This window comes from Paenibacillus curdlanolyticus YK9 (assembly GCF_000179615.1).
GTDB classification, from domain to species: domain Bacteria; phylum Bacillota; class Bacilli; order Paenibacillales; family Paenibacillaceae; genus Paenibacillus_T; species Paenibacillus_T curdlanolyticus.
In genome coordinates, this window is sequence record NZ_AEDD01000004.1 from 317,367 (window position 1) to 375,037 (window position 57,671).

General features: G+C 46.6%; 38 protein-coding genes, 13 tRNA genes and 3 pseudogenes (1 of these 54 only partly in view). 7 read left to right on the plus strand and 47 right to left on the minus strand.

Features of this window, described 5'->3' with window-relative positions:
• Both PAECUDRAFT_RS09230 and PAECUDRAFT_RS09235 read right to left on the minus strand, forming a co-directional pair.
• A protein-coding gene (locus PAECUDRAFT_RS09230) for a histidine phosphatase family protein (RefSeq protein ID WP_006037863.1) crosses the window boundary here: on the minus strand, positions 1-67 show its start. 473 nt of this gene lie to the left of the window's left edge; only the first 67 of its 540 coding nucleotides appear in the window; its start codon is at positions 65-67; its stop codon lies off the left edge, out of view.
• Between the two features lie 717 nt (positions 68-784).
• Positions 785-3,436 carry a galactose-binding domain-containing protein gene (locus tag PAECUDRAFT_RS09235; RefSeq protein WP_006037864.1) on the minus strand — a complete coding sequence of 884 codons (2,652 nt, stop codon included), beginning with the start codon at positions 3,434-3,436 and terminating at the stop codon, positions 785-787.
• Between the two features lie 518 nt (positions 3,437-3,954).
• Between PAECUDRAFT_RS09235 and PAECUDRAFT_RS09240 the strand changes: the two genes are divergently transcribed.
• From PAECUDRAFT_RS09240 to PAECUDRAFT_RS09250, 3 genes are all read left to right on the plus strand, one after another.
• Positions 3,955-7,224 (plus strand): carbohydrate binding domain-containing protein, encoded by a 3,270-nt coding sequence (locus PAECUDRAFT_RS09240; protein WP_006037865.1) that lies wholly within the window; start codon positions 3,955-3,957, stop codon positions 7,222-7,224.
• A 210-nt stretch (positions 7,225-7,434) separates the two neighbouring features.
• A complete protein-coding gene (locus PAECUDRAFT_RS09245) occupies positions 7,435-8,337 on the plus strand; it encodes a methyl-accepting chemotaxis protein (protein WP_006037867.1) in 903 nt (300 codons plus the stop codon).
• Between the two features lie 212 nt (positions 8,338-8,549).
• The gene (locus tag PAECUDRAFT_RS09250) at positions 8,550-13,679 is read left to right on the plus strand and encodes a DUF7507 domain-containing protein (RefSeq protein ID WP_006037868.1); all 5,130 of its coding nucleotides are present in this window, start codon (positions 8,550-8,552) and stop codon (positions 13,677-13,679) included.
• Positions 13,680-13,731: 52 nt separating this feature from the next.
• Here PAECUDRAFT_RS09250 and PAECUDRAFT_RS09255 read toward each other — a convergent pair whose 3' ends face one another.
• The 5 genes from PAECUDRAFT_RS09255 to PAECUDRAFT_RS09275 all read right to left on the minus strand — a co-directional run bounded on the left by PAECUDRAFT_RS09255 (position 13,732) and on the right by PAECUDRAFT_RS09275 (position 18,941).
• Positions 13,732-14,628 (minus strand): hypothetical protein, encoded by an 897-nt coding sequence (locus PAECUDRAFT_RS09255; RefSeq protein WP_006037869.1) that lies wholly within the window; start codon positions 14,626-14,628, stop codon positions 13,732-13,734.
• Positions 14,629-14,867: 239 nt separating this feature from the next.
• Positions 14,868-15,989, minus strand: coding sequence for a GerAB/ArcD/ProY family transporter (locus PAECUDRAFT_RS09260; protein WP_006037870.1), 1,122 nt, complete (start codon positions 15,987-15,989; stop codon positions 14,868-14,870).
• 19 nt (positions 15,990-16,008) lie between these two features.
• Complete coding sequence (locus PAECUDRAFT_RS09265) at positions 16,009-16,239, minus strand: hypothetical protein (protein WP_006037871.1); 231 nt, start codon at positions 16,237-16,239, stop codon at positions 16,009-16,011.
• 6 nt (positions 16,240-16,245) lie between these two features.
• Positions 16,246-17,448: a Ger(x)C family spore germination protein gene (locus tag PAECUDRAFT_RS09270; protein WP_006037872.1), complete on the minus strand. Its 1,203-nt coding sequence runs from the start codon at positions 17,446-17,448 to the stop codon at positions 16,246-16,248.
• A complete protein-coding gene (locus PAECUDRAFT_RS09275) occupies positions 17,445-18,941 on the minus strand; it encodes a spore germination protein (RefSeq protein ID WP_006037873.1) in 1,497 nt (498 codons plus the stop codon). Before PAECUDRAFT_RS09275 ends, PAECUDRAFT_RS09270 begins: the two co-directional genes overlap by 4 nt.
• A gap of 204 nt (positions 18,942-19,145) precedes the next feature.
• Between PAECUDRAFT_RS09275 and PAECUDRAFT_RS09280 the strand changes: the two genes are divergently transcribed.
• Positions 19,146-20,603, plus strand: coding sequence for a GMC oxidoreductase (locus PAECUDRAFT_RS09280; RefSeq protein ID WP_006037874.1), 1,458 nt, complete (start codon positions 19,146-19,148; stop codon positions 20,601-20,603).
• Positions 20,604-20,666: 63 nt separating this feature from the next.
• On the opposite strand, the gene PAECUDRAFT_RS09285 is transcribed toward PAECUDRAFT_RS09280, so the two are convergent.
• From PAECUDRAFT_RS09285 to PAECUDRAFT_RS09340, 12 genes and pseudogenes are all read right to left on the minus strand, one after another.
• On the minus strand, positions 20,667-21,146 hold the full coding sequence (locus PAECUDRAFT_RS09285) for a hypothetical protein (protein ID WP_199558740.1): 480 nt from the start codon (positions 21,144-21,146) through the stop codon (positions 20,667-20,669).
• Positions 21,147-21,277: 131 nt separating this feature from the next.
• Entirely contained in the window at positions 21,278-21,994 is a 717-nt protein-coding gene (locus tag PAECUDRAFT_RS09290; protein WP_006037876.1) for a phosphodiester glycosidase family protein, read from the minus strand.
• 343 nt (positions 21,995-22,337) lie between these two features.
• Entirely contained in the window at positions 22,338-22,904 is a 567-nt protein-coding gene (locus PAECUDRAFT_RS09295) for a manganese efflux pump MntP (protein ID WP_040711977.1), read from the minus strand.
• Positions 22,905-23,141: 237 nt separating this feature from the next.
• A pseudogene (locus PAECUDRAFT_RS26345) lies at positions 23,142-23,816 on the minus strand (transposase); the annotation flags it as partial.
• Between the two features lie 412 nt (positions 23,817-24,228).
• Positions 24,229-25,140, minus strand: a complete 912-nt coding sequence (locus PAECUDRAFT_RS09305; RefSeq protein WP_006037880.1) for an NAD-dependent epimerase/dehydratase family protein — start codon at positions 25,138-25,140, stop codon at positions 24,229-24,231.
• A gap of 364 nt (positions 25,141-25,504) precedes the next feature.
• Positions 25,505-26,509 carry a glycosyltransferase family 2 protein gene (locus PAECUDRAFT_RS09310; protein WP_006037881.1) on the minus strand — a complete coding sequence of 335 codons (1,005 nt, stop codon included), beginning with the start codon at positions 26,507-26,509 and terminating at the stop codon, positions 25,505-25,507.
• A gap of 114 nt (positions 26,510-26,623) precedes the next feature.
• Positions 26,624-27,601: an NAD-dependent 4,6-dehydratase LegB gene (locus PAECUDRAFT_RS09315; RefSeq protein ID WP_040711978.1), complete on the minus strand. Its 978-nt coding sequence runs from the start codon at positions 27,599-27,601 to the stop codon at positions 26,624-26,626.
• Positions 27,602-27,658: 57 nt separating this feature from the next.
• Complete coding sequence (locus tag PAECUDRAFT_RS09320; RefSeq protein WP_006037883.1) at positions 27,659-28,516, minus strand: NAD-dependent epimerase/dehydratase family protein; 858 nt, start codon at positions 28,514-28,516, stop codon at positions 27,659-27,661.
• Positions 28,517-28,538: 22 nt separating this feature from the next.
• Complete coding sequence (locus PAECUDRAFT_RS09325) at positions 28,539-29,654, minus strand: glycosyltransferase family 2 protein (protein ID WP_006037884.1); 1,116 nt, start codon at positions 29,652-29,654, stop codon at positions 28,539-28,541.
• 14 nt (positions 29,655-29,668) lie between these two features.
• Positions 29,669-30,595 (minus strand): hypothetical protein, encoded by a 927-nt coding sequence (locus PAECUDRAFT_RS09330; RefSeq protein ID WP_006037885.1) that lies wholly within the window; start codon positions 30,593-30,595, stop codon positions 29,669-29,671.
• Positions 30,585-31,307 carry a nucleotidyltransferase family protein gene (locus tag PAECUDRAFT_RS09335; RefSeq protein ID WP_006037886.1) on the minus strand — a complete coding sequence of 241 codons (723 nt, stop codon included), beginning with the start codon at positions 31,305-31,307 and terminating at the stop codon, positions 30,585-30,587. Before PAECUDRAFT_RS09335 ends, PAECUDRAFT_RS09330 begins: the two co-directional genes overlap by 11 nt.
• 36 nt (positions 31,308-31,343) lie before the next feature.
• A complete protein-coding gene (locus PAECUDRAFT_RS09340) occupies positions 31,344-32,990 on the minus strand; it encodes a pyridoxal-dependent decarboxylase (RefSeq protein ID WP_006037887.1) in 1,647 nt (548 codons plus the stop codon).
• Between the two features lie 717 nt (positions 32,991-33,707).
• Here PAECUDRAFT_RS09340 and PAECUDRAFT_RS26795 point away from each other — a divergent pair.
• Positions 33,708-34,410: pseudogene (locus tag PAECUDRAFT_RS26795) on the plus strand (ISL3 family transposase); the annotation flags it as partial.
• 38 nt (positions 34,411-34,448) lie between these two features.
• Here the strand turns inward: PAECUDRAFT_RS26795 and PAECUDRAFT_RS09350 are convergent.
• The 3 genes from PAECUDRAFT_RS09350 to PAECUDRAFT_RS09360 all read right to left on the minus strand — a co-directional run bounded on the left by PAECUDRAFT_RS09350 (position 34,449) and on the right by PAECUDRAFT_RS09360 (position 37,539).
• The gene (locus PAECUDRAFT_RS09350; RefSeq protein WP_006037888.1) at positions 34,449-35,132 is read right to left on the minus strand and encodes an HAD family hydrolase; all 684 of its coding nucleotides are present in this window, start codon (positions 35,130-35,132) and stop codon (positions 34,449-34,451) included.
• A 185-nt stretch (positions 35,133-35,317) separates the two neighbouring features.
• Positions 35,318-36,367, minus strand: coding sequence for a glycosyltransferase family 2 protein (locus PAECUDRAFT_RS09355; RefSeq protein WP_006037889.1), 1,050 nt, complete (start codon positions 36,365-36,367; stop codon positions 35,318-35,320).
• 98 nt (positions 36,368-36,465) lie between these two features.
• On the minus strand, positions 36,466-37,539 hold the full coding sequence (locus PAECUDRAFT_RS09360) for a glycosyltransferase family 2 protein (protein ID WP_006037890.1): 1,074 nt from the start codon (positions 37,537-37,539) through the stop codon (positions 36,466-36,468).
• Between the two features lie 562 nt (positions 37,540-38,101).
• On the opposite strand from PAECUDRAFT_RS09360, the pseudogene PAECUDRAFT_RS26800 reads away from it, so the two are divergent.
• A pseudogene (locus PAECUDRAFT_RS26800) lies at positions 38,102-38,568 on the plus strand (IS4 family transposase); the annotation flags it as partial.
• A gap of 740 nt (positions 38,569-39,308) precedes the next feature.
• Here PAECUDRAFT_RS26800 and PAECUDRAFT_RS09365 read toward each other — a convergent pair.
• The 18 genes from PAECUDRAFT_RS09365 to PAECUDRAFT_RS09450 form a co-directional block, all read right to left on the minus strand.
• Positions 39,309-40,505, minus strand: a complete 1,197-nt coding sequence (locus tag PAECUDRAFT_RS09365; RefSeq protein ID WP_144266498.1) for an IS256 family transposase — start codon at positions 40,503-40,505, stop codon at positions 39,309-39,311.
• A 452-nt stretch (positions 40,506-40,957) separates the two neighbouring features.
• Positions 40,958-42,790 carry a glutamine--fructose-6-phosphate transaminase (isomerizing) gene (glmS, locus tag PAECUDRAFT_RS09370; protein WP_040712080.1) on the minus strand — a complete coding sequence of 611 codons (1,833 nt, stop codon included), beginning with the start codon at positions 42,788-42,790 and terminating at the stop codon, positions 40,958-40,960.
• 129 nt (positions 42,791-42,919) lie between these two features.
• Complete coding sequence (locus PAECUDRAFT_RS26805; RefSeq protein WP_456090118.1) at positions 42,920-43,162, minus strand: hypothetical protein; 243 nt, start codon at positions 43,160-43,162, stop codon at positions 42,920-42,922.
• A gap of 528 nt (positions 43,163-43,690) precedes the next feature.
• On the minus strand, positions 43,691-45,031 hold the full coding sequence (gene glmM, locus PAECUDRAFT_RS09380) for a phosphoglucosamine mutase (RefSeq protein ID WP_006037896.1): 1,341 nt from the start codon (positions 45,029-45,031) through the stop codon (positions 43,691-43,693).
• Positions 45,032-45,123: 92 nt separating this feature from the next.
• A complete protein-coding gene (locus PAECUDRAFT_RS09385; RefSeq protein WP_006037897.1) occupies positions 45,124-46,623 on the minus strand; it encodes a CdaR family protein in 1,500 nt (499 codons plus the stop codon).
• Positions 46,616-47,452, minus strand: coding sequence for a diadenylate cyclase CdaA (gene cdaA / locus PAECUDRAFT_RS09390; RefSeq protein ID WP_006037898.1), 837 nt, complete (start codon positions 47,450-47,452; stop codon positions 46,616-46,618). The genes PAECUDRAFT_RS09385 and cdaA overlap by 8 nt, the downstream gene beginning before the upstream one ends.
• A 254-nt stretch (positions 47,453-47,706) precedes the next feature.
• A complete protein-coding gene (locus tag PAECUDRAFT_RS09395; RefSeq protein WP_006037899.1) occupies positions 47,707-48,330 on the minus strand; it encodes a zf-HC2 domain-containing protein in 624 nt (207 codons plus the stop codon).
• A gap of 101 nt (positions 48,331-48,431) precedes the next feature.
• Positions 48,432-48,998 (minus strand): RNA polymerase sigma factor SigW, encoded by a 567-nt coding sequence (sigW, locus tag PAECUDRAFT_RS09400; protein ID WP_006037900.1) that lies wholly within the window; start codon positions 48,996-48,998, stop codon positions 48,432-48,434.
• 2 nt (positions 48,999-49,000) lie between these two features.
• Positions 49,001-49,918 (minus strand): EamA family transporter, encoded by a 918-nt coding sequence (locus PAECUDRAFT_RS09405; RefSeq protein ID WP_006037901.1) that lies wholly within the window; start codon positions 49,916-49,918, stop codon positions 49,001-49,003.
• 116 nt (positions 49,919-50,034) lie between these two features.
• Positions 50,035-52,824: a phosphoenolpyruvate carboxylase gene (gene ppc / locus PAECUDRAFT_RS09410; RefSeq protein WP_006037902.1), complete on the minus strand. Its 2,790-nt coding sequence runs from the start codon at positions 52,822-52,824 to the stop codon at positions 50,035-50,037.
• A 379-nt stretch (positions 52,825-53,203) separates the two neighbouring features.
• A tRNA-Arg gene (locus PAECUDRAFT_RS09415) sits at positions 53,204-53,280 on the minus strand.
• 3 nt (positions 53,281-53,283) lie between these two features.
• A tRNA-Gly gene (locus tag PAECUDRAFT_RS09420) sits at positions 53,284-53,358 on the minus strand.
• Positions 53,359-53,577: 219 nt separating this feature from the next.
• Positions 53,578-53,651: transfer RNA gene (locus PAECUDRAFT_RS09425), tRNA-Gly, on the minus strand.
• 8 nt (positions 53,652-53,659) lie between these two features.
• A tRNA-Pro gene (locus tag PAECUDRAFT_RS09430) sits at positions 53,660-53,736 on the minus strand.
• 11 nt (positions 53,737-53,747) lie between these two features.
• Positions 53,748-53,824: transfer RNA gene (locus PAECUDRAFT_RS09435), tRNA-Arg, on the minus strand.
• A gap of 6 nt (positions 53,825-53,830) precedes the next feature.
• A tRNA-Gly gene (locus PAECUDRAFT_RS09440) sits at positions 53,831-53,905 on the minus strand.
• Between the two features lie 287 nt (positions 53,906-54,192).
• Positions 54,193-55,035 (minus strand): ABC transporter ATP-binding protein, encoded by an 843-nt coding sequence (locus PAECUDRAFT_RS09445; protein ID WP_006037903.1) that lies wholly within the window; start codon positions 55,033-55,035, stop codon positions 54,193-54,195.
• Between the two features lie 154 nt (positions 55,036-55,189).
• Positions 55,190-56,095 (minus strand): LysR family transcriptional regulator, encoded by a 906-nt coding sequence (locus PAECUDRAFT_RS09450; protein WP_006037904.1) that lies wholly within the window; start codon positions 56,093-56,095, stop codon positions 55,190-55,192.
• Between the two features lie 222 nt (positions 56,096-56,317).
• Between PAECUDRAFT_RS09450 and PAECUDRAFT_RS09455 the strand changes: the two genes are divergently transcribed.
• On the plus strand, positions 56,318-56,977 hold the full coding sequence (locus tag PAECUDRAFT_RS09455; protein ID WP_006037905.1) for a DJ-1/PfpI family protein: 660 nt from the start codon (positions 56,318-56,320) through the stop codon (positions 56,975-56,977).
• 52 nt (positions 56,978-57,029) lie between these two features.
• On the opposite strand, the gene PAECUDRAFT_RS09460 is transcribed toward PAECUDRAFT_RS09455, so the two are convergent.
• The 7 genes from PAECUDRAFT_RS09460 to PAECUDRAFT_RS09490 all read right to left on the minus strand — a co-directional run bounded on the left by PAECUDRAFT_RS09460 (position 57,030) and on the right by PAECUDRAFT_RS09490 (position 57,630).
• A tRNA-Leu gene (locus tag PAECUDRAFT_RS09460) sits at positions 57,030-57,112 on the minus strand.
• A 12-nt stretch (positions 57,113-57,124) separates the two neighbouring features.
• A tRNA-Lys gene (locus PAECUDRAFT_RS09465) sits at positions 57,125-57,197 on the minus strand.
• A gap of 8 nt (positions 57,198-57,205) precedes the next feature.
• Positions 57,206-57,280: transfer RNA gene (locus PAECUDRAFT_RS09470), tRNA-Gln, on the minus strand.
• A gap of 8 nt (positions 57,281-57,288) precedes the next feature.
• Positions 57,289-57,364, minus strand: a tRNA-Val gene (locus tag PAECUDRAFT_RS09475).
• 4 nt (positions 57,365-57,368) lie between these two features.
• A tRNA-Glu gene (locus PAECUDRAFT_RS09480) sits at positions 57,369-57,443 on the minus strand.
• A gap of 31 nt (positions 57,444-57,474) precedes the next feature.
• Positions 57,475-57,550: transfer RNA gene (locus PAECUDRAFT_RS09485), tRNA-Thr, on the minus strand.
• 4 nt (positions 57,551-57,554) lie between these two features.
• A tRNA-Asn gene (locus tag PAECUDRAFT_RS09490) sits at positions 57,555-57,630 on the minus strand.
• Between the last annotated feature and the right edge of the window lie 41 nt (positions 57,631-57,671).

Here is a 57,671-nt window from a genome sequence, read left to right on the forward strand (position 1 = left end):
CTAGTCTGCCTTGCAATCTTCCTTCTTTGTTCAAATCCGTTTGTCCATGCCTTACCACGTAGATCATATGCACTCCCCAGTCCACTTTTTGCATAAGTACAACCTATTGACACAACTTATTCCTCGTAAAGTTAGCGAAGGTATCATTCAGTCTTCATCCTTCCATATATTAACATACCAGTAGCGATGTTGTCTTCGATTGCCGATTGCTGTTTACTCCCAAGCCGAATGCCTTGGGCATCGACTATGATGATGGTGTCGTTTAGAAGATCGCCTTGGCCGTGTGTCATTGCAGTTTATACAATGAAAGTGCTCGTCCCTCACCGTTGTGCCCGCTCCCCTTGCATTTTGTACAATGTGAACCGCCCCCGACGGGAGCTGACAGTCCATTTGGTCACATGCGAGGGTTTCTCGTTGCACAGATTGCAAGGAGAGTTACCTAGGAATCGTTTTCTCCCTATGTCATTGCACACAATGCAATGAGGAGACGTGAGGCCGAACAGCTTGCGGCGGTTTCAGGTGGCGCGCAATGCGGAGAGCGCGATTCGGATGGTGCGCGGTCCAATGTTAGTGCGGTGGCGCGCAGTGTAAAAAGCGCGCGGTCCGGATGGCGCGCGCTCCATGTTAGTCCGGTTACGCGCGGTCCAGGCACGCACGCTCTGGGTAGCGCGCGCAGTGCTAGTGCGGTGGCAGGCGACGGAAGCGCAAAAAAAGCCCATTCCAGCTTACTGGAATAGGCCTTCTCCGATTCGTTCAACCCCATAAAGCTTCAACTACATGAAGCTTACCAGTTGTTCCCCGAGCCTGAAACCGTGAAGCTCGGCGACGTATTCAAAAATTTGCCGGAAGGGGCGCCGTTGACCGTATTGTTCGTGAAGGTCGAGCTGCCTGTCGCGGAGCCGCGAACATAGACGCCGTACGTACCCGCGTTCGTGATCGTGTTGGAAGCATAGTTCACTGTAATGCCCGGCGCCGGCTCTTCGATGAAGATGCCGGAGTATGTGCTGTCTTGGATCGTATTGCCGGAGACGTTTACGGTCAGGTTTTGCGCTTTGCCGTTATTGTTCACCCAGTACGCCCAGATCGCGCCGATCTGATAGCCGTAATCCTTGTGCAAGGAGCCGCAGCGAATGAGGACGTTGTTTTGGACGGTCAGCGTACCGGTCATCGACGGCGGGTTAAAGTTCGTGCCGTACGAAATGCCCGACCCGTTCACGACCGTATCGGTGAGCAGGTTGTTGAGCACCTTATTGTCTTTGCCGCCATAGATGGCGATGTTGTTCGCGAGCGTCGGAATTTGGACCGTGTTGTAGCTGAACGTGTTGTTCGTGTCCAAATACGTGTCCGACCACATGGCCAGTCCGTCGTCGCCGCTGTTGCGTACCGAGTTGTTCGTGACCGTCGAGTTCGTCGTGCCGTAGTGAAGATTAAGGCCGTCCGCCCATACGTTGCGAATTCTCGAATTGGAGATCGTGGCGTTATTCGTCTGGTTCGTCAGCCAGAAGCCAACCTTCGTGTGCTCAATCCATAGATTCGTCAGCGTCGAGTTGGTGCCGTTGCCTTCTACGCCGGATACGCCGCTGTAATCATCACGGATTAGGTCATTCGCGCTGATTTTGAAATCGGACAGCGTAACGTTCCCGCCCCGCAGATAGAAGCCGGCATAGTTGCCGGAAACCGTGGAATACCAGATGCCCGCGCCTTTGACCGACACGCCGCTGTCCAGATAAAGCCTCGTTCCCGTGCCGTTATAGCCTGCGCCTTTCGTTCCGTTGTTCAGCGTGAAATTGCCGGATGGGATCCAAACGCCTTTGTACGCACCGCCTGAATTTTTAACCGCATTAATCGCGTTATTGAATGCCGTCGTATCGTCCGCGCCGTCGTTCGCCACCGCGCCATAATTCAAAATCGATACGTAATTCGAAGGCATCGACAGCGCTGCGGGAATCGCTTCTGTTTCGATCAAGTCGACCGTTACGTTCGCGGTGGAGCTGAAGTTCAAGTTCGACGCGTTGCGCTGCAGCTTAATAACAGTTCCTGCCGGATACTCTTGGTTCAATACAACCGACGCTTCATCATAGTTGTGAAGCGGCGTATTTGGCGTCGCATTCGGATTGTTCGACCAGCGGATTTCGCCGCCTTCCGTTCCCCATGCGCCATAGTTCCAGCTGTACTTCGACGTCAGATTAACGTCCTTAACGAACGTGCCGCCTGCATACAGGCTAATTGCCGAATCGATTCCCGTACCCGATGCGTTGTCCGGGATGGAGTAGCGGATCGTAATGCCTTTGGCTGCTTTCGCCAGCGTGAATTGGACGTATTGTCCCGCAGAAGTCAGCTGGACCGCTTTCCGGCCCGATGCCTCTGCTGCCAAATTGCCAAACGATGTCGATGGGCCAATAACAGTCCCTGTATGAGTCAGGCTTTCCGCCTCGTAAGTGTCATATGGCATCGTTGCCCCATATGTGCCAGCCGGAGGAGGCGTTACTGGCGGCGGTGTCGTCGTCGACGCACCCGTGCCGTATACTTCAAATTCGGATGCCTGCCCGCCCGTTGCGCCCGAGTTCGCCGTAAAGCTCAAGCGCACATAGCGTGCGGAGGCTTCCGTGAACGTAATCGTAACCGTATTGTTTGTCGTTGGATTAAAGGTATAGGTCGCCGATGCAGCCAATGTGCTGTAGGCCGAGTTGTCGCTGCTGCCCTGAACGGACAACGTCTGCGTTCGCGTTCCCCAGCCAGCCGGCAGCTTAAGCACGACGGAATTGACATTTTGGGCGCTGCCCAGATCGACGGTCAATACGTTCGGATAGGCGTTCGCCGCTCCCTCATAATAGGTGGAAGCATTGCCGTCAACCGCGTTGGAAGCCGTGAAGCCGGAGACGTTATTGTTCGAAGAAACGGCTGCGTTAAGGGCGAGATTCGTGCCTGCCGCCGGGGTAGAAGGAGCGTTCAAGGTCATGCTGTCGATGTTCACGTTGCCTGAATCGGAGGAATCATACTTGTACATAATCGTGTTGCTGCCTGCATTCAGCGACACCGTCTCGGTCTCTGAGCCCCACGTGTCCCAGCTGGCTGTCGCGGCCAACGAAATCTGCTTCACCTTCGCGCCGTTAACATACAGGCTTACGGTCTTAGCTGACCCGGTACCGTTGGCATACTTAATAACCGCCGTATAGCTCCCTGCCGAGGAAGCGCTTACAGAAAACGTCGTTGAAGCGTTGCCTTTGTTCGAATCGGTATACCCGCCCACGAACCCTGTCCCCGTATAACCCGTATGATCGGCTGCTGCGGCTGCCCCTCCTGCGAGCGATGCGGCTTCCGCCTCATAGGTTTGCGACGCTGCGGACACCGAAGCTGCCAGAGGCGCTTGCACAGCGGCTAGCGAGAGAAGCAGCAGGCTAGCCAGAGACTTTCGTACCATTGCTTTCTTCAACATTAGATCCCCTCCATGATGTTAGATTCCGTACCGTAATTGAACGCTGCTCCCTCTTCCTCTCCTTCCCCCTGCATTACGGCCTTCATCAAGTATAGAGCGGCGATTCTTCCTTAAGCGATGGCGTTTATTACGGTTGAGGTATCCAATCTTGCGATAAATGTGGCTTGCACCTAACGCGATGATCAAGCCGTCACCGGCATGTTACCGATAATCCTTATGGATCAAATTTCAAAAGGATGATTTACTTTTAATAGAAACCGATGTATTCTATTGACGGGGTATGGAAACGTTTGCACAAAAAAAAGCAACTCTTTCGGGAGAAAGCGGACTGCAAACGCCGGATTGGAGGCTACGATCATACTGTGCAAAAACAATAGGGATTGCGAGGTGATATCAAGTCAATAGTAGGCTGGAAGCCTAGAAGCGTTGAATCAAACATCTTGTTTTGATTCCTTTTACTCTGCTTCGAGGTGAAAACGTTTGCACTGTTTCGTTATTAAAAAAGGAGGAAATTCTACATGCTACGAAAGTGGTTAATCGGCACCATGTGCTTCATTCTAGGCGTTACCCTTTTCACCGAACTCTTAATCGCTAATCCAACGACGGCTAACGCCGCAGGAAACACCGCAACCATCTACTACTATACGCCTTACAAAAACTGGACGACCACCTACATTCATAATAATGGAAGCGGTTCTTGGACGACTGTCCCTGGCGTATTGATGGATGCAGGCTGTACCAACTGGACGACCAAAACGATCGACTTCGGTACGGCAGCAAGCTTCCAAGCTGTCTTCACGAACGGCTCTGGCGCTTGGGACAACTACAACAACCAATCCGGTCAAAACTATACGTTCACCGCGGGCATCCACCAGGTGAAAAACGGCCAAATTATCGCGAACGCAGGCAGCCCTTGCGGACCGCCAGACACGACTGCGCCTAGCGTACCGACTGGCCTGCAAGCGACGGCCGTAACGGCATCCTCCGTCTCGATCTCGTGGACGGCTTCGACCGATAACACGGGCGGAAGCGGCGTCGCTAGCTACAGCATCTACCGCAACGGCACGCTGGTGAAAGCTGATCAGGCTGCTGCGACGACTTCTTACACGGACACTGGCTTAGCTGCTTCGACAGCTTACAGCTACACGGTATTGGCTAAAGACGTTGCCGGCAATGCCTCTGCCCAATCGGCTGCTGTTTCAGCAACGACATCGGCAGGCAACACGGCAAGCGTTTATTACTACAAAAAAACCAAAGGCTGGAGCACGGTTAACATCCACTACATGCCTACGGGCGGCACGTGGACGACTGTTCCTGGCGTAGCCATGAATGAAGTAGCGTGCACGGACTGGACGTTGAAAACCGTTAACCTCGGTTCTGCAACGGGCATGAAAGCCGCTTTCAACAACGGTTCTACTTGGGATAACAACGGCGGTTCCGACTATACGTTGGGATCAGGCATCGTGACGGTAAAGGACGGCGTTGTTGTTAATGGCGCAGTGAGCCCTTGTACGCCGGTTGCACCGGATACGACAGCTCCATCCGTACCTACTAACCCAGTGGCGACGGCTAACGGGCTGCAAATCACGGTTACGTGGACAGCATCTACGGATAACGTAGGCGGTGCAGGCCTTGCTGGTTATGAAGTGACGCGTACGGGCGGCACGCAAGGCACGCAAGTATTCACGACGACGACGAACAGCTTGACGAACTCGGGCTTGGATGCGACAACGGCTTATACGTACACGATCAAAGCCTTTGACCTAGCAACGCCATCCAACAAGTCTGCAAGCAGCGTCTCTGTATCGGCAACGACAGGCAATGCGCCTCCTCCAGCACCGGGCGGTACGCCAATCGGCACGGATACGCGCGAAGACTCGATCTATTTTGTCATGACGGCTCGTTTCTATGACGGCGATTCCTCGAACAACCGCGGCGGACAATTCAACGTCTCCAGCGGCAACGCTGCTAACAACGATCCCATGTTCCGCGGCGATTTCAAAGGGCTCATGGATAAGCTGGACTACATTAAAGCGCTCGGCTTCTCCGCGATTTGGATTACGCCAGTCGTGCTGAACCGTTCGGATTATGACTTCCATGGCTACCATGGCTATGACTTCTACAAAATCGATCCAAGGCTGGAATCCACGGGCGCTTCTTACCAGGATCTCATCAACGCAGCCCATAACAAAGGCATTAAAATTATTCAGGACGTTGTCTACAACCACTCCAGCCGTTGGGGAGCAAAAGGCCTCTTCACGCCAACTGTATTCGGTATTCGCGACGCACAGTGGAGCTGGATGTATGACGAGAAGGTACCTGGCCTGGAGTACGACGGCTTGACGCCAACGTCCGTATCGGGCAAAGCATATAACGGCGACCTGTGGTCGACTGCCGAGCCTGCCGGAAACACGTGTCAAAACTGGGGAACACCAACCAACTTCTACAGCAAAGAAGGCTATCGCATCTATAACTGCCAATGGCCTAGCGCGACTTCCGGCATGTTCCCTGCCCAGTACTATCACCAGTGCTGGATCGGAAACTGGGAAGGCGAAGATGCGCGCAGCTGCTGGCTGCACGAAGATCTGGCTGACTTCAACACCGAGAGCAAGCCGGTGCAAGATTACCTCATCGGCGCTTACAACAAACTGATCGATATGGGCGTGGACGGCTTCCGTCTCGATACCGCAGTGCACATCCCTCGTGTCACGTGGAATCGTCGCTTCCTCCCAGCTGCCCAACAGCATGCAATCGAGAAATTCGGCGATAAAGGCAAAAACTTCTACATGGTAGGCGAAGTTGGCGCGTTCGTAAATGATAAGTGGAACCGCGGATCGGTTAACCACTCCGCGCAGTTCTTCACTTGGAAAGAAAGAAAAGAATATACGCAGAATGACGTGCAAGCAGCACTCGACCAATACAACTACGAGAACACAATGGGAACGCAAAATCAGCCAACTTCCACGAACGCGTTCTTGAACGGCAACACGTATCATGCACCAGACCATAGCCAGTTCTCTGGCATGAACATCATCGATATGCGCATGCATATGAACTTCGGCGACGCGGGCAATGCCTTCTACAACGGCAAAGATTCCGACGACTCGACGAATGATGCAACGTATAACATGGTTTATGTAGACAGCCATGACTTCGGACCGAACAAATCGACAACTGCTTATGCAGGCGGTACGGACGCTTGGGCTGAAAACATGAGCCTCATGTGGACATTCCGCGGTATCCCGACGCTGTACATGGGATCCGAGATCGAGTTCCAAGCTGGCAAACAAATCGACTGCGGCCCTACTTGCCCGCTCGCTACAACTCGCCGCGCTTACTTCGGCGACAAGCTGGAAGGTACAGTCGTAGCTAGCGACTTCGGCAAAACAGCTTCTGCAACGGGTACGGTTGCTCAAACGCTGAACTACCCGCTCGTTAAACACGTACAGCGTTTGAACCAAATTCGTCGTAAAATCCCTGCGCTGCAAAAAGGCCAATACTCTACTGAAGGCGTGAGCGGATACCTCTCTTACAAACGCCGCTACACGGATGCAGCAACTGGCGTAGACAGCTTCGCACTGGTTACGATCAGCGGTTCCTCGACGTTCTCCGGCATTCCTAACGGCACGTACAAAGATGCCATTACGGGTGACGTGAAAGTCGTATCGAACGGCACGCTGACCGCTTCCGTTTCCGGCAAAGCAAACATGCGCGTATACGTCCTCGACCTGCCGGGCAACGCTGCTCCAGGCAAAATCGGCGAAGACGGTCCTTACCTGAAGCCGTAAGCTGTATTTATGAAGGTTATCAAAAAGGCGTGCCCATGGGATTCCGATCCCATGGGCACGTTTTTTAGTTTAAGTGTCGAATTTCGTCCTATCAAACCTTGCGCATTCGTTGTATACTTCTCCATAACTGTATGCAACTTCATTGCAGTCATCTCCGTATGTGTTAGTAAATGCCTAACAATATATTGTAACAAGGAGCAACATAACTTTATGCAGACGAATCAAGTACTGGATAACAAGGCTGTAATGAATGCCCTGGAGCAATCGCTGGCGATGATCGAGTTTGATATACAAGGCAACGTGCTGTGGGCGAATGACAATTTTGCAAAAGCGATGGGCTATCAGGCGGTGGAGCTCATTGGCCTCCATCACCGCCAGTTCTGCACGGCTGATTTTGCCGCCAGCCCGGAGTATGCTGCGCTATGGAGCAATTTAAAAGACGGCAAAAAGTTTCAAGAGAAAATTGTTCGCGTTGCGAAAAACGGCAAAATGCTATGGTTGGAAGCCACCTATATGCCAATCCACGATGCCGACGGGCAAGTAATCGCCGTGCTCAAAGTAGCGACCGATATTACGGCGCGCGAAATCGCTACCACGCAAGTCACCTCCGAGCTGCAGGAGATGGCGGAAGATTTGCTTCAGCTCACGGAGGAAGGCATTAAGCGAAATCAGCTTGTATCCGTGGCGATTGAACGCGTCATTACCGGAAACGAAAGCAGCTTAAGCGATCTTGACGATCTGGAGCAGCAGACCGGCGACATCAAACGCGTGGTGGATACGATTCGAGACTTTGCTTCGCAAACGCATCTGCTCGCTCTGAATGCAGCCATCGAGGCGGCGCATGCCGGGGAGCATGGGCGCGGCTTTAACGTCGTGGCGACTGAGGTCCGCAAGCTTGCCCAGAACGTGCAGGAATCGGCCCAGCAAATCCAATCGACCGTTCAGGGGATTTCCAAGCATGTCGAACGCGTCAGCGAAGGAACGAAAGCTTCCCAGCAAGCGATTGTGAACAGCCAGCAGCAGATCGAGCAAGCTGTAGGCGAATTTGCCGGCATTAGCGAAGCCGCCGGCAAGCTGGATGCGCAAGCGAAGGTTTTGAGCCAGATGATCTAGAAAAACTAGCGAATATGGAATCCACGATTGAGTTGAAAACCGAGGCGGGCACAGGAATTCTCCTGAATCCGCCTCGGTTTTTTACTGCGCTTTTACTGCGTAATCAGCAAAACAGCTGATTGTTCAGAAGCCGCTACTATTCGCCATTTCATGTGAATATGCATAGCAGGAGTAGCGAATCGAGTAATGCAAGAGGAGGTATCAGCCGCGAGATGCCCGCAACGATTACAGGTGTCGTGTTTAACGATTTGAATCATAATGGCGTGTTCAATCCGGGAGAGCCAGGGATACCCGGCGTGTTTATCGATTTGTTCAGCGCTTCTGGCGGGACCTGCGTTACAGCCCAAACGGATGCAACCGGCACCTATAGCTTTTCCATTACCGTTGCCGGCACGTATGTGATCTATGAAACAGTAGCAAACCCGGGCGCTGCCTGCCCTCCGACCACCTTCACGCAGCCTGCCGGATTCACCATGTCTAACGGGCCAAGGAAAATATCGATCACCGTTACAGCTACGCAAATTACGAATAATGCGATCCTGGCCAATAACAACTTCAGCCATGACACCAATACAAACCCATTAAGCTGCAACACGAGCATGATTCAATTTTCGGGCCGGCCTTCGATCTGGTACAACATCAACATCGTAACCGGTGCTGCGGCCGTGCAAGGCACGGTCAGCCCTCCCGTCGATATCAATGCGATCGGCTACAATCCCTTAGATCACTACATTTATGGGTATGACCAGCTTAACAACCGCATCGTTCGCGTCGATAATAGCGGCAATGTCATTACGCTATCTCCTCTTCCTACGGGTTTGCCCTCCGACGGTTATAATGTAGGAACCTTTGATTTGAACGGGTTTCTATACCTTTTCGTCAATAACGAATCCCGATTCTATGTGGTGGACTTGCGGCCAAACTCATCCACCTTCATGAAGCTGGTCAACCCCGGCAACGGATTTCAGGAGCAAACCAGCAACTTCGGAGTTGCTCTAAGCAGAGCGTTGAACATTAGCGACTGGGTGCTCAGCCCCCAAGATAATAATCTATACGGCATAACGCCTACCGGTCTCGTTCAGCGCATTACGCCTACGACTGGCAATATTGCGAATATCGCAACCAGCCCGCTCCATACCGGCCCCTTTGGCGCCGCGGCGATTGACTCGACCGGCACCGTATATGCCATCTCCAATAATGACGGGAATATTTATCGGTTTACGATCGTGGGAACTAATGCAACAGCTTTACAATTTTCTTCGACGGTGACCTCTTCCTTCAATGACGCGACGATGTGTACGCTGGCGACCGTTAACCTGGACTTTGGCGATGCGCCGGATACGGCTGCCGGGAACGGGCCGAACAACTATTCTACCTTATTATCGAGCAACGGCCCTCGTCATGCTCTGGTGAACGCCCTGTTTCTTGGGACCCAAGTAACGGATGAAATCGATGCTCTCCAGAATGCTGATGCAACCGGCGATGATATTCCAGAAGGCATCCAAGATGATGGCGTTGCCCTGCCTCTGCCCGCGCTGCCCATCAGCGCAAGCCAATATTTGCTGCAAGTCACGGTTACCAATCAGACCGGACAGCCCGCCAATTTGTATGGCTGGGTTGATTTTAATGCCAATGGAGTATTCGAAGGCAATGAAGCGTCTCCCGTTCAGGTCGTACCTTCATTCGCAGGGACCCAAACCTTTACGCTCCCTTTCACCGTACCTTCAGGCGTGACGCTGGTTCCTGGCGAAACCTTTGTCAGACTGCGTCTAACAACCGACACACTCGTCAATCAGAATGCTTCCACAGATGTCGTTGATACAAGAAGCTTAGGGTCTGCCTCAGACGGGGAGGTGGAGGATTACGCGCTGCAAATTGTATCCCCTGCGATCATCGGCCTCATCAAAACAGCGACTCCTTCCGAGGCTGCGCCTGGCGACATCGTGAACTATACGATCTCGGTTAAAAATCCGAACAGCTTCGCGTTAACGAACGTGCGAATCGAGGATTCGCTGCTCGGATTGATCGATATATTGTCCAGTTTGCCGGGCGGGGCCGTCGTTGATCTGAACGCCCAGTTCATCGTTCCGCCGGGCACGCCCTCCGGCAGCGTAATTAGCAATACGGTCACCGCCATATCCGACCAAACGCCACCGATGGCTGCTGATAGCCAAGTGACCGTTCTTCCCATTTTCAGCATGACTGTGACCAAGACGCCCGACCGGATCACTGTTCCGCCCGGCGAGATTGTGACTTACTCGATCACTGTAACAAATACGTCCAATGCGCCGATTTCCAACGTCTCTGTCAAAGATCCGCTAGTTGATTTCGCACAGGTCATTCCTTCCTTAAATGCTGGCGAATCCCGCACTTTCAGGGTACCCTTCACAGTTCCGCTCGGTACAGCGGCTGGCACCGTCTTCACGAATGTAACGACTGCGACCTCCAACGAGACAGAGCCAGTTGCCGACACGGCGACCATCGATGTTCCGCCGATTCCGGATGTCTTTATTTTCAAATCCGTTTCGCCGCTTATTGCTGCACCAGGAGAGACCGTCACCTACACCATAACAATATCCAATGCAGGAAACCAAACGCTCACCAATGTTCGAATCGTTGATCCGATGCTCAACATCGACCACACGTATGATAAAGTGGCCCCTGGTGACTCGGCCATTATCAGCATCCCATTCGTAATCCCTCTGACCGCCAAGCAAGGCGACATTTTCTTCAACGTAGCAACCGTAACTACCGATGAAACCGGCCCATCAAAAGCGGATGCCGTCGTAACCGTCATCGGTCAGCCGAGCCTGTCGCTTATTAAATTAGTTACGCCCGAGCGAGCCGCCGTCGGGAGCACCGTTCTCTATTCATTCGTCGTGACGAACACAGGGAATACGATTTTGACGGACGTCACGATCCACGATCCGATGCTGGGCCGCGATGAAAAGCTTGGCACGCTCGGCGTTGGCGAAACGCGAACGGTCCAGTTTCCTTTCGTTGTTCCCAATAGCGCCGTCAACCCGATTACAAACACAGCAACCGCCAACGGGACGTTCAATTCAGAGATCATCGAGACGACCGACGACGCCGCTTTAACCGTGCTGTTCCCTGCTTTTACCGTAACCAAGACAGTTGATCAAGCCCAAGCTAGCCCTGGCGATACGGTCCATTTCACCTGCACCATCGTTAATACAGGAAGCATCGATTTGACAAATATAGTGATTTCCGATCCGTTGCTTTCTTTCCTGGACACCATCGTCTCGCTCCAACCCGGCGCATCCATAACCGAAACGATTCCTTTCGTCATCCCTGCCGCCGCCGCGGGCGGCTCAACCTTCACCAATGTTGTTACCGTAACGCCGACGGAGACCGCCCCGCAGCAGGACACAGCCATTGTCACCGTAAATCATGCGCCCGCCATCTCGTTAACCAAATCGCCAGATCGGGCAAACGCGCTTCCTGCCGACGTAATCACCTATACGATCACCGTAACCAATACCGGGAACGTGGCGCTCACGAACGTAACCGTTAGAGACGATCTGCTTGGTTTCAATACCGTTATTCCTACGCTTGGTGTCGGCCAATCGCAAAGCTTTACGCCTATGTATGTTGTTCCGCTAGGTACGCCCGTCGGTACGGTCATTGTGAACAGAAGCATAGCCTTCGCAGATCAAACAGATACAATCAACGCGGACGCCAACGTCCTGATTGATGCCTTGCTTCCTGCATTGACCGTATTAAAAACGTCCGACCGTACGATTGCAGCGCCTGGAGACACGATTACTTATACGATTACAATCACCAATATAGGAGCCGTCGCATTGACCAACGTACTCCTTACAGATGTTACGCTCGGCATCGCCCAACCGATCGGAACGTTAACCCCCGGCCAGAGCCAAGTCCTTTCGTTCTTCTTTACGATTCCGGCAGATGCGCCGAACGGCTCCCTAATCGTCAATACGGCGATTGCCACATCCGATCAGACCAATCCCGAAGAAGGAACCTCCACCGTGACGGTCGACCCTAGTCCAGGTATTCAGGTGAACAAATCGATTAATCCAGCCGAAGCCGCGCCTGGGCAGACAGTTGAAGTAACGATCGTGGTGCAAAACACGGGGAACGTCAATTTAACGAACGTTATCATTGATGATCCGACGTTAAACTTCGTTTCGGCTATCCCGTCCCTGAACGCCGGGGCGACCAGCATTATTACGCTCCCTTTCATAACGCCTGATGTCGCGGCTGGCACCATCTTGACGAATACAGCGGCAGCAACTACGAATGAAACGGGCAGGACGCCTTCAGACGCTACCATCACCGTCCTCCCGTCGCTGGAGCTAACGCTTGTCAAACGGGTGGAGCCGTCCGTTGCAGCGCCAGGAGAGTCCGTTACCTTCTCATTCGAACTCCGTAACCGGTCGAACATTCCGTTAACCAATTTGCGATTCATCGATGATTCGCTCGGCATCGACAAGAGCGTAGATACGATACCGGCAGGCTTCTTCATTCTGTTATCGCGTCGGTTTACCATACCCGAGGGCACGCCTGCCGGCACCGTATTCAACAATACGGCGGTTCTCAGCTCTGCCGAAACGCCTCCGATATCCGCCTCCGCGCAAGTTACCGTATCCTCCGTGCCGGGGCTTACGATTAGCAAAACGGTTTTCCCGCCTGTCGCTTTCCCGGGAGAAGCCGTTTTCTTCCGCATGGAGGGCACCAATACCGGCAATGTGCCGTTAGCGAATATCCGATTCGCTGATCCGCTCCTCGGCATTGCTGGCATAGTTGTGAATACGCAAGTTGTCGGCGCTTCTCTGGCATTGATTATTCCGTTTGTCGTCCCTGAAACCGCTCAGCCGGGAGAGACTATCGTCAATACAGTATTCGTGGATTCCGCCCAGACCGGCCCCCTTAACGCATCAGCAGCTGTCAGAATAGCTGCGCTGCCGCTTAAGATTACGAAAAGCGCTGACAGTGAGACCGTCTTCATCGGAGATATCGCCAAATTCACCATAACAGTAGTCAACGACAGCAACATAACAGCTAATGACGTCGTGTTAACCGACATTTTGCAGGAAGGCACGCAGTTCGTGCCAAAAAGCGTGAAGGTTAACGGCCGCACCCTATCTGATGCGACTCCTGCAGCCGGCATTCCGCTTGGCGACATTTCTCCCGGCCAATCCGTTGTTATCGTGTTCCGGGCACTGCAAGTAGTCGCGCCAATTGACGACAAGCTGCGCAATCAAGCTTCGGCTAGCTTTCAACCTGCTAATTCGGTACAACGATTTACGGTTCGCTCCAATGTCCTCGTCCTTACGATAGAGGATCACGAAGAGTGAAGCATGAAACGAATGCACAAAAGGAGCCGCTCCAATGAGCTGGCTCCTTTTGCTAGTCAAAAAACGTATACGATCGTGTCCAGCACTTCGTCTCTCCCGGCGCGAGATCGACCTGAACGAACGCCTCGGGCGAGACGACATGACTGTTCCCCCACAATGCGTAATACGCAACCGGATCGCTGCCGCTCTCGCGCAAGCCCGCTCCGGTTTGCTCATCCTTCAGCTCCCAGTAAAATGGAACCTGCTCTGCTGCCGGGCTATACTGGGCGTAGAAAATATCCGTTACCGGCTCCCACCTCATGCTGTCGCCATCCATCTGAAGCGGCTTTACCAGCTCATCAATGGGCTCAAAGCCATCGCGGTTCGCGAAAGCAAGCGGCAGCCGAAGCACATAATCGGGCCCGATGGGCTTGCTGTTAATCGCAATAAAATTGTGGACGTACTCCGTCGTAGTGATTGGCTTCACGCCGTTATTCGTCAGCCGATAAGCGATCGCCACCTCTCGGCCCGTTACAGTTACCGTCTTCTCATACGTATAGGCGTAGCCATTCACTGTCGGTGACACCGAGCGATACCGGATGTAATCGCCGCCCTGCTCGGTTTCTACCGGGCTAAGCGCAATCGGATAGGCTTCCGCGAAATCGTACTCGGCTTCACTAAGCCGCGTCAGCGCGCCGACGCCGATTTTTAGAAACGACTCTCCCGGAGCTGCCTCCTCGTACCCGTTCGGACCCCCGATGCCAAACTCATTGCATAACCCGCCGCCGTCTGCTTCCTCTCCCGGCACCAAGCTCACCCGTGTACAAAAAGTATGTCCGCTTCCCGTCAGTTTGACTTGTTTCACAAATCCTGTCCAATCGAATCTTGCGCCTGCATATTGCCCAGGTTGTCCGCATTGCTCGATTTCTACTTGAAGCTGATCGCTGGCGAGGATGATACTGGGTTTCATGGGTATAACCACCTGTTCCATTATTTAGTGCCGCTATTAATAGCGATATTCCGTGTCCCGTCGAGTATGACACGCCACGCCTATCTTTCAAAGCCCCTTCAGAAAATGAAATCGATCTCATCAAACTTACTAAGTTTATGGCGTTATGGCGTATTGTACCATGCAAAAGCCCGCCCGAACATCATTTCGGGCGGGCTTTTATTCGGATGGCGCTGAACGCTCGTAAACTAGCGCTAGCGCTACCCCGACGTCTCGATTTTGGTGGACTGCTCCTCGCTCCCTTTCCCTCGAATCGCATGCACGGCAAGCAGCAGCAGCAGAAAACCGAGCACATACGTCATATCGTAAAGCGACCAATACGTCGCCAATTGATTAAAAAATATGGTGTTAGGAGACACCGTAATCGCACCTATCAGCAAAAGCATGCCCATCGGAAGCATCAGAATGCGGGTTTCCTTCAACCCTGCTAGTTGTGCAAGCCCTAAGGTCATCCCGTAGAAGTATATCGTCAGCTTAAAATAAATCGAGAAGAACCAGAGAATCGCCATGACGGCCTCCACGCGATCCAGAAATTCTCCGATGTTGATCTCCTGAGCCAGCGCATAGCTGGGGTACAGATGCCTCGCCGTATCGCCAGCGCCAAGCACGAGAATAGACAACGACAGCACCACCGCGACTGCGATTCCGCCTAATAAACCGCCAAGCAGCATGCTCCTTCCAATACGCTCAACCTGGCTAACATACGGAATGACCATGAGCAAAACAGCAAGCTCCACATAAGGATACGCGATCGCAGCCAGCGTTCCGCGAAGCAGCGGGCGAAAACCATCCTCGAGAAAAGGCTGCACATTGACCAAATCTGCTTTTGGAGCCAGCGCAACAACAAAAAACAGAAACAGAAAAACAAAAAACGGGAATAGCAGCTCTCCCGTTCGCGCAATGACTTCAAGCCCGAGCTTCGTCCCCATCACAATAATGCATAGAAACAACAGAAGAATGGACTGGATTGGCGTCTCCGGCATCATATGCGATGTCACGAAATCGCCGATTTCCCGGAGAAAGACCGAAGCGTTGAGAAATAGGTGAACGGCAAACAATAGCGATGCAACCAAACCAAGCCATTTGCCTAAAATTTTGCGACTCGACATGAAGACGGTCATTCCGGGATAAAGCTTGCCAACGACCGCTATCAAATAGACGATCGGAATGCCAATAGCCAAGCCGATTACGCCCGATAGCCATGCATCCTGCTTCCCTTGGATCGCCGTAGTGGCAGGCAGTGCTAATATCGAATCGCCAATCGTTAGGAATATGGCGAGTATCGTTAATTGGCGCGCCCCGATTTTGCCTTTCTCCAACATTTATTTTCGCCTCCTCTGCTTAAGATCCGAATAACGCAACCCCGAGCGGCTTATATACGGTAATAATCCAGCCTGCCGGGCTTGGAAGGCTTACTTCCAAGCACAGCGCAATGTACAGCCCCGCTCCGACTGCGAGCAGAACCGCAAACCACCATCGCTCTCTCGCCCTATTCGCCATCCTCAGCGTCGGAAGCTCTACGATCACGATAACCGCTATACCGAACATGACCCCTGCGATAGACCACCACATCGACCGTCACTCCTTCTTGTCCATTTCTTCCAGGAAAGAGTTACTCTGCGTGCCCAGGTACCGAATTTCGCATTCAACGTTCACGCGATAAGCAAGCGTCTGGAATTGCGTGTCCCAATCGTCTTGCACCGTCTTCCAATACTTCGGCTGCTCGCGATGCATCACTTCGCCGAAGCCGAATATATCGACTTTGTATTTTTTCTGAACCGTCGCAATGGTCTCCTCGATGAATTGCTGCACTTTGCGATTCCCGTTCTGCTCAAGCTGCTTAAGGGAAGACTCCTCGCTCAAATCGATGGAGCATCTTACTTCGCCGATGTTGGCCCTCATGCGTACGGACACGTCAATCGTAGGCTTGCCGTGTACAACCTTGCCTTTTACTTTCGTCGCGGAGTGCATGACCTCTAGTGCTACATTGCCGCCGCCCGGACAATATACGACGCCAACCGTGCTCTTCACATTATCTTGGATGTAGTTGTACGCCTTGCTCTCCTCTTCATTCAACCAGCCGATCAGCTTATCTTTCTTGAACACTGCCAATCCGTTGTAGACCAATTGCGTGGAGGAGGCGATTTCGTTGACGTTTCTCTTATTTTCTCCGGTTGTCTGCGAGCCCTTGATTCGCAATCCGGTCACAGCCGGCTGTTTGCCTGGGCTTACGATGTCATCAATTAACTCATCCAATGTAACAGCCGACGTTGGCGCCCAAGAACGTTCAGATGTTTCCAGCGATGAATACATTTGATTGGCTGGGATCGATTCCAGATGGGTTAATATTTTGAGCGTATTGCTAGCGGTCGTATCCTTGGCGATTACGACATAGAAATCTCCCCGATGCTCGTGATTGCGGGATACGAAATCAAGCACGTTAGCAATGCCGTCTTCGGCTACTTTGTCACTGATGACCAGCATCCGAAGATGCGAATTATAGATTTTACGGGGAGATACCTTCGTCATTCTGCGCAGCGCCTCGAATATCGTTTCCCCTGTCGCTTGATACGTCGTCACTGGCGTACGGTCGGTGCTGCCCTTCTGGGATGCCACCTCGCCGGGGTCAACGACTTGGACCGTCAACCGGTATCCATCTCCCGCTTTATCGATTCCATATGCAACTGCGATGGCAAGATCGTTCATTTCCCGGCGATTCCAGCATCCCGAAACGAACAGCATCGCGACAATCAAACCTCCCATAAGCAGCTTCCGCTTCATCCCCGTCCACGCTCTCCCTTAGATGGATTGCGGCCGCGAATCATATTCGTCTGGTTGATCAGCCGAGGACGGGACCGCATCGCCCATTGGGGCAGTCTGAAGAGCGTATCCTTCTGGTCGGCTAGATTAAACGGGCCAAATGGGCTCATATACGGGATGCCAAATGTCCGCAGGCTGCATAGATGAAGCATTAACGCTATAAGGCCAACAATAATGCCGAACAAACCGAATGAAGCGGCAAGCCCCATCAGCGGAAAACGAAGCATGCGGATCGAGATGGACATGTTCATGGAAGGCACGACAAAGCTGGATATGGCCGTTATGGAAACCACGATGACCATCGCCGCTGATACGATGCCTGCTTCCACGGCCGCTTGTCCAATAACGAGCGTCCCTACGATTGAAACTGCTTGCCCGATAGCCTTCGGCATGCGAATGCCAGCTTCGCGAAGAATTTCAAAAATGGCCTCCATCATTAGCGCCTCGATGAATGCTGGGAATGGGATCCCTTCGCGCTGAGCTGCCAAGCTGATCAGAAGCTGCGTCGGAATCATTTCATGATGATAAGTGGTAATCGCTATATAGAGCGCCGGTACTAATAATGCAATGAAGATGCCGACGAAGCGAAGAAGGCGCAGCAGGCTGCTAATATCGGCCCGTTGGTAATAATCCTCTGCCGAGTGAAGGAAGGAAATGAACAGTGCCGGTACGACCAGGACATGCGGCGTCCCATCGACGAGTATGGCGACCTTGCCTTCCAGCAGCTCCGCTGCAATAACGTCAGGACGCTCCGTATTATACATTGTCGGAAACGGCGAATAGGTCCCGTCCTGAATAAGCTCCTCGATATATCCGCTCTCCAGAATAGCGTCGATGTCGATGCGGTCGAGCCGCTCGCGCACCTCTTCCACAACTTTGTCATTGACGATGCCCTTGATGTACATAATCGACACGTCCGTTTGCGTAACGCGGCCGATTTTTCTTGTCTCCAGCCAGAGATTTTTGTTCTTGATCTTCCGGCGGATGAGCGTCGTGTTCGTCCGGAGCGACTCCGAGAACCCTTCCTTCGGCCCTCGAATAACCGTCTCGCCAGTTGCTTCAGGCACGCCTCGGTCCTTAAAGCTGCTCATTTCGATGGTGTAAGCAATCGCGCTTCCTTCTAACAACAGGATAATGTGGCCGGACATCAGCTGGTCAAATACCGATTCGAAGTCACCGAGCTGTTGACTGCCTGCTATTAATCCGTTGTCGGCCGAGCTCTTCTCCGTCGTGTCCTTGCTCTGCCTGTCGATCATGATCATGTCCATTATAAAATCTTGTACGAATCGGCTATCGACAAGCCCCTCCGTATAGATCACAACAGCATCAATGCCTGCTCTATCCTCGTCCATGGCGAACGGCTTAAAGACAATATCCGAGCTGTTGCCTAGCTGCTCCCGTACGAATTGCACGTTGTCTTCAAGGCTCGCGTGTATTTGCTGTGCGTCAGACATGCTGCTCCCTACTTTAGCTAAAAAATGGATTGCTTAGCACCAGTATGAACTTCGCGTTAGGCTTTTAAACGGCTAGCTAAGAGGTGGTGCTTCATCCATATCGCCTACCCGTTGGGAGTCTTAGAAATGGATTCATAGCGGCCAGCGCTTTGGAATATATATCTCAAATCCGAGGATTGTTACACTGGAAGGATTGAGGAGCATATGAATGCCAGTCCATTCATCTCGAAATGTCCGGAAGTTGCACAACCGATTCAATCGAACTGGATTCCGTTGGTTTCGCTTGAAGAGATGGAGCAAAGAGAATATGACGTGCTTATTGTAGGTTCAGGTGCGGGGGGAGGGGCCGCTCTATGGCGCTTGTGCCAGCGGTGGGGTCCCAATAAACGGATTGGGTTAATTGAAGCCGGCGATACGTTATTGAACACGCATGCCCGCAATATTAGCACGCTGTCTGATGAATCCCGCTTTTCCAGCTATTTGCGAGCCATCAAGCGGCCGGTTGAAGGCAGCGCTCCAGACTTTTCAGGCGCAACGCAGGTGACTGCACTGGGCGGGCGAACGCTGTTCTGGACCGCCATCGCCCCCCGGCCATATGCTGGCGCTCTGGCAAACTGGCCTGTATCGGCGAACGAGCTGAATTATTACTATGGCGTTGCTGAGCGGTTTATGAACGTCCGAGACTATTTCTCTTTCAAATATCCGATGTGGGAAGCGTTATTGAATCGTCTTCAAATCAATGGCTTTCCGCAGGCGAAATATGCCCCGAGGGCACTTGATTTTGAGCCGTTAAATTACAACGGTACGATCAATTCCAACGTTTATTTCAGCTCGATTCAATTTTTAGGCGAAGGCTTGAACGCGCATCCCTATGATTTGGCCGTACAGGCGCGGGCAACCCGAATTCTCACCTGCGGCGGCAGAGCATGCGGCGTTGAAGTGATGAGGCCGGACAAGCGCGTATTTCGACTGAAGGCTAACCATATTATTCTCGCAGCCGGCACTTTGCAAACCCCGAGGCTGCTTCTGCATTCAGCCATTCCGGGCCCCAGCATCGGCCATTATTTGTGGAACCATTCTTATACGAAGGTCGCCGTGCAGATGACGCCCGACGGGTTCGCGCGAGGAATCAGTTTCGCAGCCTTCCCTTACGCACTGATTATTCCCCAGACAGAAGGCCACCCTTATCAGATCCAGATTTATCCTTTAGGCTCGCCTGACGAGAAAAAACTGGATCTGAATGCTTTTGGGACGGTCGAGCCTCGTTACGTTAACCGTGTAACGCTTGATCCCTATAAGCGCGATGAATATGGCGTTCCGGTCATCAAGGTGGACTTCGCCTATAGTGACAGAGATTGGGCTGTAGTGACGCAAATGTCGCAAACGCTGCTGCGTGCAGCCGCTGCCTGGGGAAGTGTTATTCAACCTCCCGGCGTATGCATGCTGCCTCCCGGCGCAGACAGCCATGAATCAGGCACATGCCGGATGGGCACGGACCCTTACACCTCAGCAACTAATCCATTCGGGCAAATTCATAACGTGCCCGGATTATTTGTCGCTGACAATAGCGTGCTTCCAAGTACAGGCGGGGCTAATCCAACGCTTTCGACGATTGCGCTGGCTATTCGGACTGCCGATTATATTGTGGGATGGAATCATTGAGAGATGGGAAAACAGCATTCTTCGTCGCATCTGATGGTGTCTCCAACATCCTTTATACCGCTTCTAATCGATTGTAGCGATTTTCCATCCATTCGTTTTATCTTCAAGGAACGTATAGGTCATACTGTTATCTTCAATTGTGCCGTTATCGCTGGATTTATAATTAATCGTGATGTTGATGCGTTCCCCCTCATGCTGCGTGGTGGCAATCTCGTTGAACTGATATTGTTTACTGCCTTCCAACCAGAACAGATTGCTTTTTTCTCTCCCCGCGATGAAGCCCTTCACAAAATTCTGCTGATTCTTATCAATAATAGATTGGAGATTTTCCTTGAGTGTTTTCAAAATATCATCCGTTATATAATCATTCTTTGCCTTGTCAAAGTCAACGCTTATGCCGGGAGTAAAGTCGGTTTGATTGCTTGCTGCGTCTGTACTTACCGTTTTTTCTTTCTCATCCGTAGAAGCCTTTTCTTTTGTTCCGCCACAGCCATTCAACACAAGCATCATGAGAAACAAAACTATGAAATAACGTTTCATCATTATCCTCCTTTATTCTTATCCTCGTCCCTCCATTATAGACGAAACAACTTTTCAAAAGTTTCTCGAAAATGAAGAAAATGTATAAAGGGGAAGAGCGCTTTAAAAGCGCCCTTCCCTTTGCTTAAAACCTCCTACAACCAGGAAGTCGGTGCTACCTCAATGTAGCTATAGATGTTACGCGGTCCGCCCGTTGTTACGACCGTGCCTGTAGACGTCTTCGCACGCAATTGCGCGGCCGTGCTGCCATCCAGCATAACAGCATCCGTGCAGCCAAGGGCAACCATGACATTACGAACATCCCAAGGCTTTGCGCTTTTAATAATGGCAAGAACGATCTTGCCGCTCTTGAAACCGACGGCAGCGCGGTCAGCGTTAGCAGCGGGGGAAACGCCGTTCACGCTCTGACCATGCTCGACGTTGACCAGCTTCGTCGTTAGAGCCGATTCTGTGTTGACAGACGAATCATTCAAATAAAGGCTCAAACCGCCCACTGCCCAATCAATCCAATCCAACGGAATGTTGGCATCCTTAATGTTGTTAATGACATAGCGCGACTGAACTTGAGCTTGTGTTCCCAGCGGACGAAAAGCGACGATCGTGCCACGCGTATAGCCGGCAGCATGCTCTACGGAATTATAGCGAACAGGAGAACCTGCCGAAGTTGTTGCAATACCGACCACGTTGCCGCTGGCGTCATCAAAAAACGTGCCATTAATACCGAATTTGGTCGAAGTGGTCAGGTTTGCCCCCCCCAGATCATGCACGCCAACCGTGCTTGGATCGGCCTCGATGTAATACACCGTTTTACCTGATACTGTTGTGTTCGAAGTAAGTTTAGCGTTACCCATGTTTCATTCTCCTCTGTCGTCCCTTTGGACTTTGTGTAATCAGGAGCGGACAGTTCCCTCAGCTTGTCCCCCAGCTTTTCGAAGGAATTTTTTCCTGTTACTACAAAAGTGAATGGACGGCGAACGAAAACAACCTAAAAGAAAGAAGGGCATAAAAGACGAATGGCTCCGCCCCTTGTTAACAAGGACGAAGCCATTCGCTATAAACAATTTCCTCATTCCTTTACTCCATAGAACCCCGCTTGCGGCAACGCCCCTCAAGTATCGTACGAATTGTTCGCCTAGCGAATCTTCAAGGTGATAATATTCCAGCATCGCCGCCCGCATAATGATAAGTGCTGCTTCATACCGTCATCTCATAACACCCAATCGCTATTAACAGGACGCAGCCGATCAGCTCGGAATACTTCCCCAGCCAAGAACGCGCGAAGCGAATGCCCATCCGGCTCCCGATGTCGATCATTACGAAAGAGAAAACGCCTACCGAAAGCGCGGTAAGATACGGAGAAACACCGCTCGCGCCAGCGCCCAGACTGCTTGCCATGCAGTTAATGGACAATGCGGACCCAAGCGAGATGGACTCGAGCCATGAGACCCTTTGAACTTTGTCTTTGCCGTTATTGCCGTTCTTTTTGACAGCAGCGGCGCCGCGCTTGCGCTGGTAGCTAATGATCCCCCAGATACCAAGAATAACGATCATCATTCCGCCTATCATATTACCCCAGGAGGTTGGCAGCAGCCCGGAAATATACTCACCTAGCACCATGGATAAAAACGTCGCAATCATCGATAAAATTGCAATGATCAGGTTGGATAACAACGGAACGTAAATCCTGCGCGATCCAAGCGTTACCCCGATTCCTAAATTGTCTAAATTAGCAGCAATTCCGATCATCGCAATCGTAGCCAATGCATTCGTGTTGACCTTCCAATTGTTCGGTCAGATATATTATGCGGGCAACCGCCTAGATGATCAGTGAAATTTTTACGAAGCTTCAAATGCTTCTGATTCTTGCGACTGTCTGTAGCATCATTAGCTGGGTTGTGAGGTACCAACAACCTTGTAATTTGGGACATACGCCTAGAAAAATATGGTCCCGATGAATATTAAATCATCGAGACCCTTTTTCATAATGCGTCTCTTCCCGAACCCTTCTTTACGATCGCCCCCTTCGTGGACAATCGGGTTTAAGAGTACGACAGGCGATAGGGTCTCCTTTATCGTTCGGGCCAGATTATCCTTGCCCGAATAGGCGGTATCTGCAATGATTTCGTTTACGGTTATGCCATTTGCTGTGGTTTGTTCGAACAATGTCGGTAATTGCTTGCCGTCGTCGGTACTTCCCGGCGTTACCTCCATCTCGGTAATATTTTCCTATTCCGTCATGGCGATATGTTCTTTGTAGCCAAAGAACGATTTGCTACTACTCTTCCAGCCAAAGCGTGCATCCGGGTCGATAGCGGAGAGAATCCCCTTGTGTGAGAGTAATCGCTCATCCCTGATCATTTGTTTGGCCATGCCCAGTTTCTCGCTCACCGCCCTTCATGGTCCGGAAGCAGTTCCTCCACTGCTCTCCCTGCTGGGTCAAGTAGCTCAGCAGGGTTTTCTCTGCTTCTACATCTTCACTTTTAACAGAGGGCACAGCTTAAGTAGTTTCTTCTCCAACTTGGGGTGGCGTTTGACTACAGTATCTGGCAGCGGATCCTCCGGCTTGATTCCGAGAAACCACTTGTAAGTCAGATTCACCTTAGCTTCCTAAATCATTCGCTAATCCGAGAGGTTGTACAGGAGCTGCAGAAACAGCAAGCGAAACAGCAGTTCCGCTAGTTTGCGGCTCTCCTCATTAGCTTCATTTTATTTCATACGAGGGTGTTTCTCGACTCCATTTTTATCGCAACACTCCAAGCATTAAAAACCGCATTATGTGAAGCCGCACAGGCACCCAGTGAGACAAAAACATATCTGGAATCTAAATTCTGGTCGATCGCCAAACGCCGAGGAAAAAGAAGATAACCAGGAACTCGGTACAGATTACCTCCAGAACCGAAATCGAAAAAGGATGGAACGACAATTAGTTGCAAGACTCCGTTCTTTTAGCTACGAGGTTCAGAAGAAAGACGCGGTCTAAGCCGCTGAAAACAATTACTGAACAATCCCGGCATCCCTATGCCTGTTTTCGCAAAAAAGTTCTTACCAGCTAGTTGACTTGTTCGAAAGAGCAAGTAAATAAGACTTAACATAGCAACTTAATGCTGTTTATAGCCTCTTCAAAGGTTACTCTGCCTTTCCACAAGAGGTTATCTTCTGCTCTAGAAACATCCAAAACATTTACAGGAACATCTATTTTTCTTGCGTCTAAATAATTAATATTATATTTACATCCTAGAATTTCAGAAATGCTGTCCACAACTTCTAACAGTGTCATTCCTTCACCACTACCAATATTAAAAATTTTATATTTCCCAGTATAATTTATAGTTGAAATTATTCCATTAATAGCATCGTCTATATATATATAATCTCTGATTATTTTTCCATCACCCCAGATATTTAAAGTCTCGTTTTTCATGAGTTTATCTATAAATATGGGTATAACACCTTGGTTCTTATTTATATACTGTCCGGTTCCATAAGGATTGGACAATCTAAGTATGGTATAATCTAAACCATACTGCATAAAATAATAATAAAGATAGTTTTCTATCGTTAACTTCTGAATTCCATAAGAACAGATAGGATTTGTTGGATGTTCCTCTGGTATAGGAAGTTGTACTGGGATTCCATAAACAGTGCCACCAGAAGATATAAATACTATTTTTTTTATCTTCATTTTTACACAAGCCTTCAATAACTTTAATGTTGATATTACATTTGAAGAAATATCAAAGACGCAATCGATTTCAGATGTACTTGGAATTGTGGTACTAATTAGATGAAATACAATATCTATCCCATCTAATAAGTTACTAAAATCATCAATTTGTAAAAAATCTTGTTGAACAAATTCAAATTTATTGTCATAAAAGATGTTATCAAACTCTATTTTCTTTCGTCCTAATATTCTTACATTGTGATTTTCTTCGGCTAATCTTTTGCATAGATGTTTTCCTATAAAACCTGTACCACCCAAAACTAAACAATTCATAATCGATCAACATCCTAACTCTCTTCGTTGGATCACTCTTTCGGCATTATATACCGAACTTAACAAATAAAGCATTTTCAAGACTACCATCAGGTCCTTCATAAGCATTGAGCTTATATAGTTGCTTGTTTATGCTAGCGGTAATATTTCTCTATTTCATTTCAATACTCCAAGCAAGTTATTTGTGAGCGGCAGAAAAAGCCCAGAGCAAAAAAGAGGCTGTCTCTTAGGTCACTTTATGACCTTTTGGGACAGCCCCTTGGTTAAACTCTTAAGTTTACTGATAGAGGTGGCTTATCCTATGAAGAAATCTTTTCAAATACGCCATATTCTAAAGCATTTTTACTGACATCATAGTACCACTTTAGCTTTTATACTTTTTCAAAACATAATAGTAATAAAATAAAGTTGGAGTCAATAAAGCTAATTTTACTCTTACAAATAGCTTAAAATCCTTTTTGTTTAAATTATTTAGCTTAAAGGGCCTAAGTGATGACCTTATATTTTGCATCTTCAACAAATTTTTAATTTGTTTTTTGTTATCCTTACTAACTATCTGAGTCAAAGCATATATTACTTCTGAGGGAATTTTTTTTTGCTTTATTTCTTTTATTAAACTATCTTCTTCGTTATATATTTGCATATAGTTACATAAATCTTCAAATGCATCTAAGACCGTTATTCTTTTTAGTGAATTACTATGGCTTATAGACCCATGCCTTTGTACGTAATGTGCAAGTACTTGGTTTATATTAAATATTTTGCTGCAACGGTATAGAGCTTTGTATGTAAAAGCTTGATCCTCACCATTATAAGCAGTCTCTAGATATTTAATATTATTTTCAATTACAAACTCTCTTCTGTACATTACGCTCGAAGTCCATATTAAAACCTTTTCATCTAATATATCTTTCATTATTTTTTTTCCACTCAATATTTCTTGTATATACCTGAAATTATCCTCGTATGACCACATAGCCTCATGCTGCTCATTAACCATATCAAAACCGTAAAATATCATATCTACATTATTTTCGGTTGTAACCGCTTCTATTTTTTCAAATAATACATTTTCAACGAAATCATCAGAGTCTAAGAATAGTAGGTATTTACCATTAGAATTCGTTATTCCTAAGTTTCTTGCACTACTTACCCCACCGTTAGTTTTTTTAAAAATTTTATACTCTAAACTGGTGGAATTAAGAAATTCTTTTATAACTTCACATGATTTATCTGTTGAACCGTCATCAACTATTATTACTTCAAAATTAACATAAGTTTGGTTCACCAATGATTTCAAACATGATACAATATATTTTTCAGTATTGAATACTGGAATAATAACACTTATCAACTTTCCTTCAATCATCGCTCGTCTCCTGATCTACTTTAGAGTATTTAAATATCACGCCTGTTGATTAACTACTAAATGGTAGAAAAGGAGCCGTCAACTCTGCGATATCCTTATCCTCATGTTGCTAGCTTAAACATTATATATATCTGTTTTATATGTATCTAGGTTGTTCTTTATCCATTCAACCGTATCTTTAATCCCTTGCTCAAAAGAGTACTGTGGTTTCCAATTCGTCAAACGCATAATCTTCTCGTTTGATCCCAACAATCGATTGACTTCACTCTTATCTGGTCTCAGCCGTTCCTCTTTACAAATAATCCTTGCATTTGGATTGATTTGTTTAATAATAACTTCAGCTAAATCACCAACTGATATTTCTTTTTGTGTTGCAATATTAATCTCTTGGCCTATTGTATGTTCTGATTCTGCAATCTTCAAAAAACCATTCACAGTATCTTTTACATAAACGAAATCTCTTGTTGGACTAATAGATCCTAATTCAATTTCCTCTTTTCCACTTAATAACTGTGAAATAATATTAGGTATTACAGCTCTTGCAGATTGCCTTGGACCATATGTATTAAATGGTCTTACAATAGCAATTGGCATATCAAAACTTCTATAATAACTTTCAGCAAGTCTATCGGCACCTATCTTCGTCGCCGAATATGGGGACTGTCCTTGAAATGGATGGTTTTCATCCATAGGAACATATTTTGCCGTTCCATAAACTTCTGATGTAGAGGTAATAAGTATCTTACTTAAATGCAGCCTTCTAGCAGCTTGCAAAACATTTAAAGTCCCTTTAATATTTGTATCTACATACATATCTGGTGAACTGTAACTAAAAGGAATAGCAATCAACGCAGCAAGATGAAAAACCTGTTCTACTCCTTTTAACGCATCATACACCCCATTGGCATCTCTAATATCACCAGTAACGACTTCTATTTGATTTAACACGTCCTTTTGAAGGCTATCTAGCCAGCCCCATGTATTAAAGGAGTTATAAAATGAAAATGCCCTTACCTCATAACCTTGATTTACTAATAACTCAACCAAATGACTGCCAATGAAACCATCTGCTCCGGTAACTAAAACTTTCATGTTATCACCTAAATGATGCACAAAGCATCAATATATTCCTTTCCTAACTACTTACTTTCAAATCTTCGTCTTCATATCTTCAATCATTTTAGTTAAACCACTAACAAGTGTATACTCCGGCATCCAATTAAGTTCTGTTTTAATTTTCTGGCAATCAGCCACAACATTAACTACTTCATTTTCACGTGAACAGTTTTTACTTCGTACCTCTTTACTGCTGCCAACTATACCTTGGACAATATCAATTATCTCCTTTACAGAGTATGACTTTCCATTGCCAGCATTATAAATGGCGAACTTTATATCACTATTCATTGCACTTACAATTGCCTTTACCAAATCATCAATATAAATGTAATCTCTCTTAGGAGCCAAATCCATTACTTCAATAAATTCATGGCTTAGAGCCTGATTAATAATGTGAGGAACTAGAAACTTTTCGTTTTGTCCTACACCATACACATTAAATGGTCTTATTATACTAACCTTCACACCAAAATTATTGTAATAAAATTCGCACAACTGTTCAGCCAACAGTTTTGAATGTCCGTAAGGATTATTGGCCACTATCTGACTTTCTTCACTAATAGGAAGTTCTTCCGGTATTCCATATACATATGCACTTACAAAAACAAGACCTATTTGTTTTCTACGACATAATTCCAGTACATTTAATGTGCCTATTAAATTTGTTTTATAAAATGTAGATGGATCCTTCCAACTATCTGGAACAAACACTTTTGCAGCCAAATGAATGCAGCATGATAAATTAGACAAATCTAATTTATCGAAACACTCGTCATCAGTGATGTCTCCTAAACTTTCAGTATCTACAGTCTCTATCCCATTTTCTCCAAGATATTCAACTAAGTTTTTACCTATGAACCCATTTGCTCCTGTTACTAACACACTCATAATAAATTCATCCTCAAATCAATTAGCTAATGACACTAATTATTTGTTCAGCATATTTTTCTCTAAGTATTTTGGCAAAATCAAATACCTTAAGACTAGTTTTTTCCTTTATACTATCGTTCCAATTCATAATATCTTGATAAATGTTATCATATGTTGTTCCAAAAAAATCACGATTATTTGTAAGCAATGATATATCATTTATAATCCATAAAAATATATAATATTCAATTACATACATTCTAATAGGTTCAAAATCTATATGATCCGACAGATTCTCCAAATTGTCATAAGACTTATCATCAATATCACGATAATGCTTTAATTCATTCATCTTGTCATATTGTTTAATGCTAAAAAACTCTGAAGGGTCTGCAACCATTCGCCTTGCACTACATTCAAAGGCATTTTCTCGACTATAATAAACTCTTACCCCTTGCTGATATAGTCTGAACATCATCCTCCATGTAGGTCCGTCAAGCTCATCAGTTTTATTTTCATCTTTATATTCTTTAATGTACCCGCCACAACTTAAGTACTTACTTTTTCTAATAGAATAACATCCGCCGCTTAAAGGACGTCCAAATCTCTGAAATAGCCCCTCAGTAAATAAGCATTTATCATCAAACTGGTAATACTCAATTGTACTTTTATCGAAAAAGATTGTGCCAACTTCATCGTAATATTTTTGAGCCAACTTAGGAACTCTCTTCCAAAAATCTAATGGGAAAGTGCCAGCAAAAGAAATCACATCATAATTATCATCTGCAAAGGATGTAAGTATTGTATTAACCCAAATATCTGGAACAATCAAATCCGCATCACAAAAAGCAATATATTGTGTAAATTTATTCATGTCTTCATTATCTAAAATGAAATTGATTCCTGCTAATCGCGCTTCAACAAACCCATTACCAGGATCTTGTGTCAGGTATATCTGAACACTCTTTTCTCTTTCAATATACTTCTTAACTATCGCTTCCGTATTATCCGTTGTCTTTGCAGACACAACTACAATAATTCGATACGTATCCACAGCCATTCTATTTCCATCTCTGTCATTTTGCTGAATCAACCTATCTAAAACAGAGGTCATATTTTTCTCTTCATTATGTGCCGGTACTATAATAGATAACATTTTACTCTCCTTTTTTACACATCAAGAGTTTGAGCTAATTCAAATTCTTCGTTGCTCCAATATCGATATTTAAACAAGCTTATACATTCTACTAAATCTTTAACCTCTTCGTCTTGAGCATAGGAATGTAGTAGTTTAATTAATTCCTTAGAAGTGGAAACCTTCATAAGTTCATTACTATTGTTGCTTATAATTCTTGTAAATAATACCTCCAAAACTTGTGGACCTCTTCCTATTATATTGTAGTGAATTAGTGCCCCTATATATTCAACTCTATCAACTGAACAAATTATTGACTTAAAAAGTCTTGCTAAAAAACTTGCTTGTATATCATTCTTTTTACCAATATTTAGTTCATTTCTCCCCTGTCCCAGATTTACAATTATACTTTCTATTTTTTTATCTCTCAAAGGAATTCCATACTTAGATGTAACACACATAAGTCTACTTAAAATATAAAGTGGATTTTCACATATATCTGGATTGCTTAAACGAAGATTTCTCTCTTTTAAATCCTTGATGCCATCATATTTATCAATGATTATTCTCTCTTTGTTTAGATAAATAATACTATCTATAGTGAAAATGCCTATATCCTGCGGATCTTGCATAAACGCAATATCTAAAAAGTAGGATTCATTTTCTAAATAATACAATTTAACATATTCGTCATACTTTATATAATAATCTCGCTCTGCAACTATCTTAAAATTTCTTTCAGCAAGCCTTTTTAGTATATCAGTAATCTGTTTTTCATTTTCGTATTTAATAGCGATATCGATGTCACTTCCATAAGCATTTCCTTTTTCTATAACATCACTAATATAACCACCGTAAATAACGAAATCTTCGATTCCCAAAAATTCACTAACTATTTCTGAAATGTTATGTATTTGGGATAGCTCATCCTGCGAAAAGGATTTCTTTTTCTCATTCTGCACAGCTTTCCTTCTCCTTCATAATCATTTCATCATATGAATTTCTGATTTTATTATAATCATCCATGCGACCAACATCTAACCAATAATCTTCAATATCATACTTATAGATTTTTTCCTGACGTTGTATCATGACTTCAAGCAAACTATCCATCCCAAAATAAGTATCACTTGGTATATACTCCATAATATCAGGATGCATAGCATAAATTCCCGCTAGTCCATGCATGATGATGTTGGGTTTTTCCTCTATTTTAGTTATTGCATCACCATCAAAATGAATATTACCAAAGTCGTAAGGCATAATCATTTTCTTAACACCTGCGGTTAATAAACCTTTCTTCTCTATAGCATATTGATATATTTTATCAAAATTTAATTGTGTTATAATGTCTCCATTCATAACTAAAAATGGTTCATCCAGTTTATCTTCTAGCAGCTTGATCGGTCCTGCTGTTCCCAACGGCTTTGTTTCCTTGCTAATAATGATGTTAACACCATAATAATCTCCGTTTCCGAAAAAACGCTCAAAATACTCAGATTTATAATTTGTCGCCAAATATATCTCAGTAAATCCATATTTCTTTAGTTGCTCAATTTGAATTTCTATCATAGCTTTTTCGCCGATAGGTAACAAAGGCTTCGGAAACACGCTTGTCAAAGGTGCTAGCCTAATGCCAAGTCCCCCACATAATATCACAGCTTTTTTAGTCATGATTATCCTCCCTCCATTGTTCGCCCCCCTAAGTTTCTAGATGGCCAATTCACTAACTTCTTCAAAAATTAGCAACTGCTGTGATAATTTATTTACAATATCATCTACATGTTCATACTTAAAATGCGGGGATACGTTATAAAACTTTAATGCTTCTAACTTAATTTTATTATCATAAACTTTGTAACTAGATGTAAAGGAATACTCGAATTCATTGTTTTTACCCATTCTAGTCATATGATCCCACTTAAAGAACTCTTTATTGTATTTGTTCATTTCACATATAAACGCAAAATCTTCTTCTTGTGGATTTTGTTCTACTTTGATTGCACGTAACTTATGTTCTTTGCTTGGATATACCCTTATCATAGTACAAAATCCTAAAGATTCATTATTACATACCCGTATTCTTGGATTACTTTCCAGTCTATCTCTCAATTCGAAAGAGTTAATCAATAGATTAGAAAGAAGTTTTATATAACCAGATGAACCTAGTGCGTTAAGACTTGCCAATGCTGCTAATGGCGCTCCTGCGGATCGAGATGTTTCAAGTGTAAATTCTGAAGGATTTATAGAACTGAACTCAGGAGATAACTGATGAACGTCATGTCCATCATATAGTTTCTTTGATAAGTATCTTATATCACTCTTATTATTCACACAAAACATACTTGAAGCGACTGGACAGCTACCAATACCTTTATGGAAATCTACTCCCCAGGAGTCAGCGTACTTTATGTTACTAATACGTTCAAATTGTTTTTTCATTTTAACTAGATATTTCATCGGTATATCAAGTGGATTTTCATTAAATTCGTAATATTTAAAGAATAGCCAAGACCACCCAATTACGGAGTCTACATGTAAGTGCGGACTATAATCCAATGAATACTCTTCAACCAACCTATCAATTAATAATCTGAATTGCTGAATATCATCTATAGCATGATCGTACGTAGTTCCACCATTAATGATAATAACACCTATTTTATCTCCTGATTCTATAATTTTCCTCATCTTGGTTTCAGCATCATCAATTCGGCTATACAGCCCCTTTGAATCAATTGTCACGATATTTTGTACCCCGACCCCCAACCAATCGGCGCATGTTACTTGTGCATAATGCGCATCCTTGGTTATCATAACTTTTACATTACCAGACAGCCCTTTAAGTACTGCATCCTTATTAGCTTTACTCAGTCCGAGTTTCATACCATACATATTTGTACCTGTACCACCAAATGTAAAAACAGATCTCATATCATCGCAGCCTGTTATTTTTCTAAATATGGTACTCAAAATGCTCTCTATATGGCTACAATTACCCGACAATCCATCATTAATCAGATATATATTCTCTTCCAACGCCATTGTATACATGACTAATGCTGCTAGGTTAGGACTTGTCCCAACATTATAAGCCCATAATGGACTAACCCATCTAGGCGTGCCTTGAAAGAAATCGTCCATTATATCCTTAATCACGTCATCAGTTGAACGACCATCATAGGATAAATCATTATATTTCGTCTGTAAGTCTTCATAACTCTTAACCTTCTTAAACCTAGGAGTATTATTTTCATTCATATTTTGCGTTAATGTTTCAAAAGCAAAAGAAATCTTTCTTGCAAACTCATTATTCTTATAATCTAAAGGATATAACCCTTCAAACCGATCGACCATTTTATCACCTCATATGAAATGTTTTTGCCTTTTTACTCAATAAATTAGATAATTCAAATTAGCTCTTATCATCATTTGTAATCGCATACAAATCTATATTTAGGCAGTACTTGAACCGTACAGCGGATGATTTCGCCATCAAGAAGGGGCATACCTACAACATGTGCAGAATATTGCAAATGGACAAATGCAATTGGAATCTGATTGATATCGATTTCAAAAAATTCATACATAGACGCTTATTCATGCATTTAAAATCCTTTTTCAATGCAAAATTTGATATTTCTTGATGCTTGAGGATATGGAAATCATTTATTTAAAAAATTTACTACATATAATTCGATATGTCAATATATAACTGGTGTCGAAAAAAGTTTTTCCAAATCACATCTCGATAAACCATATTTTTCGCTACTTCTTTCATCGCAACTACCATCGAAGGTCCATAACCTTCTCTTACTAAATATTTATCCGCACTAAATATTTTACCGAAAGACTAATGCATTTTTTTCTATTTCCCAGTTCTTGCACGTAAACCAAATTCTGTTTTCCAACGGCGACGAACTTCATATGGAGTCCGTTTCAGTGGCACAGCGGCAATGCTGTTGAGTTTACCAGTCTATGCAGCATGTCATTCGCAAAGGCAACAATGAAAGACGAATCGTCCGTCATCTTTCAGCCTTTAGGTAGAAATCGTTTCTGCATATGCCTGCCAGTCGTCCTCAGTGTACGGCTTGCGAGATCGGATTCGGATCGATATGAATTTGTTGGATCGAAGCAGCGATATAGCAAGTTCTTTCGTTCCCAAACCGTCGAGCGGGTACTTAGTTCTACAGCCGTCCGTAGCGCCCGCATGCAACAAACGCCCATAAGTACCATACTACGATTTCATCATGAAGCTACTTCTGAGATGAGCAATCAGGTCCAGAAACAAGCTTGGGCTGCGGCCTACCATACTTGGATTCGCGAATGCTTTCCAAATGCGATTTGAATTGCTGATCGTTTTCATGTGCACGTCTATGTCATCGAATGCATGCAAAATAATCCCTAAAGCAGTTCAGCATAGGTTGTCACCGCGCGCAAAAGCAAATTTGAAAAGGCATCACCTATTATTAAATTCACCTATCGAAGTTCTAAAGAAAGAGAGCCAAAAACAGCTCTTCCTTCTACTCATTTACTCACCGCTGCTATGTCAAGTTTGGGAGTGGAAAGAGGTCTTCACTATCTGGTACGATGGTTCCCCGAACGTGTACGTTGCAGAAGTTCGATTTGAACGTTGGGGGTTCAAGGTGGCCAAATCGAGCATTCCGCGGTCTGTACACATTGAAAACGATTGCAAAATTAAAAAGAGGAAATCATCAACTATCATCACTGCAGATGGACGAATGCAACTGTAGAAAGTCGACATAATCGCATCAAGACTTCCGGATGAGGCTATTTTTTATTTATTAAAATTTCTTATTTCCGAAGATATTGATTAAAAAGGTCATCCAAATTTTTCACCCATTGAAGTGTTGTTTCTTTTTTCTCTCTATTCATTAACACTGCCTTCATGCCTATCTCCTGAGCCGCAATAACATTCTCCGGCTTATCATCAACAAAAATCACATCTTTATGATTCACACCTAGCTCAGCTAATGTATAGAAAAATATTTCCTTATCCGGCTTACACATACGAATGTCTGATGAACTAAAAACTGTTTTTATGTATTTTGAAATACCTAGTACATTTAAAACTTGATAAACACTTGGATATGCATTAGTAAGAACATAACAATCTATTCCATTATGAACCTTCTCCAAGAACGGAACTACATCTGAATATACCATGCAATTGTTATAATAAACTGCTTTATTTAGCAATTGTTCCGTTATATCATTACTATTATATGAATATTTTCTGCAAAGGTATTCAGCTATATTTTGATATATTTTTTCCCAATGCTTATTTTCGTTTTCCAATGTACTAATCCACTCTTCAGGACTTCCGAATATGTCGCTACTCTCTACTACGCTTCGATATGCCTCTGTAATATCCTGCTCTGCAATATTCCACTCTTCCAATGCCTTCAAAATCATAGCCAAAAACGTATCATTCCAAAACAAAACCCCATCCGCATCTAACAAGAGAACTCTTTTCATTATTCCTCCTTATATATGTCCCTTGGCTACAATTATATAGTGGGCTTCGCCCTGAGTACCTAAGGTACATTCTTCCCCAAACGATTAATCTGCAGAAGATACTAGTCTAGGATTTAGTTTGCCCAGCAATAAACATCAAAAAAGCTTACTAAAACATTTTCGCTTACTACATCAATTCCTAATTCTCATAGACTAGGCTTTTTTAAATTCATCTTAATACTGCACTTAATAAGTAAGTTAATTTTTCTATAAAAACTTAACTCATAAAAACTTGATATCTCTGATGAATTAAAGCATCTTAATGCGTTCATCCCTAAGTAAGATGATGATGCTGAACATAATCTAAACCAACAATTAAATATCGCTTTATTAAATTCTGTACTATCAAACACTTTTTTTTGTTCGTTAGATGTATATAATCTCAATAATATTTCTTCAAAATCATTTAATTTATTCACATTGTTTATTTTAATATTATAATTCCAACTACATAAATTATAGTAATTTTCCAAATCATTTTCTGAATAATTTACTTCTAATTGTTTTAGGATGTTTTCGCAAACAAGTCTTATGGTGTTTAACTGAATCTCATTATAAACACGGCTTATTCCTTGCTCATTAATTCGATACTTAAGGAGTACTTTAGGAATGTTTCGAACTTCAACCAATAAACTGGCACGTTGCCATAATTCATAATCTTCGGCATGAATAAATTTTTGATTATAACTCAATCCAAATTTATCAAGCGAGCTTTTCCTCATTATTACAGATGGATGAGCTAGACAATTACCAAAAATAAGATTTGATTTTATATCTTTGTAACTTGTAGGTGGTTTTATAACTCTACTCTTTTTAGTTCCAAATGTTTTTATCCAAGAACCACTTATTGCGACTTCTTTATTTAAATCCATAAATTCGACCTGCACTTTAAGCCTATTAGGGAAACTGATGTCATCTTGATCCATTCTAACAATGTATTCTCCATTTGCAAGTTTTAAACCTTTGTTTAAAGTAGCAATTAGATTCATATTAACTGTATTTCTGACTAATTTTATTCTTTTATCATTATAAGACCTAACCAATTCAACACTACTATCCACCGATGCATCATCAATAATCAATAATTCAAAATCAGTATATGTCTGAGTTAATATACTTTCTATAGCTTGATTCAAATATTTTTCACCATTATATACTGGCATCAAGACTGTCACCCTAGGAATGGTTTCTTTCAATTATTTCCCCCCTCTTAAATATTATAAATTGTTTATAACATGATCTCTAAATTCTAGAACAGCTCCAAAAGTTCAAACGTTTAATATTATCTTCAGAATTAACGAATTCTCTTTGACATCGGAAAATACTTTATTAAGCATCTATGATTTTGAAGTAATTGTATAGATATATCAAGGTCTGTTTCTTCAACATAGTCATTAATAGTTAAAACAATTCCTTCTGTATTCAAATGACTAGCAATATTTTCGTTTAATGTTTGAATACTATCTTTATCTATGAAATCTATAGTTATCTCTTCTTTTACAGAATATTTAGGAGATAATAATTCTATCAATCTGTTTTCCATAAAGTAATCAACTAGATTTTCTGGCAGGTACTCAAGGGCATCTTTATGCTTATTAAAAAAATATTGCACATTTTCATAAAACTCCTCTATTAGGTGTTCATTTAAGGTGTCCCTAAAAGAATTATGTTTCTGATGCAATACTTCTACTTTTAGATTTATTAGTACTTTAGTATTTAGCTTAAATAATCTATATAAAAGTTCAGAGTCATCAAATCCCCACCCTTTTATATTCTCATCAAAACACCCTACAACATCAAAATACTTTCTGGGAATAGAAATAACGCAAGTATAGGCTAATAGCCAAGAACAATTAATTGCATTATAATTATATGAAAGTGTATCAAATAAAGGATACCTAGAATCCAATGCATTCCTATCATTAACATCAAATTGGAATCTTTCAAATACTTCTTTACTAACAACATCGCCATAGCTAACATCTTCATTTAACATTATTCTTGTACCTGTGACAATTATATCTCTACATTTTGAGTAACATCTATCAAACTCCTCTAATATATTTTCTTTTACTATTACATCACCATCTAGCAGTATTATTACCTCACCACTTGCTTCTTTTAGACCAATATTTCTAGCTCTATTTCTGCAAGATAACTCGCTTCTTTTTGTATAAATATATTTCAAATCATAGTTCCTATTTACATCTTTTATGAATTCATACGTCCCATCAGTAGATCCATCATCTGAAACAATTACTTCAAATTCATCTCTCGTGAATCCTTTAATATTATTGATTGACTCAAGACAGTTCTTTAAAAGAAGTTTCATTTCATATGCAACTATTACAATACTATATTTTTTCATTTCAACTCTCCTGCACTTAAAAATAATTGTTTTATATGAAAAAATCTTTTAAAAACACTCTGCTCATTCACTAATAAATCATACAGTCCAACTCTATATTTATAACAAGAATGAATTGTTTGTCAGTTATAAACCCTTACTTTATACTGTGGTCGCGCTAGATACAAGAACACCCATCGCCTTTGCTTTTCATCCATACCAATCTAATACCATAATCTTTGTGTCATTATCATAAATCCTACAAATTTGCTCAGTTGCAGTTTCTTTTTCATTTTAGTTAATACAATTTGTCCATTTTTTCATTAATATTCTTCTTTCACAAATTTTATCATCCTCACTTAGTATATGTAAAGAGAATTATACAGCTATTCCCTTTTCCTATGCAAGGTTAGCTATAAATTTTATAAATCAACTTTCGCAGAGAAAATCAGTCCAACAGCATCTGCAGCTTAGGTTGGGAGTTGAATGAGTTGTTGGCTTGAGGAAAATAGAAAAACACCGCTTCGTTTGGTGAAGTGAAAGTGTTGATCTTCCACTACCCCACAGAAGAGGTATCCTCTATATGACAGAGCAAAAGCAAGCCTTTGATCAACTGCCATACGAAATTAAACCGGCTTTTCAGGAACTAAAGGTGATCAAACACCTGCGTAGCGCAATATTTATAAAGAAATTCGGCTTCAAGTGCGCCTATTTATTCCGCCGGGTGTTTGTCATGCCGTTTCACCAGAAGAACTAGTTACGACTCTTGTAGAGCAAAAAAGGCAAGAAACATTTCCGGGCAAAGACACGGTGTATCGTTTCATGAATCACAGCGGCTATGCCTGGCGGCGGTTTTTGATCGCGTGTATGGAGGCGCTGACCTCGTCAAATCGGCAGACCGCCTTCATCTTCAATGACTCCATGTTTGCACGCAACCGGAGTAAAGCCGTCGAAGATGCTGGTACGCTTTAAAGATCACGCGACTGGCGTCTCTACAAAGGCTTTCGCATGCTGACCACAAGCTGGTCAGACGGTCATTTCCTTGTTCCGAATGTGATCCGCAAATAAAGTCATGTTACGCCCCCTCCCCACCAATCGCCGCAAGCCCTTGCTACTCCTGCATTTTCTCCATTTTCCCTATACTCCTCTCAAAAGGCCTGAGCAAATAAAGTCGTCCCATAAATCTGAGAAAAATCGGAAGAAAATCGGAGAAAAAACGTGAAAAAAAGTAAATAAAGTCGAGCTAAAAAACAGGGGCAAAGCAGGATAAAAGAAAAGGATTAGAGATCGGAGTGAAAATCGAGGAAAAGATTGATTCATTAAGTGGTTCGAGACTTTTATGATCTTCCCTTCTTCGCTTCCCTGATTTATGAAAAAAGCCGATGAAAACAGGAGTGGATACCTGTGTTTCATTCGGCTTTTTGATGCGACTTTATACGCGGCAGGGCGACTTTAATTCGAATTCACTTCGACGAACTGTCAGGTGATAAAAAAGTATGGAACCAAATTTGTTGATTTCATTGGGTTTGCCGCGGCACTTGATAAACACTGAAAATAAAAAGTCTGAAACCACCGAAAAATGCCATGTAAAGAAAGTTAGAAACCGCACGTATGTTGTTATTATGTTTCTATCGACCTTTGACGCAGCTACATAGGATGTAACCTCGCCTGTCCAAGCAGAAACAAGGGGCACAGTACACCTTGTAATCATTGGGGCCTTCTTTGTGGGTCTGTCAATAATTTTGTGTAAACTCATTTATAAGGAATTCCCCCGAGGGGGAAACAGCCTTTTAACGTAAGTGCTGGCCCACCCGATCAGGAAAGAAGACGGAGAGCTGAAGCAGCATTTGTCCCCAATTCTGCACGCGTCCGGTCCATTTGCGAACGACGTCCATCGTTGAAAGATAAAGCATTTTGAGGAGGGCTTCGTCCGATGGGAAGATGCTCTTGCTTTTCGTTACTTTACGGAGTTGACGATGGTAGCTTTCGATGATGTTGGTCGTGTAGATGAGCTTCCGGATCTCAGGCGGATACTTGAAGAAGGTGGCTAGCTCGTCCCAATTGTTACGCCAAGAACGGACGATGAGTGGATACTTCGTTCCCCACAGCTCATCGAAACGATCAAGTTCTGCAAGTGCAGCGTCTTCCGTGGTTGCTTTGTAGATTGGCTTAAGATCCGCTGTCACTTTCTTGAGGTCCTTGTAAGAAACGTAGCGCGTTGAATTGCGAATCTGATGAATGATGCATTTCTGTATCTCAGTCTGCGGATAGCAGGCGGAGATGGCTTGTGAGAAGCCGGTCAGGTTATCTACGCAAGTGATGAGAATGTCTTGTACGCCGCGGTTTTTCAGTTCGTTGAGCACACTCAGCCAGAACTTCGCCGACTCGTTCTCCCCGATCCACATGCCCAGTACGTCTTTGTTTCCATCCAAGTCAATGCCAATAACCATGTAAGCCGCTTTGTTGACAATGGCACCGTCCTGCTTCACTTTAAAATGAATGGCATCGAGAAAGACCACCGCATAAACACCCTGTAGTGGCCGGTTCTGCCACTCCTTGATGAGCGGCACGATCTTGTTGGTCACATTGGAAATGAGCGTAGGCGAGACGTCAATGCCGTAGAGATTGGCTAGATGATCTTGAATGTCTCGTGTACTCACGCCCTTGGCATACAGCGCTACGATCTGATCTTCGATGCCCGTTACATTCGATTGATGCTTCTTCACAACGAGCGGTTCAAACTCGCCCTGGCGGTCACGTGGTATGGTGATTTCCTGCTCACCGTATTCGCTGGTCACGATCTTACGGCTTTTCCCGTTTCGACTGTTGGCCGTCTCTTTGTTCTTCACCTCGTGCTTCTCGTAACCCAAATGCGTGTCCATCTCAGCCTCTAGCATCTCCTGAATCGTCTCGGCGAAGAGATCCTTCAACGCATTTTGAGCGTCTTGAGCTGTTACCAACTTGTTTTCTTTAATGAACGCTCGCAGCTGCTACTTCGTCCATAATCCCATTTGTGCTCCCCAACCTTTCTATTATTTCCATGTTAATAGGTTTTGGAGTTTACACAAAGTATTTTACAGACTCTTCTTTGTTGCTGTAGTTTTCCGTATTTACTTTTTCGTCATCAGTGTAAAAGATAATAATCTAATTAAATTGATGTCATTTTTTAATGAATCGAAATTTTTATTATTTGGAATAGCCAATGCCACTCAACAGTTTCACCACCGTAATGAAGTCGTATGTGAATATTAACTTCTAAACAAATTAAAAGGGAGCGCCGAATTATTCCCCTCGGGCTCCCTTCTAGATGTCAATCATCTTGCTTATCGGTTCCACACATCTTTTACTGGTTCCATAGTTCTTTTACTAGTTCCAGTCATCTTTTACTGGTTCCAGACTTTTTTATCACTGAACAGTCTTATCTGAACTTTCTCCTATTTTACTCCACCGTAACACTCTTCGCCAAGTTACGCGGTTTATCCACGTCATTACCGACAGCAAGCGATGCATAGTAAGAGATCAGCTGCAGCGGAATAACCGAGACAGCAGGCGACAGGATTGGCAGTGTTTTCGGAATAGCGAACAGCTCGTCGACCGACTTGCTGACTTCCACTTCGCTGCCTGCGTTCGCGATTGCGAGCACGTGTGCGCCGCGCGCTTTGACTTCTTTAATGTTGCTTAACGTTTTCTCGTACAGCTCTTCTTGCGTTACGAGCGCGATAACCGGGATACCGTCCTCGATCAGCGCCAGCGTGCCGTGCTTCAGCTCGCCTGCTGCGTAAGCTTCGGAGTGGATGTACGAAATCTCTTTGAGCTTCAAGGAGCCTTCTTGCGCGACTGCGAAGTCAACGCCGCGGCCGATGAAGAACAGGTTTTTGTGAACAGCGATCGAATCCGCAACTTGCTTCAGTACAGCGGATTGCTCCAGAACCGCTTCGACTTGCTCAGGCAGCTGCTGCATAGCCGTTAGCACTTCCGTAATAGCCGCTTGCTCCATCGTTCCGAGCGTTTGTGCCAAGTAGACGCCGAACAGGTAGAACGCGATCAGCTGCGACGTGTACGCTTTGGTCGATGCTACAGCGATCTCTGGACCTGCCCATGTGATAAGCACATCATCCGCTTCGCGAGCGACCGAGCTGCCTACAACGTTCGTGATCGCCAGTACGCGCGCGCCGTTGCGTTTTGCTTCACGCAGTGCTGCAAGCGTATCTGCCGTTTCACCGGATTGGCTAACAACGATAACGAGCGTATCCGGCGTGATGATTGGCGAACGATAGCGATATTCCGAAGCTACATCCGTCTCCACTGGAATGCGAGCCATGCGCTCGATTACCGTTTTGCCGACCAAGCCTGCATGATAAGCCGTGCCGCAAGCAACGATATGCACTTTGCGAATGCCTTTCACTTGCTCCGCCGTCATGCCGATTTCCGTCAACGACACCGAATTGTTGTCTTCCGACACGCGTCCGCGCATTGTGTCACGGTATGCCTTAGGCTGCTCGTAAATTTCTTTCAGCATAAAGTGATCGAATCCGGCTTTCTCTGCCGTAACGAGATCCCAATCGACATGGAATATTTCCTTGGAAATAAATTCGCCCTCTGTCGTCATCAGTTCGACACCATCACGTGTCAAAACGGCCATCTCGCCGTCGTTCAAAATATACACATTACGCGTATGCTCGAGAATTGCCGGAATATCCGATCCGATGAAGTTCTCGCCTTCTCCGATACCAATGACGAGCGGGCTCGCAAAACGAACCGCAACGAGCTTAGTAGGCTCGAATTCCGTCAAAACGCCGAGTGCAAAAGCACCGCGCATGCGCTTCACTGCACGTTGTACAGCTTCTACGATGTTGCCGTCATATTCATCAGCTACGAGATGCGCAATAACTTCCGTATCCGTTTCCGACACGAAGTTGTGGCCTTTAGCTGCGAGTTCGTCTTTCAGGTCCAGATAGTTCTCGACGATGCCGTTGTGCACGACCGAGAATTTCGAGGAATTGTCCGTATGGGGATGCGAGTTCACATCCGAAGGCTTGCCGTGCGTCGCCCAACGCGTGTGACCGATTCCGACAGAGCCAGCAAGCGGCTCCTCTTGAAGCTGGCCTTCCAGCACAGCAAGACGGCCTTTCGACTTGCGAATTTCCAGTGTATTGCCCGTGAATACTGCGATACCAGCGGAGTCATACCCACGGTACTCCAGCTTCTTCAGACCCTCGATCAAAATTTCCTGCGAGTTACGATTACCAATATATCCTACAATTCCGCACATATAAATATAGACCTCCGTTAGGTTCGAATTTCCCTCGACCTGCGAATGCCCGCTGCGCGGCAGAACGGTATGAAGTTCATCGTTCATTACCCTCCTGCCCATTCGATCGCTTAAGCGGCATCGCGGACGTTAGGGTTGTTTAATGTTTTGAATCGCTAAAATAAGGCAGACTGAGCCTGTACCCGTCTTCGAGGATGCTCCATCATCCGTCGACACGCTGCTTCGTCTGTTTGTACATGTCTTGCTATCCACTCCGCCGCACGATTGTCCGACCGGTCGCCCGCGTCGTTTTACGTAACGGCTTACGGTATGAATGTGTACCGGGAGGTCCCCGCCGAAAAACTCGAACGCCTCCACCTCGTCAGCTTGCACAGCCGCTCTTCCCTCCGATGGGAATGGTTTGTTGCAGCGCTTTCCATGTCGCAAGCTCTGGCGCTTGTGTTGCTTTATGAAAACCCCGACCCTCGCTTTCAATTCCAGAATCATAATCCCTATCATATTCACTTTCCCGACATTTCGCAACAAAATTCTTAAGGCGACCCTCCCAATCCCTCCCTCGCCAGGGCGGGCTCCGAGGATTCCATCCTCTGGACACCGGAAGCCTTGTTGGGCTGGTAGGGTACGTGTGCTCGCTTTCGTCCCTTTGGGACACGCTTTAATTCGGATTTACCCAGTTATGTTTGATTGTAAGCATATGGTATATGCGATTCTTCCCGGCTTGGTGCTAGGAGTCGCTTTCGTCCCCTTTGGGGACACGCTTTACGTTCTACTGCTTTGTTGAAACACTCCTTTACGACTTCTTCACATACTGCTGTCTTCTAAAAACGGATGAACGGCGTGCTTGCTCCACCATTCATCCGCGTTTATTCGTACGATTAGAGTTCGTTTTCTTGTATCGAACTAGCCCAGCTGCGTCTTCACAACGTCCACGATGCGGTGAACGTATGCTTCGACTTGATCCTTATCGGGACCTTCCGCCATTACGCGGATAAGCGATTCCGTACCGGAAGGACGCACGAGCACGCGGCCGTTGTCGCCCAGCTCGGCTTCGACTGCGCTAACCGCTTCCGCGATTGCTGCGTTATCGTTGTACAGCGTTTTGTCAGCTACGCGCACATTGACCAGCACCTGCGGGTATTTGCGCATAAGCTGCTTCAGCTCGCTCAGCTTCTTGCCTGATTGCACGAGCGTATCGACCAGCTGCATAGCGGTCAGAATACCGTCGCCCGTCGTGTTGTAATCGAGGAAAATAACATGGCCCGATTGCTCGCCGCCAAGATTAAATCCGCCGCGGCGCATTTCTTCCATTACGTAACGATCGCCAACTGCCGTCTGCGCCGTTTTCAGCCCCAGCTTTTCCGTCGCTTTGAAGAAGCCGATATTCGCCATAACCGTCGTTACAATCGTCTCGCCTTGAAGTCTGCCTTGACGACGCATGGCATCGCCGCAAATGCACAAAATATAATCGCCGTCGACTTCCTCGCCGTTCTCGTCAATTGCGATCAACCGATCCGCATCGCCGTCGAACGACAAGCCAAGCTGTGCGCCATGCTTGAGTACTTGATCACGCAAATACTCAGGATGCGTCGAGCCTACGCCATCGTTGATGTTGCGGCCGTTTGGCTCTGCGCCAACCGTAATCACCTCAGCGCCAAGCTCGCGGAATACGCGCGGCGCCAGCTCGTATGCGGAGCCGTGTGCGCAGTCGAGTACAACTTTTACGCCTTCGAACGACGATTGGATCGTCGTTTTCAAAAACTCAAGGTAACGGTACTTCGCCGTATCGTCGGACGTTACCGTACCGATATCGCCGCCCTCTGGGCGAGGAAGCTCATCGATCTCTGCATCCATCAGACGCTCGATTTCAAGCTCAGTCTCATCCGACAGCTTGAAGCCGTCGCCGCCGAAAAATTTAATGCCATTATCCGCTACCGGGTTATGCGAAGCTGAAATCATGACCGCTGCGTCTGCCTTCAGCTCGCGCGTCAAATACGCCACAGCAGGCGTCGATACGACGCCGATGCGAACAACGCTTGCGCCGATGGACAACAAGCCCGCAATAAGCGCCGCCTCCAGCATAGGACCCGAAATACGCGTATCCAGACCGATTACAACCTTTGGTTTATCTGCTTGACCTGCGAGTACATAACCGCCGCAGCGTCCGATTTTATAAGCCAGCTCTGGCGTCAATTCACGGTTAGCAACCCCGCGCACGCCGTCTGTTCCAAAATATTTACCCATGAATGTCAATTCCCCTTCTGTATCTAAATATATGCAATAGCCTGGCGGTGAGTACCCCCGTGCTCTCCCGCCTCTATCATACCTTAACCCTATTAATAGTTGGAAGCATTAACGTTATCGGTTATGCTGCTGTCGCTGGATGCACCAGTGTCCGTTCCAGCTGCCGCACCCGCTTCAGAACTACCGGCATTACTTCCCACGGCCGAATCAGTCCCTGTGTCAGCACTATTCGTGCTGCCTGCATCCGTAGCCGCATCTGCTGCCTCATCATCCTCTGGCTTAATGACAGGCGTAGCATCTACAGGGCCTGCCGGAGGCTCCTTATCGGCCGGTTTCGTGTCCTTCGGCTTCGTTGAAGCCGCTTTATCATCGATAATATCGACCGTCACCTTAACCGGAGCCGTATCTGGGCTTACATAGTTCGGCAAGTGAATATCGAGCGTCACCTCGTGCTGGCCAACGCCTAGCGATTCCAGCCGTGCAACGGCTTGAACATCCGACTCCTTCAAACCAGTCAGCAACGTCGGCGCGCCACGAACAGTGACATCAACTAATCCATCTGTCGGAATCAGTACATTGGCTGACATTCCATCGGCTAGACCGCTCAACGTAACCGGTACGCGTTCGATTAATCGACTGCTCGTCTCTTCCACGGTAATGCTGACCGATACCGTCTTCGGATCTACTGCGGCAATGCCGTCGATCGGCTTGATATCATAAGTATAGGTACCCGAGCCGGTCACCTTGTCCAAATCTACTATTACGCCATCATAGAACTCCAGCTTGTCCAGCTCGTTCTGAGGACCGTAGACCGTCACTTGCTCCGTGGACAGCTCCAGCTTGGCAATACTTAAACCTGCAGGCAGAGCGCCCGTAAATCCGATCTGAAGCGGCAATTGCTTAAACGGCTTCGTAATCGGCACTTCCACCTCGACAACGCTTGGGCTCACGACCGCATCCTTCAGCTCTTTGCCATCATTGTCATAGACGATGACGCGCGCCCGCTTCTCGCTGACTGTCTCTTCCTCGCCGTTGACGTTCACGTTGACCGCAACAGCGCCTACTGTCTCGAGCTCGTCCTCTGGCAGCGTGACATGTACGCGATTGTTCGGCTTCACGATCGGCTCGCCTGCCTTGTAACCATTAGCCGGCGCCCCTTCTGTCAGCACCTGAACCTCGAATTCCTTCGTCTGCATCGGCTCGATCTGTACGGTCGCTCGATTCGGCGTCATTTTCACAAGCTCTACGCCCCGCGGCAGCTCGACTGATAATACGACCTCATGGACGCCGTTAGGTACATCAGATAAATTAGCCGAAACCACATAATCATCCGGCGACGCCGCCGCTAGACGGGCCCGAGAGCCGCTTACGACCAACTTAACCGCACCTGGATCGATAGCACGCAGTGCTCGCGTTTTTTCGTCAAGACCGATTGTTTTGATTTTCACAGCGTCGATGACATGCGATTCGTTCGTTGTGATCGTAGCATTCGGGTTCGATTCTGGGTCAAAATGAACTACCGCCCACAGCATCAATGCGATGAGGACGGATAAAATTTTGAGAGCGGTCGGATGTGTTAGCCATTTATCCATTCCCGTTGTCCCCCTTCCGCCGCCAGAAAGAGGTTTTCGCTTTCTCCCCTTGGCTGTTCGCTGGCATGAGCTCTTCGAACAGCTTCGAGATTAACGATTCTTCCTTAATGTCGCGTACAATCATTCCGTTCAAGCACAACGACACCTGTCCCGTTTCCTCTGAAACAACAACGGAGATCGCATCACAGCCTTCGCTTACGCCGATCGCGGCCCGGTGCCGCGTTCCAAGCTCTTTGCTGATGAACGGATTTTCCGATAATGGCAAGTAACACGCGGCCGCCATGATTTGATTCGCGCGAATGATGACAGCCCCGTCGTGAAGAGGCGTATTCGGCGTAAAAATGTTAATGAGGAGCTCCGCGCTAATTCGCGACTCCATCCCGATGCCAGACTCGATAAACTCATTCACGCCTGTCATGCGCTCAAACACGATCAATGCCCCGATTTTACGCTTGGACATATAATTGACGGCTTTAATAATTTCCTTAATCCGTTCGTTAATCAGATCCCGCTCCAGCCCCGTCGAACGTCCAAACAACTTGCCTCGGCCCAGTTGCTCCAGCGCACGCCTAAGCTCCGGCTGAAAAATAATCAACACGCTTAATACGCCGAACGTGAACATTTGGTTCATCATCCATTTAAGCGTACCCAAATTCAGCCAAGTGCTCAGCGCCCAAGTCGCGACCAATACCAGAATACCCTTTAACAATTGGATCGCGCGCGTACCCCGTACGAGTAAAATCAATTTATATATGATGTAACTGACAGCCGCAATATCGATTAGATCTTTAATGCCGTTCTGCCAGCTTATGTCGTTAAAATAATTCATCAGTTCGCAGGCCCCCAAGCGACAATTACCCATCTGATGCCTATTTGACGCGCATTTGAAGCACAATTCGCCCAAAATAGGCGCTATATCTTTATTTTATCGGCCTCGCGCCCGTTAGACTGTATACAGTATAGCCATTGTAGAGCTATAACTGCTTCAAGAGTCAACCTTATTATTTTCTAGAAAGAGAAATGTAAATCCTTCTTATGAAAGAAAAAAAGTGCCTACCGTTTATCGGAAGGCACTTATCATTATTATTTAGCTATATCGGTAACCGTCTCCGTCACTTTGTACCAGAACCAATCGAGCGCTCGGTCAATCGTTCGGCTTGAGCCTGCGATATGCGCCGTCGAGGCTAACTGCAGCGATCCGTCAATAACGGTCACATTGCCGTCTACATCGCCCTGCACCTCTGCAATCCCGTTCTCAATGGTCAAATCGCCGTGGACCTTCGTTCCTGCAGGCACGATAACTTTATCCCCTTGGATGACGACCGACTGCAAATCCTGGCCTCTCACGATCAACTCTCCGCCCTGATGCCACATCGATAGGAAGCTGGACAGCATGACGAATAAGAAGAGCGCTGCAACCGTAGCCGCAGGATGATTCCTTACCCAGCTTATCCATGGCGACTGCCTGCGTCGCTTCGGCAAGGCAGCCATAATCCGTTCATTCAGGCGTGCCGACTGCTCCGGTTCGATCGATCCGCGCGCGTGCATCGCTGATGACAGCAGCGATTCCGTTCGATCTAATTGCTCGAATTTCATTCGACATGATGGACATTCCAACAGGTGAGCCTTAAGCTCACGAACATCTTGTTGAGGCAATTCGCCGTCCAAATAATCATGCATCCATACGGTGGCGACGTTGCAATTCATGGCAGCCATTCCTTTCCCCTTCACGCTTAAACATCAGGTCATTGCTATACAATACGCTCGGACCTGTCAGGACGTTTCAATTCCTGTACATTCCGCTTTTTTTACAATTTATGCTCTAGTCTTTTACGCAAAAATTCACGCCCGCGATGCACCCGCGTTTTGATCGTCGTCACCGGCATGTCCAATACGTCGCCGATTTCCTGCAGCGACATCTCCTGCAAATAACGAAGGACCATAACCGACTTATATTTGGCAGGCAGCGTTTCAATCGCTTGGTGAATGATTCGCTGCGTCTCCGACAGCATCGTTTCGCTCTCCGGCGTCCGGTTATCGCTTGGCACCATCGAATAGCCGTCCAATCCCTCATGATCCGTCGACTCTGCATCCAGTGAATAAGTCGGTTTTCTGCGCCGCAGCCGGTCAATGCATAAATTCGTCGCGATTCGATAAATCCAGGTCGAAAATTTTAACGATTCATCGTAACGATCCAGATTGCGATAAACGCGAAGAAACGTATCCTGCACGACGTCTTCCGCTTCCTGCCGATTATAAAGCATGCGGTAAGCCATATGATAGAGCTTGTCCTGATACATATCCACGATCTCGGCGAATGCCTGCTGATCGCCCTTGAGCGCCAGTCTGGCTAATCTCGCTTCTACTGATATCACCGTTATTCCCCCAGACGTGACGATTGCTCCTCCGTTCTATTGCCGGATCGCCGCTCGGCCACTACAATGCCGCACAAAATGAGTACGATGCCGAACGTCTGCCACATGCTAATCCGTTCTCCTGCTATAAGCCAAGCTGCACATGCCGCGACGGGCAGCTCTATTGATCCCAGCATAGAGGCTAAGCTGCTCCCGATTCTCGGAATACCGATCGAAAATAAGACCGTTGGGAAAACCTGTCCAAGCGTCCCCAGCACCAGCCCGATACCAGCCATCTGAAGCTCACGCTCCCCTGCGCCTGCGTGCCACCCATATAACACGACAACGAGCACCAGCGATGCTGTTGTAATAAAAGCAGACTTTATAACGGGATCGCCTGCTGTATCCACCCTGCCCGTAAGCCACAGGAACAAGCTGTAGGTGATTGCAGACAGTAATCCATACACCGTTCCGATGGAAGCAAGCCGATCGATCCCATCGCTTGTTACCCCAACCGCAAGCACGGTACCTGCGAGTACAATGGCAATGGCGATCCAATGCCATCGATTTGGCCATTTTCGGTTCCAAATGCTGTCTATTAGAATCGTAATCCACGTAAACTGAAAAAGCAAGACGATCGCGAGCGAAGCATCCAGTCGAGCTAACGCCAAGTTGTACAGGATCGTTGTTGCCCCCATGCCAAAAATCCCGATAGAAGCTAGCTTTATCCATGGACCTCGAAACGGGTTAGACCAAACGTCGCGTCGCAACAGTACCATGATCCACAACAAAATAGCCCCGATTCCCACCTGATGAACCGTAATTTGCTCGAATGTGTACCCCTGATCATACGTGAGCTTCACAATGGGCGATAAGAAACCGTAGCTTGATGCCCCCAGCAGCACAAATAAAACTGCTAAGCCATACCCAGGTGCTTTCAATTGCTTCCCTCCTCCAACCGCACAAAAGGCCGGGCAGCACGGCATATCGCCGCCCTGATCCCGACCTTGAAAACCATATCCATATTATGCTGCTACAGCAAATATGCTTTACAGCATTAGCCCGTATTGCGCAGTCCAGCTGCAATTCCGTTGATCGTAAGCAGCACTTCACGCAGGAGTTCTGCATCGCCGCTATCGTCAGGAATCGAGCGAAGCTCGGTCAGCAGCTGCACTTGCAGGTAGCTGAGCGGATCGACGTACGGGTTACGCAGACGAATCGATTCTTGAATAACCGGTACATTATCCAAAATTTCCGATTGTCCCGTAATGTCGAGGATGAGGCGCAGCGTACGCGCATACTCTTCTTCGATTTGCCCGAAAATGCGATCGCGAATCGTGCCGTCTTTAATCATACCCGCATATTCGCGAGCGATCAGCAGATCTGCTTTCGCCAGCGCCATTTGCAGGTTGTCAATTAGCGAGCGGAAGAACGGGAAGCGCGTGTACATGTCACGAAGCTTCTGCATGCGTCCGTTGTCGCCTTGAACGAACTGCTCGATTGCATAGCCTGAAGCATACCATGCCGGCAGCAAGTAGCGGCTTTGCGTCCATGCGAATACCCATGGAATTGCGCGCAGATCCTCAAACCGGTCGCTGTTCTTCCGTTTCGAAGGACGCGATCCGATATTCAGCTCGCCTACCTCGGCCAGAGGCGTCGATTCCTTGAAGAACGTCATGAAGTCCGGATCGCGGAAGATCAGATCCTGATACTTATGAAGCGCCGTCTCGGAGATGCTGCGTGCAATATCGTCCCAATCCGTTTCAACCTTCGGCATTTGCTCTGGGTATTTCGCCAGACGCGCCGCAGTGATAAGCGCCCAAGTCGCTTGCTCAAGGCTGCGGTATGCAATATCATGCAAGCCGTAACGCGAGGACAATACTTCGCCTTGCTCCGTAATTTTGATACCGCCGCCAATCGTATGAGGAGGCTGTGCCAAAATGCTGCGGTTCAGCGGCATGCCGCCGCGTCCAAGCGCACCGCCGCGGCCGTGGAAGAATTTCAGCTTCACGCCGAATTCACCCGCCGAAGCCGTAATGTCGTTCAACGCTACGCGCAGCTCCCAGTTTGCGGTTACGACTCCGCCGTCCTTGTTGCTATCGGAATAGCCCAGCATGATTTCATGGACTTCGCCCATAGCCGAAACAGCTTCACGGTAAATCGGCAGCTCGAACAGCTTCTTCATAATGCCTGGCGCTGCATGCAGGTCGTCAATCGTTTCAAACAGCGGCACGGATTGCAGCGTGCAACGTACCGAGCCGTCCGCTTCTTTACGGAACAGACCGACTTCCTTAGCGAACACCATGACTTCAAGCATGTCGCTCGCCGCTTCCGTCATACTGATCAGGTAGCTTGAAATGCAGTTAATGCCGAATTCCTTCTGTGCACGATATACCGTCGCATAGACATCCAAGCATTCACGCGTCGATTCCGAATATTCCAAATGCCCGCTCGTCAATGGACGCGGATCGTTAAGCAGCTTAGCCAGCAGCTCAACCTTCGCATCCTCCGACAGCTCAGCATAGTTATCTACAATGCGCATCTTCTGCAGCACTTCTGTCATTGCGTTCTCATGCTCTTGGCTGTGTTGGCGAATGTCTAGCTTCGACATATGGAACCCGAATAGCTCCACTTGGCGAACCAGCTTGCGAATATGCGTATCTGCCGCATAGTCTGCGAAATGATGACGCAAGCTGCGATCGATGATTTTAAGATCCTCGATCAACTCTTCTGGGCTTTCATAACGATTCGCAGCACCATCGCGCGTGTTCGCCAGCTTTTGCAAAATGTATCCCACTTTAATGCGATACGGCTCTTGCTCGTTGCGCCAGATATCAACGCAATTCAGCTCGACGTTCTCGCGGTCCGCGCGGATCGATTCCACCAGCTCGGGCGATACTTCAACGATGTTTGTGCTAAAGCTCAGCAGCCCCATCAGATCTTGCAACGCTTCGCTATATTTGTCCAGCGCCAAAGCGCGGTGCAGCGTCAATGTTTCCCACGTTACTTTTGCTTTAACCGATGGGTTGCCGTCACGGTCTCCGCCAATCCAGGAACCGAACCGCAGGTACGATGGCACATGCCAGTTCTCTTCCGGATAATACTTCGCTAGGCAGCGCTCCAGCTCTTCGTATACGTTCGGCAGCGCTTCAAACAACGTCTCGTCGAAGAAGAACAAACCGTTGCGCACTTCATCGATAACGGTCGGTTTGCGGCCGCGAAGCTCGTCCGTTTGCCATAGCGTGAATACTTCATTCAGCAGCTTCTCACGCAGCTTTTCACGTTCGCGATGCGTCAGCGTCGGATCATCAAGCTCCATAACGTCGCTTGCAATCCGTTTGTGGATATCCAATACTGCGCGGCGCGTTGCTTCCGTTGGATGCGCCGTCATAACGAGCTCCAGCGAAATGCCGTCCAGCATATCCTTAACGTCTTCAATCGCGATATTGCGTTCTTTCAATACTTTTACCGCGTCCTCAATCGACCCTGGCTGAGCGCCTTCGCCCGCAGAGCGCTCGTAATCGCGTTTGCGGCGAATACGATGATTTTGCTCGGCGATGTTGACGAGTTGGAAATACAATGCGAATGCCCGAATGACCTGATGACGAATGTCAGGACTTAAGGAAGCGATTGTTGATTTGAACTCATCATACAGCTCCGGGAGGTATTCCGCGCGCAGAGATTTACTCATCTCACGGATTTTCTCGACGATCTCCAGCAGCTCTTCGCCGCCTTGATGGACGAGCACTTCACCCAAAATGTTGCCTAAGAAGCGGACATCGCGGCGAAGTAAAGAATTCGCATTTGCTTTGTTCGCTGTCAGGCTCGTTGCAGTCTGTTCCGACATACTGTTCCTCCTTCAGATGTCATCGCTTCTGCCGTTCCCGGTCGGCCGCTTTCACGATGCATCTTTGTCTGTAAGGTTTTTCCTTTGCATTTTGCACAAACAAAATCAACCGCGCGGGTAAAACGCTTCATGCCAGGCCACAATCCCACCAACCATTTGGACGTTGCTGCTTCAAGCACACACAGCTGATTTTGCTGTACAAAATGGTTCGCGACCAAACGCCATAAACGGACGCGCTTCATTGCACTTTTCTTATCATACTACAAAACGGTGATGTGTTGAAGTGCTTCCTCGGGAATGCTCAACATCTGCCAGAATAACAAGAAAGCTCCTCGCCAGTGAAGGCAAGGAGCTGATTCGTTCTATCAAAGTAATGAGATGGCGTGCCCTGAGAGATTCGAACTCCCGACCTTTTGATTCGTAGTCAAACGCTCTATCCAGCTGAGCTAAGGGCACATATGGAGCGGAAGACGGGAATCGAACCCGCGACCCTCGCCTTGGCAAGGCGATGCTCTACCGCTGAGCCACTTCCGCATGTATGCCTGTTGCTAAACACCTATGTTCTTGAGCAACAGAAATGATTATATAACTTTTCAATACCGAATGCAAGTACTTCTTTTGTTGTAAATTCATACGTTAACTTTTAAACGAATTTCATGAGCATCTTCGCATGCTTTCTAACGAAGAGGTCCTCCAAACGAATATCACTATAAAAAACAAAAAACTCCTACTCGGAGTTTGTCATTCATTAAATGGAGCGGGTGATGGGAATCGAACCCACGCTATCAGCTTGGAAGGCTGAAGTTCTACCATTGAACTACACCCGCAAAATAAATGGTCGGGATGACACGATTCGAACATGCGACCCCCTGGTCCCAAACCAGGTGCTCTACCAAGCTGAGCTACATCCCGTAAAACGATAATGGCGTGCCCTGAGAGATTCGAACTCCCGACCTTTTGATTCGTAGTCAAACGCTCTATCCAGCTGAGCTAAGGGCACTAATTATGGAGCGGAAGACGGGAATCGAACCCGCGACCCTCGCCTTGGCAAGGCGATGCTCTACCGCTGAGCCACTTCCGCATATTGTGTGTTCGCTGCGTTTATCAGCGGCGACAAGAAATAATATAACAGATAAATAAAACGAGTGCAACCCCTTTTGCGAAAAAACTTCAATTCTTTTTTAAAATACTTATTTTCTCTGCTCAAGAGCCTCTGTAAGAGCCCATTATGTACTTCTATTCATCCAAAAAGCCGTACGAGCCTCGCCCAAAATTAGCAGCTTAGTCGTACGACCTTTCATGAAATGATTGATCCGATTAACTATTCATCATGCAATCGCAAGCGCTGCAGTCGTTGGCTGCATCAGCTTAGACCACTGCCGCTTCCAATGTACGGCTGTTAGGCTGTTGCGTAGCTTCTCCATGCGAATGAACAAGCGCATACGGCAAGCATAACGGCACGCCGGTGCGAGGATCGCGAACGATATCGGCTTCGATGTTAAATACGTCCCGCAAAATTTGCGGCGTCATTACTTCCTCCGGGGAGCCCTCGCCTTTAACCGTACCTTTGTTAATAGCAATCATGTGATGCGCATAACGTGACGCATGATTGAGATCATGGACGACCATTACAATTGTTCGGTTGTTCTCTTCGTTTAGTTTCTGCAGGAGCTGCAGCACCTCAAGCTGATGCGCCATATCGAGGAACGTAGTCGGCTCATCCAAGAACAAAATATCGGTTTCTTGCGCTAAAGCCATTGCGATCCATGCCCGTTGACGCTGGCCGCCGGACAGCTGATCTACCGGCCGCTCTGCGAACTCCATCATCCCCGTCGCTTGAATCGCCCATTGGACAATCGAGCGGTCTTCTTTGGTTAATGACCCAAATCCCTTTTGGTAAGGGAAACGGCCGTAGGAAACGAGCTCCGTAACCGTCAGGCCGTCAGGCGCTGTCGGATTTTGCGGCAATATCGCAAGCTGCTTCGCAACTTCCTTCGTCGATTGTTTATGGATAGACTTGCCATCTAGCAGTACCTGTCCGTTAGAAGGAGACATGATCCTCGCCATCGTCTTCAGTATCGTCGACTTGCCCGATCCGTTCGAACCGACAAGCGCCGTAATCTTGCCCTGCGGAATCGCGATATTCAAATTTTGTACGATCATCCGATCTTCATATGAAATATCCAACTGAGCTGTCGTAAGTCGAATCATCATCTAGTCACTCCTTCATCTGAACAAGCACACGATCTAAATCCCTTGTAGGGATGTTCCTATATGTAGTCTTCGTTGGTTTGCATTGGATGATAACGATTATCATTATACTCTACTAACGATGATAATCGTTATCAGTTCATTAGTCAATCATTTATGTTTCATCTTCTTCATTTGTGCCATTAAAATGCTTCATTAACGCTTCCTTAAACACGCGTGCCGCGTTACTGAGCGACCGTTCCCGATGCGTAATGATGCCATGAGTTATCATCATTGGCTTATTCATAGGCAGAATGACGATTTGCCCCTCAGCTGCCTCCTGTGTGATGGTCCGGCGCGGCAAGCAAGCGATGCCTAGACCGGATCGAATAAGCTGCTTCACCATATCGAGGCTCGGCAATGCCATATGCTCAACTGCATGCTGCTGCTGCAGCCATCTGTGACCGATTGTGTGATAGATGCATTGCTCGCCAAAAGACAGCAGAGGAGCCCCTTCAAGCGCTCTCCAGCCCTCTGCGGCCCATTTACGGCCCCATTCCTGCGAGACAGCGATGACGAGCTCATCCTCCACAAGAGGTTCAAATATGAGCTCCTCTGCCTCAGGCTGCATCGGTACGATGCCTAGTTCAATCCGGTGGCGAAGCACTTCCTGCACCGTATCCGTCTGAAAGCCCGTTTCTATTTTGACGCGGATATTCGGATATTCATGCAGAAACCGCCCAAGCCAATTTCCCCACTCTGACACATAAAACGATTCTAATAAACGAATCGATACGATCCCATTAGGTTTGTCATCCCCTGATATCGCTTCCTCCATCGTCGAAGCCAACTGCAAGAAACGGTACATGAATGGCGCCACTTTCTCTCCCGATTCCGTCGGTGTTACGCCGCGCGAGGACCGAACATACAGCTGTCGCCCCAATTGCTCCTCCAACAGCTTCAAATGTACCGTTACCGTCGACTGTACATAACCTAGCCGCTCTGCAGCTCGGCTTATACTACGTTCTTCCCATAACGCAATAAAGGTTTTCACGAGCCTGCCTTCCATTCGATCATACATGAGCTGCAATCCCCATTCTATTTCATTTATCAATAGTATATATTCCATTCATTCGTTATTCAAATACTAAAAGCAATGCTATGCTTAGGACCAGTGGAGATGACCTTAGACAACATCGAACCCTTCGCTTAAGTTCCATTCCGATGACGTTACATGTTGGAGTCGTCCGTTCTTCTTTAATCCCTGTCCGCTCATCCCATCCCAGCAATGAAAGGTGTGTATATGTTTATGAATAAACAAGGCTTTCGAATTGGCGTGTATCTGTTCAAAGATGCCGAGGTACTCGATTATTCAGCGCCTATCGGTGTGATTAGCGTTGCTAAACGATATGACCCCGCATTGGATATATTCACGATAAGCGAGTCCATGCGCCCTATTCAAACGTTAACGGGTCTAACGATCATCCCGTCCTATGCGTTTAACGATAAACCTGCAATGGATGCTTTCCTAATTCCAGGAGGTTATGGGACTAGACAAGAAATGTATAATGGCAATCTCCATCGGTTCATCCACTCATTATCCGATGATTGCCTTCTTACGAGCGTTTGTACCGGTTCCTGGATCTATGGCCAAATGGGGCTTCTAAACGGCCGATCCGCCACCAATCGTAAAGAGCCTGATGCGCTGGAGGCCTCCTCCTTGGGTCAGACGCCGATTGATCGATTGGCACAGATCGCTCCCGCATGCCGGATCTCACGAGCTCGTGTCGTCGATAGTGGTCGAATCATTACCGCAGGCGGCATTGCCTCCGGGATGGAGCTTGGCTTCCATCTTCTTCGCAAAGCTGGTTATGAAGAAGCATTCATAGAAAACGTAGCCCGAACAATGGAATACAACCACGCGTATGAGGGATATAGAAATGATATCCATTATGATAAATAGAAACAACAAAAAAGCTCTCGAGAATGATCTCGAGAGCTGCTGTTGATTAGTATGGTGCGCGTAGAGGGACTTGAACCCCCACGGTTGCCCGCTGGAACCTAAATCCAGTGCGTCTGCCAATTCCGCCATACGCGCATGATACAAAAGTGAGCCATGTAGGACTCGAACCTACGACACCCTGATTAAAAGTCAGGTGCTCTACCAACTGAGCTAATGGCTCATAACAAATGGCTGGGGATCCAGGGATCGAACCTGGGAATGACGGAGTCAAAGTCCGTTGCCTTACCGCTTGGCTAATCCCCAATAAAGAATGGTGGAGGCTGACGGGATCGAACCGCCGACCCTCTGCTTGTAAGGCAGATGCTCTCCCAGCTGAGCTAAGCCTCCAAAATGGTGACCCGTAGGGGATTCGAACCCCTGTTACCTCCGTGAAAGGGAGGTGTCTTAACCCCTTGACCAACGGGCCTAAATAAGTGCTCATAAAAAAAAGATGAAAATGGAGCTCTCAACCGGGATCGAACCGGTGACCTCATCCTTACCATGGATGCACTCTACCTACTGAGCTATGAGAGCGAAATGGCTCCCCGAACAGGACTCGAACCTGTGACAACTCGATTAACAGTCGAGTGCTCTACCAACTGAGCTATCAGGGAACAGAACAAGGTGCAATTGCCACCTTCAAAACTGGATGCGA

Excerpts from the sequence above, each read along its gene's own strand:
- cdaA (WP_006037898.1), bottom strand. The coding sequence starts at position 47,452 with ATGAATTATTTTAACGACATAAGCTGGCAGAACGGCATTAAAGATCTA.
- glmS (WP_040712080.1), bottom strand. The coding sequence starts at position 42,790 with ATGTGCGGAATTGTAGGATATATTGGTAATCGTAACTCGCAGGAAATT.
- ppc (WP_006037902.1), bottom strand. The coding sequence starts at position 52,824 with ATGTCGGAACAGACTGCAACGAGCCTGACAGCGAACAAAGCAAATGCG.
- PAECUDRAFT_RS09335 (WP_006037886.1), bottom strand. The coding sequence starts at position 31,307 with ATGACTAAAAAAGCTGTGATATTATGTGGGGGACTTGGCATTAGGCTA.
- PAECUDRAFT_RS09265 (WP_006037871.1), bottom strand. The coding sequence starts at position 16,239 with ATGTGGTGGTCTATCGCAGGGGTCATGTTCGGTATAGCGGTTATCGTG.
- glmM (WP_006037896.1), bottom strand. The coding sequence starts at position 45,031 with ATGGGTAAATATTTTGGAACAGACGGCGTGCGCGGGGTTGCTAACCGT.
- PAECUDRAFT_RS09275 (WP_006037873.1), bottom strand. The coding sequence starts at position 18,941 with ATGTCTGACGCACAGCAAATACACGCGAGCCTTGAAGACAACGTGCAA.
- PAECUDRAFT_RS09280 (WP_006037874.1), top strand. The coding sequence starts at position 19,146 with ATGAATGCCAGTCCATTCATCTCGAAATGTCCGGAAGTTGCACAACCG.
- PAECUDRAFT_RS09250 (WP_006037868.1), top strand. The coding sequence starts at position 8,550 with ATGCCCGCAACGATTACAGGTGTCGTGTTTAACGATTTGAATCATAAT.
- PAECUDRAFT_RS09270 (WP_006037872.1), bottom strand. The coding sequence starts at position 17,448 with ATGAAGCGGAAGCTGCTTATGGGAGGTTTGATTGTCGCGATGCTGTTC.
- PAECUDRAFT_RS09360 (WP_006037890.1), bottom strand. The coding sequence starts at position 37,539 with ATGAAAAAATATAGTATTGTAATAGTTGCATATGAAATGAAACTTCTT.
- PAECUDRAFT_RS09385 (WP_006037897.1), bottom strand. The coding sequence starts at position 46,623 with ATGGATAAATGGCTAACACATCCGACCGCTCTCAAAATTTTATCCGTC.
- PAECUDRAFT_RS09245 (WP_006037867.1), top strand. The coding sequence starts at position 7,435 with ATGCAGACGAATCAAGTACTGGATAACAAGGCTGTAATGAATGCCCTG.
- PAECUDRAFT_RS09325 (WP_006037884.1), bottom strand. The coding sequence starts at position 29,654 with ATGTTATCTATTATAGTACCGGCACATAATGAAGAGAAAAATATGACC.
- PAECUDRAFT_RS09235 (WP_006037864.1), bottom strand. The coding sequence starts at position 3,436 with ATGTTGAAGAAAGCAATGGTACGAAAGTCTCTGGCTAGCCTGCTGCTT.
- PAECUDRAFT_RS09255 (WP_006037869.1), bottom strand. The coding sequence starts at position 14,628 with ATGAAACCCAGTATCATCCTCGCCAGCGATCAGCTTCAAGTAGAAATC.
- PAECUDRAFT_RS09455 (WP_006037905.1), top strand. The coding sequence starts at position 56,318 with ATGTTTATGAATAAACAAGGCTTTCGAATTGGCGTGTATCTGTTCAAA.
- PAECUDRAFT_RS09340 (WP_006037887.1), bottom strand. The coding sequence starts at position 32,990 with ATGGTCGATCGGTTTGAAGGGTTATATCCTTTAGATTATAAGAATAAT.
- PAECUDRAFT_RS09240 (WP_006037865.1), top strand. The coding sequence starts at position 3,955 with ATGCTACGAAAGTGGTTAATCGGCACCATGTGCTTCATTCTAGGCGTT.
- PAECUDRAFT_RS09395 (WP_006037899.1), bottom strand. The coding sequence starts at position 48,330 with ATGAATTGCAACGTCGCCACCGTATGGATGCATGATTATTTGGACGGC.
- PAECUDRAFT_RS09285 (WP_199558740.1), bottom strand. The coding sequence starts at position 21,146 with ATGATGAAACGTTATTTCATAGTTTTGTTTCTCATGATGCTTGTGTTG.
- PAECUDRAFT_RS09445 (WP_006037903.1), bottom strand. The coding sequence starts at position 55,035 with ATGATTCGACTTACGACAGCTCAGTTGGATATTTCATATGAAGATCGG.
- PAECUDRAFT_RS09450 (WP_006037904.1), bottom strand. The coding sequence starts at position 56,095 with ATGTATGATCGAATGGAAGGCAGGCTCGTGAAAACCTTTATTGCGTTA.
- PAECUDRAFT_RS09310 (WP_006037881.1), bottom strand. The coding sequence starts at position 26,509 with ATGATTGAAGGAAAGTTGATAAGTGTTATTATTCCAGTATTCAATACT.
- PAECUDRAFT_RS09305 (WP_006037880.1), bottom strand. The coding sequence starts at position 25,140 with ATGAATTGTTTAGTTTTGGGTGGTACAGGTTTTATAGGAAAACATCTA.
- PAECUDRAFT_RS09320 (WP_006037883.1), bottom strand. The coding sequence starts at position 28,516 with ATGAGTGTGTTAGTAACAGGAGCAAATGGGTTCATAGGTAAAAACTTA.
- PAECUDRAFT_RS09290 (WP_006037876.1), bottom strand. The coding sequence starts at position 21,994 with ATGGGTAACGCTAAACTTACTTCGAACACAACAGTATCAGGTAAAACG.
- PAECUDRAFT_RS09315 (WP_040711978.1), bottom strand. The coding sequence starts at position 27,601 with ATGAAAGTTTTAGTTACCGGAGCAGATGGTTTCATTGGCAGTCATTTG.
- PAECUDRAFT_RS09350 (WP_006037888.1), bottom strand. The coding sequence starts at position 35,132 with ATGAAAAGAGTTCTCTTGTTAGATGCGGATGGGGTTTTGTTTTGGAAT.
- PAECUDRAFT_RS09260 (WP_006037870.1), bottom strand. The coding sequence starts at position 15,989 with ATGTTGGAGAAAGGCAAAATCGGGGCGCGCCAATTAACGATACTCGCC.